We start from the raw sequence: 57,671 nt of genomic DNA, 5'->3' as shown, positions 1-57,671 counted from the left end.
CTGCTGCTGCTGCGGGTTCGAGACTGTTGCCCCAGGGGCTGGCGGCTCAGACAGAAGACATCTCCCACATTACGCTGAGAGCGGCCACGTTCCGCGGGGCGGACCAGACGCTTCTTAAAGAAACGAGACTTGATGACTTTCCCTACAAGGTCAGTTTCAGCGAGTTTAATTCAGGAAACATCATTGCTCAGGCCATTAATGCCGATGCCTTGGGTATCGGCGGCTGGAGCGAAATTCCGATGGTCTTTGCGGCCACATCCGGAGCACGGATTTCCATCGTTGCAACGCTGGAGGGGCCGACAACCGATCAGGTCCTGCTTGTTCCGACACAGTCGACTGCGAAATCAATCGAGGACCTTAAAGGCAAGAGAATTGGCTATATCAAGGCCACAACAGCCCATTACTTTCTGATCCGGATGCTGGAACAGCATGGTCTTTCCTGGCACGATATCACGCCTGTCGCGCTCAGCATCAGCGAAGGGCTAACGGCCATGAAATCAGGCAGCCTCGATGGATGGGCAACATATGGATATGCCATTCAGATGCTGGAATCTGACGGAACGGCTCGCATCCTGCAAAGTGCTGCTGACATTCTTTCAGGCCATTATTTCATTGGTGCCAATCCGCTCCGTCTGAAAGATCAGGCCTTCCGCGTCGCTGCTGCAGATTATCTTGGGCGGCTCAACAAGGCTTATTCCATCTTAAGTCACGATAAGCCGCGCTGGGCGCGCGCTGTATCACCCGTAATACAGGTGCCTGAACCTCTGGTGTTGAACTATCTGCAAAACCAGAACCGACCCTATCATCTGCGCTCCTGGCATAAAAACGACATTACCTCGGCGCAGGAGATAGCAAACACCTTTGTCAGAACCGGTTTCCTTCCCCCTGGAACAGATCCCGCGCCAATCTTCTCTCCTGTTCTCTCTGACGCGCTGGATCGCCAGAGTTCCCGTCTGTGAAGTTCTCGTCGTCTCTTCGGCTGGAGGCAGACGTTCTGATTATCGGTGGCGGGCTGGCAGGATGCTGGGCGGCTATTACCGCAGCTCAGACGGGCGCCAGAGTTGTTGTTGCTGAAAAAGGATATTGTGGAACTGCAGGGGTAGCAGCCTCTGCTGGCCCGGGGCACTGGTTCATCCCCCCTGACGGAACTCTTCGCCGCGATGCTATTGCTCGGCGCCTTGAAACCGCACAGGGACTGGGCGACGCGGACTGGATGGAAACCATTATTGACCGGACATTCCGAACCCTGCCCACCATTGCCAGCCATTATCGCTATACGCAGGATGATAACGGGAAGGTCAGATACCATGCCCTGCGTGGCCCGGAATATCTTCGCGCTCTTCGCCAGAAGGCGCTGGAGTGCGGTGTAACTGTACTGGATCATAGCCCTGCCCTGGCCCTGCTTCGCCATGAGGATACCAGTATTGCGGGCGCTACGGGGGTGTCTCTGAAATCAGGACATGATCAATGGATCGTCCGTTCTGGTGCTACCATTCTGGCAACTGGAGGGTGTGCTTTCCGGTCCCACCTTCTGGGGAGTGCAAACAATACCGGAGACGGGCTTCTGATGGCCGCTGACGCTGGGGCCTGTTTCTCCGGAATGGAATTTTCGGCCTTTTTCACGATCGTTCCGGCTAACACGACAATGGCCCGAACCATGATCTATAGTTTTGCGCGATATTATGATGCTGCTGGTCACGAACTTGAACGACCGCCTGGCTCACACGACAATAGCTTTCTCGCCAGAGCTTTGAAAAAGGGGCAGGTCTTCTGTGATCTCTCGGGCGTCCCAGAGGACATTCGCAGACAGCTGCCGCAGATTTCTCCAAATGTGCCGATAACTTTTCAGCGCCTTGGAATAGATCCTTTTTCCCAAAAATTCCCCGTTTCTCTGGTGGGTGAAGGAACAATTCGCGGCGTCGGCGGCATCCGTGTCATGGACAGGCAAAGTGGCTGTGGCGTTCCGGGACTCTATGTCTCTGGCGATGTAGCTTCGCGAGAACCTGTAACTGGCGCCATATCAGGAGGTGGTGCCGTCAATGCGGCCTGGGCCCTGTCTTCCGGTTGCATCGCAGCAGAGGCAGCTGTTGCTTACACACGCAGGCAGCGACGCTCCCCGAAAGAGCCCGTCACACTGCCAGAATACGAAGCCATTGCCGGGGATTCCACGGCCGTCGAACACGCTGTTCAGCGTGAAATGCTGTCTCCAAATAAACAGTATTTCCGAACAGCATCATCCCTGAAACAGTCGTCTCAGGTACTGGAAGACGCGTGGGAGCGTCTGTCGCTTGGCGATGTCCATCAGGCAGGAGCGCGCGCACGGCTTCGACATCAGGAATTGAAGGCCCTTACGGCGGTTGCGCGCTGGTGTACGGCAAGCGCTCTGGCCCGGAAGGAAAGCCGGGGACTTCACTATCGCTGTGATGCTGAAAGTGTTGCCATGCCCGCCCATATTCTGAGCGGCGGCCTTACAAAACCGTGGACCCGCTCTGTCCCAGCGAAAGTACTCTCATGATCGAACTGATTGTTGAGACCCATTGCACGGCCTGCAATATCTGTGTGGAGGTCTGCCCGCGCGATGTTTTAAGCCCTCGCGAAGGACAGCCGCCCATCATTGCCTATCAGGCAGACTGCCAGACCTGTTTCCTTTGCGAGCTTTACTGCAAAACAGACGCCATTTACGTTCATCCAGACGCCACCCAGGCGCATCCACAGGATGCGGAGATTCTGGAAGCATCAGGCCTGCTTGGGGAGTATCGCCGGAATTCCGGCTGGGATGAGTGGTCAGTTCACGAAGAGCTTAGAAATCAGCACTGGCGTATGGAAGACGTCTTTCGACGTGCCAGATCACCCTGAGACCTATTGAGGGGAGACAAAGGTCTCCCCTTTTGTTTTTTATCCGGCAGCGCGTGATGGCTGTGCTTCAAGAGCAGCAATTTTCTCCCGAACAAGCGGAATAAGATCACGACCGTAACGTCGCGCATCTTCCAGCGGCTCAAATCCCCGGATCAGGAAGTTGTCGATACCCAGCTTGTAATATTCCACCAGAGCGTCTGCGACCTGTTCAGGCGTCCCAACCAGCCCGGTCGAATTTCCGGCAGCGCCGGTCAGGCTGGCAACACCCGTCCAGAGACGTTCATCCCGCCGACGGGTAGTCGCCGTTTCCAGCAAGCGGCGTGAACCATCATTCGGCGGTTGATGATCCGTGACGGGCAATCCAGACTGTTCTCGGGTCGCACGCACAAGATTTTCGACCTCCTCTGCCCGCTTCCAGGCAGCATCTTCCGTATCCGCGATAATTGGACGCAGAGACAGGGAAAAACCAATTGTTCGACCATGGCGGGCAGCAGAAGACCTTACACGACTGACAATTTCGCGGGTTGCGTCCAACGTTTCCCCCCACGTTGCATAAACGTCAGCATGTTTTCCCGCGACATCCAGGGCTTCAGCAGAAGTGCCACCGAAGAAAACCGGAAGATTCTGCGGGTGGATGGAACTCTGTGCCTGCCGAATATGGTAGAAACGCCCGTCATGATCGAACGGTGTGGAAGCACTCCATTCCTGCTTCAGAATATCGAGATATTCGTCGCTGCGGACATAACGTTCCGCCTTGGTTGTACCGACGTCCCCGTCGCGGGCCATTTCAGTATCTGCGCCCCCGGTGATGATATGAACGGCCACACGGCCCTGCGAAAGCTGATCAAGCGTTGCGAGCTGCCGAGCGGCAAGTGTAGGCTGCGTAAAGCCAGGGCGATGTGCGACCAGAAACCCCAGCCGGCTGGTTAAAGCCGCTCCATAAGCTGCCACAAGCTGGCTCTCGGGAGAATTGGAGCCAAACGGAATCAGGACGCGGTCAAAGCCGCCCTCTTCCTGAACCTGCAAGGCTTCGCGAACGTAGGAAAGATCCAGCGCGCGATCGCGAACGCCTGCATGAATTTCAGATCTATTATTGAAACCAATATAACCGATGAAGTGAACCATAACGATTCTCCATTTGTATTATCTCTTCATCGTAAAATAAAAATATTCGAAATAATCGTGATTTTGGAAAAGGATATTCATTAGAAAAACTGGACGAAAGCGCCCTCCCTAAAGAAGGAAAGGCGCGGCCTTTGTCTTACTGATCGTCAGGGCTGAAACGGCCTTCAAAAGCGACTTTCTCAAGCGGCAGGCGATCGGAAGGCTGTTCACGCTGACGCAGCCCTTCCGGCAGGGCGGCGGCATCGGCCTGACGGCCAATCACAAGAGCTGCATGCACCTGATAATCCTCCGGAAGTTCCAGTCCTGCCTGAGTCAGATCGTGGTCGAAGCCACTGATCGGATGAACGGCCCATCCCGCCTGTGAGGCCTGAAGCTGTATGAGAACAGAAGCGGCACCGGCATCAAAAGCATGCGTCGGCACCGGAGAAGGTTCACCTGTTCTACCAGAAATGGTGATTGTTCTGGACACGATGTAAATGATCGCTGAGGCATTTTCGGCCCAGCTTCGGTTGAACGGGATCAGCCATGACAGGAACCGGTCCCAATCCGGCGTATTCCGGCGTGCGTGAATGAAGCGCCAGGGCTGGATATTGTAAGCTGAAGGTGCCCAACGTCCCGCATCCAGGAAAACTTGCAGGTCTTTCGGATCAATTTCCTCAGGCTGAAAGGCCCGTGGAGACCAGCGATTGAGAATAACCGGCAGGATAGAAGACTCCGGAGCACGGTCAGGGGCAGTCGTCATGAAATTTGGCCTTATGAGAAATACGGACTTATGCAGCATGCACGCCCAGCGCATTGAGTAACAGGCTACGCAGTTCCTCGAACGCTGGATCAGAGTGTCGTCTAGGACGCGGTATGGTAATGGGAACATCTACGCGAATGCGCCCCCGCTCAAGCACCACAGCCCGGTCGGCAAGCAGAAGAGCTTCGTCCACGTCGTGGGTTACGAGCAAAACCGCACACCTGTGTTTTTTCCAGAGATCTGCGACAAGGTGCTGCATCTTTAGCCGCGTTAGAGCATCCAGAGCTGCGAATGGCTCATCCAGCATTAGAAATGCGGGCTCTCTCACAAGCGCACGGGCAAGCGCTGCACGTTGGGCTTCGCCGCCGGAGAGCGTGAGCGGCCAAGCATTGCTTCGATGAGCCAGGCCTACTTCTTCCAAAACGGTCTCCGCACGCTCCCGGATGCCATTGTCTTCCTGCCCCAGCACAACATTCTTCCACACGCGTTTCCATGGAAGAAGCCGATGCTCTTGGAACACGACTGAAACTTCACGTGGTCTGGTCACAGCTCCGTCTGTTACCGGGTCAAGTCCGGCCAGCGTTCTCAACAACGTGGACTTCCCAGAACCGCTATGCCCCAGCAGAGCAACAAACTCACCAGGAGCAATCGCCAGATCCAGTCCATCCAGAACAGGAGGGCCATTGTTGAACCGTCGCGTCAGTTGCTCCACAATCACTGCTGTGCCGCGATCAGCCTTCGAGTACGCTTGTGCGTGTGTCATGCTGTACGCCCTTTTCGTCCGTCGGGCCGCCAGGCCAGCAGGGTGCTTTCCAGAAAGCGCACGATCTGGTCCGATATCAGGCCGAGCACACCGTAAACCAGTAGCCCCACAAGAATGATGTCCGTGCGCAGAAAGTCCTGAGCGTCCATCATCATGTGTCCAATGCCACTTTCCGCATTCACTTGCTCGGCCACCACAAGCATCAGCCAGGAGACCCCCACGGCATACCGCAGTCCGGTCAGGAAATCAGGCAATGCCCCGGGAAGGAAGACATCCCTGATCGTCTGCCACCGTGACAGGCCAAGCGTGGATGACATTTCCACGAGTTTCGGATCAATGGACCGGATGCCCTTATGCAGGTTCAGATAGATCGGGAATGTCGCCCCAAGGGCAACAAGCAGGATCTTGGGTGTTTCGCCAATGCCGAACCACAGGATGAACAATGGAACGAGCGCCAGAGCGGGCAACGTTCGCAAAATCTGAAGGGGGGCATCAACAACGTCTTCCCCGACACGGGACAGCCCAGAAACAAGCGCTAAAGCCACGCCAACGCTGATGGCAATGCCCAGACCGCTTCCTGCCCGCAAAAGCGAAACGCCAAGATTGAAAGGAAGCGTCCCGTCACGCACCAGCGTCCAGCCTGTTACCGCAATCTGGATCGGAGATGCGACCAGTCGTGTTGAAAGAAACCCAAGGGAGCATGCGACCTGCCAGAGGCAGACCAGCACAAGCGGAGATGCAAAGCGCCTTATGGAAACAAGCCTACGCAAACTCAGAGCCTTTCTCTTGGTTTCGGCAGTCTTGTACGTTCCAGTCAGTGTGATGGTATCTGACATCGGGCGTCCTCTCACAGGCAGCAATGGATGGACACTTTTCCCTATTCTACATGTATGTGTCAGGTTAATATTCTAAATACCAATGTTTGACGTGATTTAATTGTGCCTGGAGAAACATGCCGTCAGGTTACAGGCTCTCCTGTTATACGCAGGGTCCATTTCCCAGATCTGAACGAGTTGTTTTTCATGGCTTCTGCGAGAAAATTCCTGCCTTTTATGGCTGCGGTTCTGTTGGGAACCTCGTTTGCGCATGCTGAAGAGACCCTGATCGTTGCCGACCAGAAAGGGCAGCAGAAAGCCCTTCTCGAAGCCGCCGGACAAGACAAAAACTTGCCCTACACTCTTCGATGGACCGAATTTGAGGCTGCCGCTCCACTTTTGCAGGCACTCGCCGCAAATGCTGTTGACACAGGAATTGCAGGAGATGGCCCGTTCCTTTTTGCTTGGGGCGCTCATCTCCCTATCAAAGCCGCCTTTCTGGTGCCTCCCAGAGGTGGGGGAGAGTCAACTGCGGTGGTAACCGGGCCATCTTCCCCCATTCACACTGCGGCAGATCTGGCTGGGAAAAGGATTGGGACAGGCAAAGGCTCAATCGGCCATCTCCTTCTTCTACGGCTGATTGCCTCCGGTTCTATCCCTGCCCCCGCGCCTCACATCGTGTTTCTTGCCCCTGCTCAGGCCAAGGCCGCGCTTGATACAGGGCAGATTGATGCGTGGTCCACCTGGGAGCCGTACGTCTCACTTGCTGTCATTCAGGGTCATGCACGGAACATCGTGGACGGTCGAAATGTCATGCCTAACAACAGCTTTTTTGTCGCCACTAACGAAGCCCTGGTGACAAAACACGCTCAATTGGCAGATTTCTATAAGCGCGTGACGGCCGCCTATGCATGGGGGGCAAAACATCAGGTTGAGTATGCGGCTATTCTCGCGCGACAGACGGGTTTACCTCTTCCTGTTGCTGCGGCTGTAGCCAAACGTCTTATCGCTTCTCCTGCGCCCTTAACTCCAGAAATCATTCAACAGGAGAAGACAACCTTAGACGCTTATCGTTCGGGCGGTTTCCTGACTGATGCAGGGAAGCTCGAAGATGCTTTCGACCTGACGGTTTCCACACCCCAATAAATACGCTCTAGTATCTGCCAGATGAGGAAAGACGGAGAAACGTCATGGGTGACAGTCCATTTTCCCCCGCAACCAATCCTGCCGCTACGGACAAGACGCTCGACGAACTGGTTCAGGTCTTTGTGGAACGTGCACCACGTTATGATCGCACCGGCAACATTGCGACTGAGAACCTGCACGATCTCCATGAAGCCGGCTTTCTTGCCCTGGCACTGCCGAAGACTGCTGGAGGCCAGGACATTTCTTTACGGACAGTGACGCAGATTATCGGCCGCCTTGCGCAGGGTGACCCCTCAACTGCTCTCATTCTGGCCATGCAATATCTGCAATCCGGCGCGTTCTCTCATTCGTCTCAGTGGTCAGAGGATGTTAAACAGGAGCTCTTCGAAAGCATTCATCAGGAAGGCGCGCTGATCAATGCGCTGCGTGTTGAGCCGGAACTGGGAACCCCTGCCCGTGGTGGAGTGCCTGACACCACAGTTAGCCGTCATGGCTCGGCATGGCGCATCAATGGGCGCAAGATTTTTTCAACAGGGTCTACAGCGCTCCAGTGGGGTGTAGTGTGGGCGAAAACTGATGACGCCGAGCCAAAAGTCGGGCCGGTTCTCGTTCCTCTGGACCTGAGAGGTGTAAGGATCGAGAAAAGTTGGCATCAGCTCGGAATGCGCGCTACGGGAAGCCACACGATCATCTTCGATGATGTGGAGATCCCGGAACGGTATCTGGGTCTGCTGGCGCCTTCTCCTGCAGAAAAGAGTGGTCCCGTCGCGATTGCGAGTTGGCATGCCGTTGTCATTGCGGGGCTTTATAATGGCATCGCCATTTCAGCGCGGGATTGGCTGGTTGAATTTCTTCATAACCGCGTACCTTCCAATCTCGGGGCATCCCTTGCAACGTTGCCTCGTTTTCAGATTTTGCTGGGGGAGATCGATGCTCTCCTTCTGGCGAACGAAGCTTTGATTGGCCATGCGATCGCTCTCTCGGAACAAGGCACAGAAAGTGATGCCCGCGCCGGACTCGTCAAACAGGTTGTCACGGAAAATGCCATTACAGCTGTAGGCAAAGCGGTTGCCGCCATCGGGAATCCCGGTCTGAGCCAGGATAATCCGCTTGAGCGGCATTATCGAAATGTTCTGTGCGGGCGCATCCATACACCACAGGGAGATAGTGCCCTGTTGGCAGCAGGCCGTGAGGCATTGAAAATTCAGGGATAAAAAAGCCCGGCGACTTCCTTGTCGCCGGGAAACAGAAGGATCTGAGCGAAGTTCAGATGTCTTCCAGAACCCTGAAACCGTGGGTTCCATCTTTCTCAAGCTGAGAGACCAGTCCGAACTCCCAGTCCAGATAAGCCTGCATGGCTTCTGATGCGTTGTCCGTTCCCTCGTAAGGACGTTTGTAAACATCATCGGAAGCTGAGAGAGCCTGTGCGTCATCAAACCCTGTTTCAAGCCCATAACCATGAGCCTGCCAGGCTTCCGTCCCCCCTTTTAGAACCCGGACCTGACGATTTTCTCCGGTAATGTCCGGCGCTGCCAGATGAGCAGCAATACCATTCGGTGAGACCAGAACAATTTCCTTGGCCTGCCGAATGACAGGATGAGATACCAGATCCGGGCGGATGACGAACCTCGCGCCCGGAATATGTCCTTTGCGAAAAACTGGACTGGTGGCGAGATCCAGAACCAGAACGTCGTCAGCCTCAAGGCGCTTATGCAGTTCTGCAGGGGAAAGCGTTTTCACCTCCGGCAATGGCCGTGAGAGTAAGGGGGCTTCCGGACCAGTTTCGAGGGGTTGTTCGTTCCATTCTTCCAGAACGTAAACTTCGTTCCATCCCAGTTGTCGGAGCCAATGAGCCGTCATTCTGGCCCGGACCCCATCATCGTCCGTTAGAACAATGGTTCCATGCCGAACTCCGACCCATTCGTCCGTAGCCTGCACAAGCTGGCCGCCTGGTGCGGAACGGAAATCCTTGAGATGACCTTCCGCGTATTCTTCAGGAGAACGAACATCCAGTCGATAGACAGTGCGTTTGGGATCGGCCAGCAGTTCTTCCAGTCCCTTCGCAGTCAGGGAGCGGACGCCCGTCCTGTCTGCCAGCAGTTCAGCACGCGCTCGGGCCGCCTGATGGTTCTGCTCTGAGACTTCTGTTCCTTTACGGGAGGCTCCATGTTCGAGCGAAAGCCCTTCCAGCGTCCAGCCAATCGTACCGTTTCGAAGCGCAAAAACCGGATTGGGAATTCCAGCATTGACGAGGGACTGCGTGCCAATGATGGATCTTGTCCGTCCCGCACAGTTCACAATCACGGTTGTTTCCGGCGAAGGCGCAATATCCCGAACCCGCAACGCCAGTTCGCCGCCCGGAACTGAACGACCGCCAGGGATGGCCATGACATTGTATTCGATGAACCGGCGTGCATCGAGAATGACAAGATCATCGCCGCGCTTGATTCTGTCATGGACCTCACGCGCTGGGAGAGATGGTGTGTGACGGACATGCTCGACGAGTTCGCCAAACGCCTTGGACGGGACGTTCACATCAATGAAGATCTCACCCCCGGAGCGTTTCCAGCCCTCCAGACCACCCTCCAGCGCCGAGACGTCCGAATATCCAAGGGACTGGAGCAGTCGAACAGCTTTTGCCGTACGGCCTTCCCCGTTATCATAAACAACGATGGGTGCATCCTTGCGGGGTACCAGCCCGGCAATGCGCTCCTCAATGCGCCCAACAGGCAGATTGACCGCAAAGAGCGGATGCGCCGAGGCAAATGGCCCCTCTTCCCGAACATCCAGCAGCGCGATTTCAGCACCGTTTTTCAGGCTCTGCCGGACGTCTTCCGAAGAGGTCACTGGCAGAAGGTTTGTAATGCTGTTCATGCAGCTTTGCTCCTAGAACGATCCCAGAGATTGGGAACATCCTCGCTCGAATATCCGGATATGAAGGTCTTCTCGGTGCCACTGGTCTCATCGTAGACGGCGCGCGAAACCCCACCGATATTGGCGCCATACACATGGATGGAAATTGATGTCTTATCTGGCAGGGCATTGGCCACGAGATGATAGTCATTCACCCCCGGCGCAAGAAACGCGACTTCACCCGGTTCGAGGAAGTCGGTTTCGCCTTTTTCAAAGCTTCCGTCATCCTTTCGTGTGAACTGCGTTTCACTTTCCTTGCCCCGCAGCATCCCAATCAGGCCCCATACACGATGATCGTGCAAAGGTGTTTTCTGTCCTGGCCCCCAGACGAAACTGACGACAGAAAACCGCTCCAGTGGATCACAGTGCAGGAGATACTGGCTGTAGCGTTCCGGATGTGGCCGGGTATAAGTTTCGGGCAACCAGTCATCTCGCAAGACGAGGGTTTTCAGAAGCTCTGCACCCGCTTTCTGGATGGACGCCGCGTCCGAATGTGTTTCGAAAAGCCGCGTAAATCCGGAAACGAACTCTCGTAATGGCTCAATACTCGTCATTGATTTAGCAGTCCTTAGTCGAGCAGATCTGGCTCAAGTGCGACGATCCAGTCCCAAAGGGGCTGGAATGAATAATAGGCGCCCTGTGCAGTTCCGACCTGGCTGGCGGTCAGCCGTGCAATATCCGGCGCAATAGGCTTCAGCGGTCCGGCGGCCTGTGCCAGAAGTTGGGTATGGGCAGCGTTGTCCATAGCCAGGAACCACCATGCCACGGCCTCAACGGTCGGCCCGGCAGTCAGAAGACCGTGGTTCTGAAGGATCAGAGCTTTCCGATTTCCCAGCGTCGCGGCCAGACGGTCGCCTTCACTGTCATCCAGAACTACCCCACTGAAAGGATCGAAGACCGCATGGTCCTCATAAAAAGCGCAGGAATCCTGCGTGATGGGTAGCAGTTCAGTTCCTAATGCAGAAAACGCCTTGCCATATGTGGAATGGGTGTGCGCCGCAGCCACGACGTCTGGGCGTGCACGGTGCAAAGCTGAATGAATGGTAAAGCCAGCCGTATTGATCGGGCGATCCCCGATCAGGATATTTCCTTCATGATCCACAAGCTGAAGATCGGAAACTTTGATCTGCGAGAAATGCACAGCCAGCGGATTGATCCAGTACCGGTCCGGGAACTCCGGATCACGGGCAGTCACATGGCCTGCAAGCCCCTGATCGAAGCCATAGCGTCCGAATAGCCGAAAAGTCGCGGCAAGACGCTGCTTACGGTGTAGCCGCTCCTCTTCAAACGTCGCTGCAGGCTTGCGGGGCTGAAGACGGTGTGTCCGTGCACGGACTTCCTGCAGGGACGAGATGTTATGCTGTGTCGCACTCATGAGAGTCTTCCTTGAGAAATCAGTATCCACGGCTCAGATCCAACCGGGCTTCCAGTGGCTGCCCCTGAAGGAAATTTTCGAAATTTCGGGTAATACGCTGCCCCAGACTGGCCAACACGTCTGGCCCGGACCAGGAAATGTGTGGCGTCAGCCGAATTTTGGGGTGAGTATAAAAAGGATGCCCCGCAGGAGGAGGCTCCGGCGCCGTAACATCAAGCGTAGCCGCCGCGACACGTCCATGATCCAGACTGCTGAGAAGCGCTGCTTCATCTATCAGCTTTCCACGCGCCACATTGACGAGATGCAGCCCGGGCTTTGCTCGCGCCAAAACAGCCGCTCCCACGATCCTGTCCGTTTCTGAAGTCAGCGGCAGAGCCAGCACCAGATGATCGGAGCGTTCAAACAGCGTCCCGAGATCAGCTACAGGCTGCACATCTTCCCGGACGGCTTCTCCATCTGTCCACGTGCTTCTGCGCCAGACGAGAACGGACATCCCGAAACTCCGCGCCAGACGGGCAATTTCCTGCCCAATGGCCCCATACCCCGCAAGACCAAGTGTTTGCCCTGCCAGCGATCCCAATGGCGTCTCATGCTTGACGACGGAAGCCTGCTGGACCCAATCCTCGGGAGATAAGGGTTTGAACGTTTCGAACCGCTTGGCCTGGGCCAGAAGCGCAAGAAGGACGTACTCAGCAATTGGGCCAGCCGCATTGCCGCGACCTGTCGTAATCTCTCGCCCCTGAAGCAGCCATTCTGGAAAACCGTCAATTCCAGCCGAAGCAATCTGCACCCAGCGCAGGGAAGAATTCCAGCTCGGTGGTGGGCTCGCAGGAGCATTTCGCCATGCTACTGACGGGCCAGTCAGCAGGATATCAGCCGTACCCGTATTCCATGGATCGGGCACATCCCTGTTTTGAGTGATGACCCGGACATGGTGGTCCAGTCCGGTGAGGAGTTTCCCGATTTCAGGTCCGATCTGGTTGATGACCGTCAAGGGTACGGAGGCGTCTCTCATGCGTCAGGCAGCCTTCAGACCGGTGCGTTGATCTTCTTCCGCAACCAGCTTTCGAACGCGCGGCAACAGATCGCGCCCATAGTCGTAGGCATCCACCAGCGGATCGAACCCACGGATCAGGAACGTCGAAATTCCCAAGCGGTAATAATCAAGGAGTGCTTCAGCCACCTGATCCGGCGTTCCCACAAGAGATGTCGAATTCCCCTTGGCGCCTGTTAGTGCGGCAATGCCCGTCCAGAGACGCTTGTCCAGCCTTGAGCCCTGTTCGGCCGCAGCCAGAAGGCGACGTGATCCTTCATTCGGAATGATAGTGGAGCGGGTGTAGCCCGTCTTTTCCTGAAGAGCCCGGGCCTTCTCAAGAATGGCATCGGCTTTGGCCCAGGCGGCTTCCTCTGTCTCAGCCAATATTGGCCGAAGAGAGAGCGAAAACCGCAGATTGCTACGGCCGGCCTTTTCCGCCGCAGCGCGAACACGGGCTATAGTTTCACGAACCTGCTCATAGGTTTCACCCCATAGAGCATAAACATCAGCCTGCTCACCTGCTACTGCGATGGCTTCCTCCGAGGAGCCACCGAAATAAACCGGAATGGCATCACCCTGATACGGCAGCACCCGGGACTGGGCACCTCGAACGCGATAGAATTTACCCTGATAATCGAATGGCTTCTGGCTGCTCCATTCGCGGCGCACGATTTCAAGGTACTCGCGGGTCCGTTCATATCGCTCCGTCTTGACGGTATGATCACCATCAGCCTGAAGCTCCGTATCACTTCCCCCTGTGATGATATGCACCGCAGCTCTGCCCCGACTGATCTGGTCAAGCGTTGCAAACTGGCGAGCGGCCAGAGTCGGTGCCGTAAACCCGGGGCGATGTGCGACCATAAGGCCAAGCGTCCGCGTCGTGGCAGCAACATGCTGGGCAAGCAGGATGCTCTCGGGAGAATTAGAGTGGAAAGCAATCAGCACCCGATCAAAACCGCCATTCTCATGAATTTTGGCGGCAGTTTCGATATGGGAGAGATCAATGACCGGCTCCGCCGGCGGAATGATCTCAGAATGGTTCTGACTGCTCACGAACCCGATGAATTCCACAGGCATGGCTAAGCCCCTAAAAGACTATAATAAATTGTTGTATTGACAATATACTCATTTTATTACGTCATAATTCAAGCAAGAAACACAAATGCCACACTTTTGCATGGTTAAATATACTACCATGCCTCCAGCACGGAGCGCTGCTATGTCCCACACGTCCCTTCCCCAGCGCATGGCACGCAATGTTCCGACTGAACTTCTGCGGTCTTTCGTCGCGATCGTGGAGGCCGGCTCCATGGCGCAGGCAACAGAGACGATCTTTCTGACCCAGTCCGCCCTGAGTCTGCAGATGAAGCGACTGGAAGACGTGCTCCAGCAGAAGCTTTTTCGACGGGATGGGCGAAAGCTGGTGCTTACACCTGCGGGTGAAGAACTCGTGGCCTATGCGCGGCAGCTTCTCGCCCTCAATGACCGGATCATGCACAAACTTGGCGATGTTTCAGAACCGGAACCGATCACGATCGGCATGGTGCAGGACTTTGCTGATACTATCCTGCCTGATGTTCTTGCCCGTTTTCGTCTCGAACATCCCCGTTGCAGGCTGACCGTCCGCGTTGGTGGATCAGCGGAACTACTGGAAATGTTCGACCGCTCCCGCTTGGATATCGTGCTGTGCCTCGGCCAGCATGGGGATCGTCCCAATTCGTCCTGGCGTATCGTCGGGCATGACAGAATGGTCTGGATTGGTGACCCCGGCGTTTTGGATCAGTCTGAAATCCCGCTGGTTCTGCTGGAGCCGCCCTGCCGTTTCAGGGAAGCCGCCCTCAGAACCCTTGCAAAGGCCCGCAGAGATTACCGCATTGTGCTGGAAACTCCTCACCTTCCCGCCATGCGTGCTGGTGTCCGGAGCGGCTTGGGGGCCAGTTGCCGGACACGGCGTTTTGCGACAGCGGAAGGGCTTTCCATCCTGCCGACGGGTATTTTGCCGGAAGTCCCAGAGATCGAGACCATTCTCGTTCAGAGAAATGGCCTGCCGGATGCCGCACAGGATCTGGCCGAACTGCTGGCTCAGGCGACAGCAGATCAATGATCGCGCGCAAATTGCCACATAAGAAAAACTCTTTGGAAACCGTGTTCAATTATCCCGCATGGTGCACCGATCAGGTCACCCTCGGGGTATATTAAGCATGAGCACTTCCACGTCTTCCCTTCAAAGCCGCTATGAAGCTCTTGAGGCCGAACGTCGCAGAGCGTGGTCTCCTGAAGCTTTGGCTGGAAATATTGCTCAGCGGGACGCTCTTGTCCGGTCTCATTCTCAAACAGCGCACGCAAAAGCCGGGGACGTTCTGTCTCCGCATACTCTCTCGGATGCAGATGGTTCCACGATTTCACTGGATGATCTGGTCTTGTCAGGGTCAGCAGTCCTGATTTTTTTCAGGTTCGCAGGCTGTCCAGCCTGTAACGTGGCTTTGCCCTACTACTCAGAAACCCTAGCGCCCCTTCTGAAGGCCGCAGGCATTCCGCTGGTTGCGGTGTCCTCCCAGCCTTTTCCTGAACTCGCTAGCATCAGAACGCGAAATGCCCTGTCTTTCCCGGTTCTGAATGATGCAGGCCTGACGTTGGCCCGGGCTCTGGGCATTACCTATGTCTTTGATGACGCTGCGCGGGAATCTGCCATTTCCAAGGGCGGTCGCAGTGAAGCTCTGAATGGTACATCCAGTTGGGAGCTTCCCAAACCAACGGTTCTGGTTCTTAGCCCCGGACGGGTGGTGAGCTTTATCGATATCTCCCCAGACTGGATGCGCCGAACTGAAACTCCAACCATCCTGAAAGCCCTCGGGCTTGAAAACAGAGGCGTCTCTCATGCCGCATAATACCGTCACCCTATTTCCACAGAACACTCTCGATACGCCTGCCGTCAGCCAGGAACTGTTTCGTGAAGCCATGAGTTTGCTCGGTGCTCCTGTTGTGCTGGTGACGACGGATGGACCGGGAGGACGTCAGGGATTGACCGTTTCCGCTATCAGCAGCGTCAGCGACACACCCCCGACGGTCCTGGTCTGCCTTAATCGTAGTAACCGCTCTCATCAGTCCTTCCTGAAGAATGGGGTGGTTGGAATTAGTGTTCTTTCACCAGTCCATCATGAATTGGCGCGGGTTTTTGCGAGCCGATCCGTGGAACCTGACGAGAAGTTTGCTCACGGCAACTGGGTTCTTGGTGAAACCGGATCCGCACTGCTGTCAGACGCACTCGTCACGCTCGACTGTGAGATTGACGCCATTCAAAGCGCAGGCACCCACGATGTTCTGTTCTGTGCCGTCAAATCCATTTCCACCAGCACAGACGCCAACCACGGTCTCGCCTGGTTTTCCAGGGGTTTTCACCATCTGCCCGTCAAGCGGGCCTGAATGATTTTTCAGGATAAAGAATAATGCTCAATGCGCTCCATCCCTCGCGCCGCACTGTCCTGACTGGCTCTCTGGCCGGTGTAACTGCTCTGGGAATTCACGGACACCGTGCCTTCGCACAATCCATGGACCACATGGACATGGGAGGAGCGCAAAATCAGTGTCAGGCCGCGGGCCCCGCCACTGTCGAACCCATTCCCGACCCGCCTCGCAACCTGACAATTGCATGGAACGAAGCTTCGATCTGCACAGCCGCCGTTCCCGTGGCCAAGGAAAAAGGGTTTTTCAAAAAATACAATCTGAACATCGATTACGTGAATTTTGCAGGAGCGACCGATCAGCTGCTGGAGGCGCTTTCAACAGGCAAGGCCGATGGCGCACCTGGTATGGCTCTCCGTTGGCTCAAGCCGCTTCAGCAAGGCTTTGACGTCAAACTTGTGGCGGGGCTGCACGCAGGATGCATGTACCTCATGACCACTCCTTCCACCGGGATCAAAACGCTTGCCGACCTGAAAGGTAAAACCGTCGGCGTGACGGATATTGGTGGCCCGGATCGGAATTTTTTCAGCATTCGCCTGAAAGAAGCCGGGTTGGATCCGGAAACAGACGTTCAGTGGAGACAGTTCCCGGCGGATCTGCTGCCTTTGGCTTTGCAACGTGGAGAGGTCCAGGCCATCTCGGATGCTGACCCGTTCTCCTATCCGCAACGTCGTCAATTCGGCCTGTTGGATATTGATAATAACATGAAAGGCGAATGGGCTCACCTGACCTGCTGCGTTATAGGCCTGCGAGGGAGCCTTATTCGGAATGAGCCCAAGGTCGCTGCGGCAGTAACGCGCGCGATTATGGAAGCTGGCGCGTGGCTGGCCTGCAACCCTGAAGAAGCCGCCACCATTTTCCAGCCTTATGCTCCGAAGGTCAGTGTCAAGGATCTGGCCGCAATGCTCCAGATGCAGGGCCATCACCATCAGACCCTGACAGGAAATTTCAGGCAGGAAATCGTACGTTATGCGGAAGCGCTTAAACAGATTGGGGTTTTTCGCCCTTCTTTGAATACGGATCGCTACGCACAGCGCGTCACTCAGGACCTGTTCAGCTGATGAGCGAGACGTCCTTTGCAGCGCCGCAATCGCAATCGTTAAACCCGTCGGATGCAACACAAACAAGAGTGTTGTCACGCTCTCTTTTCTGGCGATGGGGCGCAGGTCCAGCATGGCTGCTCGCTGCGCTGGTAACGTGGAAGTGGCCTGACGCGGATGATTTCCCCGCGACAAACCAGTTCGCAGCGCTCCTGGCGGCAGTAGGCTTTTTTCTGATTGTTCTTGCCGCGATTGGCCGCTTACAGAACCGCGCTCCATGGGCACTCGTTCTCGGGCTCGGACTGGGGGTATGGGAAACGGTACAGGCCAAGCTTCTGCTGCTGCCGAGACCGTTTTTCGGAACACCCCAAGATCTGCTTGATGTGTTCCTGACGGACTGGAAACGCCTCGGAGACAGCCTTTTTCATTCCTTACTGCTTCTCGCAGGCGGATATGTTTCTGGTTCCATCCTGGGGATTATTGTTGGCGTCGCATTAGGCCGTTCCCATCACATCCGCTACTGGGTTCGACCGATTATGAGGGTTATTGGGCCGTTGCCACCCGTAGCTCTTCTTCCCCTGGCATTTGTCGTTATTCCCTCAACACGACTGGCGGGTGAGGCTCTCATGGCGCTCGCAGCGGGTTTTCCAGTGGCTGTTCTGACATGGTCAGGCGTGTCGGCTGTTGATCCGGCCTATTACGATGTTGCCAGAACCATGGGAGCCCGAAATCGCTTTCTGGTTCTGCGTGTCGCGCTCCCGGCCGCAACCCCACAGATCTTTGTCGGTCTCTTTATGGGGCTGGGTGCATCTTTCGCCATGCTGGTTGTGGCTGAGATGCTTGGAGTGAAATCAGGATTAGGCTTCTACATGCAATGGGCTCAGGGCTGGGCGGCCTATCCGAACATGTATGCGGCTTTGTGTGTCATGTCCCTGATGTGCACAACGCTCATGACATTGCTGTTCAAGGTAAGGGATCATCTTCTCAAGTGGCAGAAAGACGGGCTCAAATGGTAAATTTCTCCGTTTCAGAGGCGCCTCTTGGGCTGACATTGTCCCATGTTCATCACAGCTACGATCTGCCGTCAGGCTCGCGACTTGTGCTGGAGGATGTGAGCCTCGATGTGGCACCGGGTGAATTCGTGGCCCTGATCGGACCATCGGGATGCGGAAAATCAACCCTTCTGCGTTTGGTGGCGGGGCTGGAAGCGCCAGATGCCGGAACACTTCTGGCCGATGGAGTTCCCATTGCCGGCCCTGATCCCAGCCGCATCATCATGTTCCAGGACCCTACGCTTTATCCATGGCGGACAGTGCGTGGCAACATTGCCCTTGGACTGAATATTCGGAAGGAAAAAGATGCGGAGGCGATTGACGCTGCCATTCGCCTTGTCGGTTTGGAAGAATTTGCCGCAGCATGGCCGCATCAGCTCTCTGGTGGCATGGCCCAGCGCGTTGCTCTGGCACGTGCCCTGATCAATCATCCACGGTTACTCATTCTGGATGAGCCCCTCGGCAAACTTGACAGCCTGACCCGTCTGGCCATGCAGACTGAACTGTATCGTCTTTGGAGCTCCCAGGGCTTTACAGCTCTGATGGTCACACATGACGTTGAAGAGGCCCTTCTTCTGGCAACGCGCGTGATTATATTCAGTCCGCGACCTGCTCAAATCATAGCGGATATACGCATTGACGGGGCTCAACCTCGCCATCGGGATGACCCTTCCCTTCAGAAGCTACGAGCCGATATCCTGCTTCAGCTTGAAGCTGCCATGGTCTGAAGATTTTCTCTACTTTGCATAGTAGTCCGTGCAATGTGCCATCAAGGGCGGCCTGACTTCAGACGCAGCGGATGATGAGTTTTTTACAGGTCAGGCGAGTTCATGGCTTCTAAGGGCGTCGTGTAACTCGCCCGCCGCCAGCGTTTCACAGATAGGCTCATATCAGCTTGCTCACAGAGTGGTTTTGTCGCCGTCACCAACAGGCCCCGCAACGTCCTATTTTCTGGTATTCATAGCCAGACATGAAGACGGGAGCCTGTCATGAGACATAAATGGATTATCTTGGTCACGTGCATCGTGCTGGTGGCGTTGATGCTTCTTGCTATGTCTCTTTCTCGGCATGTTGCACCCTCCTTGGGCGAACGGCGCACGGAGCATGCGAACCCTACCCCAGGAGCGAAAGGGTGGCGCGCATAGGAAGTGTCTAACAACTGATATTACAGAGTCATTGAAGACTGCTTTTTTCAGCCAGGGCTGCGAGAGAAATTTTTTTGGGGTTATCCAGATACGATAACCGATGGACCGCCAGCCTTGGTATACGAGAAAAGGATTGCTCTGCGGTTCGAATGAATCAACAGGATGGAGTGATAAACTTCAGAAGTGCCCGTCAAATCCGGCACTACGAAGTTCAAATTACGGTACCGGCCACGAAGATCGTATTTTCTGGGCGCTCGGTTGTTTCAAGAATAAATCATATCTTTTTAAATTGAACTGAACTCTTGGTGCCTTCAGCCATTGATTCGTTTCCTCAACGGAGGCGAACATGTCTTTTCTTAATAGCGCCGCCCTCGGAACTCCGACAACAGCGAAGACTACGGATGATCTCCCCAAAGAAGAGACGTCTGAAAGATCGTATTTGGCCAAGAGAAAAATTTACACTCCGGCTCCTGTTGAGCCTTTGGGACGTCCTTACGGGCCAGAAAACCCGGTCCTCAATTCAAGCCTTACATCGGCAAGCAGACACTCGATATTCTGGAAAAAACAGCGAATTGTCGCGATCCCAGTGTGCAATGAGGAAGACTATATTGTTCCCTGTCTTCTGGCGTTGGCAACGCAGAAGTATAAGGCAGACAAGGTTATTCTTTGGATCAACAATACCACAGATGATACATGTCTGCGGGCGCGTTCCCTGATTGATCAGCTGCCGTTCGAACTGGAAACGGTCACGGTCTTCTATGATGCGGCGTTGGCAAGTGCAGGTCTGGCACGACGGGATGCGATGGCTCATGCTGCCGGAGCCGCCTCGTCCGATGCCATTCTTTTCACTACAGATGCCGATAGTGAAGTTGCCTCTGACTGGATCGAAAGCATTCTTGCTGCTTTTGTCCGATATCCGGTCGATGCTGTTTTTGGCCGGGTTCTTCTCCTGCCAGATGAATATAAGAAAATTCCTGCACATCTTCACGAGGACGAGCAGGCAGAACAGGCTTATGGGGCACTTCTCGAACAGATCGCGCTGCTGCTCAATCCTGAACCTTACGACCCTTGGCCCCGGCATCTTGAACATTCAGGAGCCAGCATCGCCGTCACGCACCAGGCCTGGAGCAAGGTCGGTGGGATTCCGCACATCCCATCTGGAGAAGATCGTGGATTTTATCAGGCATTGCGGCAGAACGGGATTCCGGTTCGCCATGCCCTGGACGTTAAAGTGTATGTATCCGCGCGTCTTCAGGGGCGCGCTCAAGGAGGTATGGCGGAAACTCTGGCCCGGAGACTGATCGCACAGGACGAATGTATCGACGATATTTTCGAACCGGTTTCGAGACGTCTTCTTCGTATCCGCAAAGAACTCAAATACTTGCGCGAAAGCCGGTTATCCATGTCCAACCAGCCATATCCGGAACTACCCGTTATCCGTATTCGTCGTAATGAACTGCAAAGACACTATGAACGTGCTGAACGTGTTCTCAACTTTCTTTATACAGTGAAGCATCGTGTCCCTGAAAATCTGCAATCCGCGATAGCCGATCAATACGATATCCCTCGCCTCGCTCTGACAGGTCAGGGTGCCAGTGTCTTTCACGACAGGCCTGAATGAACTTGTCGGCAGCCTCATCGCCGGTACACGGGGTATCGGTCTGCCCCGTCCAGTTTACGATCAGGATATGTCCCTCTGATGTCAGGCTCTCCGTAGCCGTGGCCGCAAGGCGCTGAATGTCGCTGGCCGTCAGGAAGTAAAGAACTTCGGAAATAAGGAGAAGATCGCAGCCGGACGCTTCAGCGATCGGATAGCCTGTCGGCAAAAAAGCTTTGAGAAAGCACACGTCTTCCTGTTTTCCCAAGCGCTGCTTTGCGATAGCAAGCGCATTTTCCGATGCGTCGACGGCCAGAATGCGTTTGCAGTGCTTCGAAAGCGCAAGTGTACTGACGCCGATCGCACATCCAAGTTCTACGGCAAAGGAAATCGGCGAAGCTGGCAGGCAGTCCAGAACCCGTGCCAGCTTCTTGTGTTCATATGGACTGTTTTCAAAATCCCATGGGTCAGGATTGCTTTGAAACAGCTTGTCGAAGACTTCCGGCTTCCAGGTCTCGTTGCTCATGATGCGATGAAGAGTTCATAAGGCTGGAGCATTTTTTCGAGAAGTTGATCTGGCAGGACAAAACCATCCGGATCATCCTCTACAACCAGTCCCCTTTGGCTTCGATGTGCTCGGATAGCCTCCCGTTTTTTGTTCAGAAAGGTCCTTACATCGAGCCGCCATCCTGTCGGTGGTTCTTCTTTGATCTCCTGCTCAGGTGGAAGTGTCAGCCCCCAGACCGGGTAAGCGAGTATTCGTAGTTGCGGTCGCAAAGCTTTCAGTTTCTGCCCCATGATCCAGACGGCTTCATGATCGCAGTGAGGGTCATGACGCCAAGGAACCAGAACTGTCTGGCAATTATGGCGGCCGACGATTTCAAGAAGGTGATGGATCGCAGCATCAAAGTCCTGTCCGTCCATTGGAACTGCGGTATCTGCCAATCCTAAAAACATTAGTCGGTCAGGAGTTAAGCCAAGCGCCTTTAAGGCCTGTCTACTTTCTTCCTGACGAAGGCTTGCAAGGCGCAAGGGTGGCCACGTCACGGAACCGGGGTGAGACGCAGAGCCATCAGAAACGATGACGACAACTGGTGGCCTGCCTTCTTTTACCGCAGTGGCGATGAAGCCCCCGCATCCCAAACTTTCATCATCCGGATGGGGAGAGAGGACAAGCGTGGTGCCCGGCGCCATCCTGTCGAGAGAGGTCACTGGAAAGGTGGCAAAGTGCCGAAGCATGTCCTTGATTTTCACAAACGTGTCTCCGGCCAGTCGTGCCTGACAAACCAGGCGGCGGCTTCGGTCAGCGCTTCGTCTGGGGCTGGCTGCCTCAGATAGGTTGCCAGATCCCGCATGACTTGCTCAACCGCGCGGCCTTTCACGAAAGCGGAGAGTCCAAGACCGCGTTGTACAAGCATGATCAGTTCCAGAGCTGCTCGTTCGACAGCAAGTCTCGCAAGATTGACCGTAGCGACGATCTCTTCCGGCCTCATCGCTACGCTCCCGCACGCGGCAAGAGCCGCCTGCTCGACCCAGAGGGCAGCAGTTTTTTGCAGAATGAGGGCTTCTCCGATCCGGCACAGCTGGTGGGGATTATCTGCCCGCTCCCGCGCCACAAGCTCCTGCCTCAGCAGATCGACCAGCCGGTCCATGCCTCCAAGGGCAACTGCTGATCCTCGCCATGCCCCGGCAGAAAATTCAGGCTGGTGAAGATAGTCTCCCGGAGCGCCTAGAACATTCTCGTCAGCCACAGGTAGATCCGTGAAATCATAAGCGCCTGTCCCACTTGCCTGCATACCGGTAAGCTTGCCAGGCCCGGAGAGCCTGCGTTTAGGGTCAGTGGTGGGCACAAGAACCATGACGGACGTGCCCTGCTCTGTGGTGGCCGTGATCAGCGCTAAGCCGACTTCACTGACGCCGCTGGCAAATCCTTTGATCCCGGAAAGCCTATAACCCCCATCGTCTTTGCTGATCAGCACGGGAGGGTTGCCGTCTGTGACCCATATGCCTGCCAGAACTCCTTTTTTTAGAGTTTGGCTCAGTGTGTGACACTGCTGCTTGGTGCCATACAGCGTGGCAAGACGAATAACATTCACATGCCCTTCCAGACATCGCCCCAAAGACAGGCTCAGATAGCCCGTCCGTCGAAGAAGAGTTAGAACACCATCACATCCTTCCGGTGAGCAGGCCAGTCCGAAGCCGCCCTCATCAGCAGGAAGAAGGGCATCCAGTGCCCCGATTTCCTGAAGGGACTTCAAAAGGTCTTTGGGGAAAAGATTTTCTGTTGAACTGAAGGGCCTGTCTTTCCAGTCTTTAAAGAGGTCTTGCAGCGTGGCCCGAAAAGCAACAAGGCCTTCGTCAGAGAAACACTGACCTGAATTCGACATGCCCGAGTATCCTTCCGCACAACCCATTTTAGGCAACGCTCGGCGGCTGGGCTGAGATCCCCATTCGAAAGCCCTCTCCCGGTCACTCTTTTGAGGGCTGGGGTGCGGTATCTATGAGCGGCACAGACCACATCATGCGGGATATGAACCTGTGCGATGGGTTTCCGGCATGCCCCATGCAAACAGACAGGCTACAGCCGCGCCCGTAAGACCGAGGAGCAGGAAAGTTGTGTTGAATCCGTATCCTGACGTCAGAGCGCCCCCTGCAAGATTGGACAGAAGCGCGCCGATGGTCCCCAGAGCCAAACCCAGTCCGATCAGCAGATTTCGTCGTCCACTTTCCGAAGCAATATCCGAAAGAATGGCGTAGAACAGTACCAGAATAATGCCCGAAGACAGTCCATCCAGAATTTGAACAAGAGCAAGAGTTGGCCACCCTGCACTCAGAACCACCAAGCCATCCCGTACGGGCTGAATGGCTAGTGCCAGAATAAAAAGAGGCTTTCGCGGCCATTGCGGAGCCTTCTTGCCAACGAGAAAAGCAATGGGTGCCATGGTGATCTGAGCGACGACGATACAGATCGCTGTAACGATGGCAGGGTCACCAAGATGCAAAAAGGCGTAACGCTCGATCATAAGCGGGACCACGGCGCCATTTGCCACATTGAAAAGAAGATAAGTCGTCAGGAAGATCGCCAGCCGCGGCTCTGAGAGCAGCGTGCGGATAGCATGCAGGGTCTCTTTAAAGGATGCCGCTTCCCGGGATTGACCTGACGGTTCGTCCGCCTGAGCTGAAAAGCCAGCGACAAGAAGAAGACTGACCGCCGCAAGGCCACCAACGCCCCATAAGGGCGCTACCGGCCCTAACATCCTTCCGAGAAGACTCATCAAAAATCCGGAAGACGCGTTGCCCAGATGATTAAAAGATTCATTGCGGCCCATACGTCCGATATAGCCGCTGGCTCCTGCGGTATGATGGCTGATTGCTGCCAGAATTGGCGTAAAAAGTGCTCCTGCTCCACCGGCGATGAAATGTGCCAGAACAATAGGGTAAAAGACCGGAGCCCAGGCCATGATAGCGACAGAGACAAAAGTCACGCCACAGCAGATGGCAAGCATCACGCGCCGGCAGGCGACGATATCCAAAGCCCAGCCTCCTACAGAACGGGCCAGAACCGCCCCCAGCCCACCCGCAGCGATGGCGGCCCCGATCCGGTTCGAAGGCCAGTTATGGATCGTCAGAAAAGCCGTTAGGAAATTACCCAGATTGTCCTGCACGTCCGCGAGGAGAAAACTCAGTCCGTCTAGCGAAAGGTCATCCTTTCGTTGTTGGGTCTGTGCTCTGTTTTCCGTCACCATGTTTCCAGTCAAAGTGTTTTAAAAAAGCGGCGGAAACTGGATGTCCATCGCTTCCATCATGAACGAGCAAGTCACGGATACGTTACGGAAAAACAGAAAAAGAAATCTCTAATCGACACGAAAGGCCGGTTTACCCTCAAATATCAGCTTATATTTTGGGCCGATAAAGATTTCATGCTCCGGGTGCGCGAAATTCATATGAAACTCACCGGAGCACATACTCTTACACTCTGAACAGCCGAAAAACTGACGCTGAACGGAGCGATTTTCAATGACTGATCTGTCTGTCGCCAGCCCATGTCGCCTCAAAATAAATGGTAAGAGCCACACTGCTGATCTTCCACCCTGCGTGACGTTGCTGGATTTGCTCCGGGAGCGTCTTGATCTGACAGGCACAAAGAAGGGATGCGATCACGGGCAATGCGGCGCCTGTACTGTGCTAGTTAATGGAAAGCGCGTGAAAAGCTGCCTCATCCTTGCCGTTTCAATACCGGACGCTGAGATCACCACGATCGAAGGCCTTGGTTCAGACGGTCATTTGCATCCCATGCAGCAAGCTTTTATCGACCGTGACGCCTTTCAGTGCGGATACTGTACGCCAGGGCAAATCATGTCTGCTGTGGCGCTCCTGGAAGAAGGGCATGTCAGAACTCGTGAAGAAATCAGTGAGTTCATGAGCGGCAATCTCTGTCGTTGCGGAGCCTATAACGGCATCATCGATGCCATCGAACAGGTTGTTTCGCGGCAGCTTCAGAACCGAGCCGGAGAAGCAGCATGAGGCATTTCTCCTATTCTCGTCCCGAGACGTTCGAGAACGCCAGTCATATCCCTGACCATGCGCGATATCTCGCAGGCGGCACAAATCTGATTGACCTCATGAAATCCGACGTTGAGCGGCCCGAGCATGTCGTGGACCTCAACGCTTTGCCCATGAGCCAGATTGAGGAAAGACCTGACAGGAGTCTGCGTCTCGGCGCTCTTGTCACCAATGCCGACACTGCGGCACATCCGCTTGTTACAGAACGCTATCCTCTTTTAGCGTCTGCCATCCTTGCTGGGGCCAGTCCGCAAATTCGAAACCGGGCGACGAACGGCGGAAACCTGAACCAGAGAACGCGTTGCCATTATTTTTATGATCCCGATATGGCCTGCAATAAACGTTCTCCCGGAACAGGATGCTCTGCGAAGGGCGGACGCAACAGGATCATGGCCATTCTGGGAACCAGTGACGCCTGTATTGCCACCTTCCCTTCGGACATGTGCGTCGCCTTGGCTGCGCTGAATGCGACAGTCAATCTTATCGGCCCGGAAGGTGAGCGCGCTGTTGCCTTACGCGACTATCATCGCCTTCCGGAAGATACACCGTGGCAGGACAACGTTCTGCGTAAAGGCGAAATTGTCACGTCCATAGATCTGCCGCCCATCTCTTTCGGCAAAAATCACACCTATCTCAAAGTCCGTGATCGCCTGTCTTTTGCCTTTGCCATCGTATCGGTCGCTGTGGGTCTGCAAGTTGAAAACAATACGATCCGGAAGGCCAGTATTGCCATGGGAGGCGTTGGCACAAAACCCTGGTGTGTTCCCGAAGCGGAGATACTTCTTGAAGGGAAAGCGCCATCTCTCTCCCTGTTCCGGGATGTAGCGGAATGTCTTCTGCAAGGTGCAGTCACAGATCGCGACAACGCGGCAAAGCTCAAACTGGCCCCCCGTGTGATCATCCGGGCTCTGTTGCAGGCCGCCGCGGGCACTCCCCAGTCCCAGACGTACAAAAGCATTTCCTGAAAGAGGTCGGACATGACTCTTGTGTCAGCAAAAATTGGACAATCCGTCTCTCGGGTCGATGGCCTTGCCAAGGTGACAGGCCAAGCCAGATATGCTGCCGAACCGCATCCTGCAGGTATGCTGTATGGCTTCATCGTGAACAGCCCTGTTGTCCGAGGGAAGATTGAGGCCATTCGTGATGAAGCCGCTCGTGCGGTGCCGGGTGTGGTGGAGATCATGACACACCTTAATAGACCGCACACGGCTCTTTTCGAGAAATCCTATGTTGATGGTCTTGGCGTTCCTGGCTCGCCTTACCGGCCCCTCCACGATGGGGAAATTCGTTTTAATGGCCAGCCGGTGGCTGTGGTCTTTGCAGAAACATTCGAAGCCGCGCGCGAGGCCGCGATGCTTGTGGAAGTCGATTATGAGCGCTGGCCCCATAATGCGGACTTCGAAGCCGCCCTGCATCAGAAATACATGCCCGAGAAACCTCGTAGCAATTACGTGCCTCCCAAATCACGCGGGAATGCAGCGGAGGCATACGCTTTAAGCCCTGTGAAGGTTGAAGGTCATTATCATCTGGCGCCTGAGCATCACAATCCCATGGAAATGCACGCTACCACCGTTATTGCCGAGGACGATGGGACGTTTACAGTCTGGGACAAAACGCAGGGCCCGCAGGCCGCACAAGCTTACCTGACAAGCGCGCTTTCTCTCTCGAAAGATCAAGTACGCGTCCGTAACCCCTATGTGGGTGGCGCTTTTGGATCAGGCCTGCGCGCGCAGCACAATGTATTTCTGGCAGCACTAGGTGCGAAAATGCTGAAGCGTTCGGTACGCGTTTCCCTGACACGTCAGCAAATGTTTACGCATGTCTTCCGCCCGGAGGCTATTATGGACATCGCGCTCGGCGCCACGCCGGACGGAACCCTACAATCCATGATCGTCCAAGGCGTTACAGACACCTCCCGCTTTGAGCATAATATGGAAAATCTCGTTGTCTGGGGCTTGATCAATTACAAATGTCCCAATGCAACAGCCGATTACAAAGTCGCGCCACGTGATACCTATACATCCAGCGATATGCGGGCACCGGGTGCAGCCACGGGGGTTAATCTCTTTGAAATGGCCATCGATGAAATGGCCTATGCCTGCAACATGGATCCCTTGAAATTCCGCCTGCACAACTATTCCGATGTCGATGCCATGCATGACATGCCATTGACCAGCAAAGCCTTGAAAGAGGCCATGTTTCAGGGCGCGGAACGTTTTGGCTGGCATGATCGTCCTATGGCGCCCAAAAGCATGCGAGATGGCAAGGAATTGGTCGGCTGGGGTATGGCGACAGGCATCTGGGATGCGATGTTCTCCCCCACTTCTGCTCGCGCCACCCTGACCGCTGATGGGCGTCTGCGTATTGCAACAGCCGCATCTGACATCGGGACAGGAACCTATACGATCCTGGCACAGACAGCCTCCGAGGCGTTTGGCATCCCGATCGAAAAAATTGATATCGAACTGGGGGATTCAACTCTCCCTGAGTGCCCGACAGAAGGCGGCTCCTGGACAGCCGCCTCGGCTGGCGCTGCGGTCTGGCTTGCCTGTCAGAGTTTGCGCGAGAAGCTGTTCAGAACGCTCAGCAAAAATGGGAGTGCTTTCGCGTGGCTGACCGAAGGGCTGTCGAACAACACGATAGTGTTGAAAGATGGGTTCCTTCAAAGCGCAGAGACAAGTGAAACACTTAAACTTTCTCTACCAGAAGCCATTTCTTTGACTGGTCAAGAAATGCTCGAAGTTGAAGAAACCGCGAAACCGGGACTGCGCGGGACTCTCAGCCAGATGAGAAAGGCCCGTTTCACCCATAGCGCAGTCTTTTGCGAGGTTCGTGTGGATGAGGACCTCGGCATCATACGTGTAACCCGGCTGGTCAATGCCGTTGCGGCTGGCCGTATTATGAATCCCAAGACGGCAGCCAGTCAGGTTCGTGGTGCCATGGTGATGGCAACCGGGATGGCCCTTCACGAGGAATCTCTGATGGACGAGCGCGTTGGTCGCTTCATGAATCACAACTTTTCCGAATACCATATCCCGGCACATGCAGACATTCCGGACATGGATGTACTCTTTGTTGAGGAAAACGATCCGGAAGTGAGCCCTCTTGGCGTCAAGGGTGTGGGAGAGATTGGTATGTGTGGGACTGCTGCGGCGATTGCAAATGCCATCTTTCATGCAACAGGCCACCGCTATCGCAATCTTCCTATCATCCCTGGAAGCTGAGGCTCGTATCCTGTTGGGCTTATATGAGTTCAACAGGGAGAAACCTCAGTCAAAAATCAAATAACACGGTTCAGTAACACGTTTTATAGAGCTGCTGTCTCTCACTGATCATAACCTGTCTGTCTCCAGGTCTTTCATTCCCGCGTTACTTAGGCCCAGCAGGAATTAATATTTTTGATCTGAAACAGCGTTCCTCGTCAGATCGAAGGCGCGTGAGCTGAGCCTGTTTCTGTTTTCTCAGGAAATATTTTCAGACCGCTAACTAACATCCTGATCGCGCGTTATGTTTTTAGTGTGTCGTTTTAGGTAATCATAAATTCCGTAAAATTGTCAATTTCGTAATACATAACGACCAGAAATATAACGAAAAATATACATTCTAGAAGTACCTCTGCAACACAGTCTTAACAATGGCTGGATGCTTCCCGCCTAAAGGAACCGCAGAAATGGCTATTTTTTCCAGGAAAACTGCCGCAAATTCGTTTCGGTTTCATGATGGAAGGATTATTCGATCCGATCTTTTTAGTGGTGATCGACTGTTGCAGCATGCTCAAAGCTTGGCAGAAAATCATGAAAATATTGTTGTTGCCACGCACGAAAATATATTGCCTGGCCGATTAGACGAAAATGCCAAGGTTCTTCTGGAATCAAACATCGTTTTATCTCAGGCATCCGAGAGAGGGGAGCAGATTACCCCCGCCGGGGGATGGTTGATCGATAATTATTACCTGATGGACGCGCAGATACAGGCCATTAAATTTGATCTTCCCTCCAGATATTATAAAGACCTCCCTGAACTTTCCCTTGGGCCATTCTCCGGTTTACCGAGGGTGTTCGAAATAGCCTGGGCGCTTGTGGCTCATACGGACAGCCATATTGAGCCTAAAACGATATGTCAGTTTTTGGGTGCCTATCAGAAAAACAGACCTCTCTTAATCAGAGAGCTTTGGGCCATCCCCACGCAGATCAGAATAGTCCTGATTGAGAACCAGCGGCGCGTAGCAGACAAAATCTGTCAGAACCTGAAAGAACGGAAGCAGGCTGATAACCTTGCCAATACGTTGTTTCTTGATGTTCAGGCCAGCAATGCAAAAATCCTTAAAAGCCTTTCCAAAATCAATACGGAAATATTAAGCCCGGCGTTTCTTGTACAATTTGCGCATCGTTTGAAAGGGCGAGATCCACAGAAAGATCCGGCATTTTTGTGGCTGGAGGGAATATTGCAGGAAAAAGGAACAGATCTGGATCAGATCGTTCATGAAGAATTACAAGAACAAAGCTCTTTAAACGCCAGTATCAGAAATATTATTACGAGTATGCGGCTAACGACCATGCTGGATTGGAACAGCATTGTCGAAAAAATTAGCGCAGTAAGCCAAATACTTTATCGACATGCCGGCTTTGCCGAGATGGATGCTGCAACCCGGAATTTATACAGCAAAGCTGTTGAGGCGCTTGCCAAGGGATCCAACTATACGGAATGTGAAATCGCGCAGAAGGTGACGTCTCTCGCGGCGATGGCGAAAGAGGAGAAGAATTTTGATCCTCGTCGGTCAGACCCCGGCTATTACCTTCTGGCAGAAGGGCGTCCGTGGCTCGAAGCGCAGCTGAAGTTCCACGCACCTCTCCGTGTGCAAGTCGGACAGGCATGCCGCAAGCTGGGCATAACAGGATACAGTCTGGGCGTTACGTTACTGACGCTTTTGCTCTTGTCGGCCTTCCTGTCCTTCATGAGCGGAAACCTCTCAGGTCATGCAGCTCTCATCCTGATTATTCTAGGATTTATTCCGGCGACGGATGCTGTTGTTGCCGGCGTGAACCGCTTCCTGATGTGGGCCATCAGAGTGTCAGAGCTTCCCGCGCTGGAGCTTAAAGAAGGCGTCTCAGCGCATCTGCGAACCATGGTTGTCGTCCCTACCCTGCTGACAAAACGGTCCTCCATCGTGGAAATGGTGAACCGCCTTGAGAAGCATTATCTCTCCAGCCGCGATGGTGAGATCTATTTTGCACTACTGACAGACTGGACAGACTCTCCCACAGAAAGCCGGAAAGGAGATCAGGATCTTCTTGATGTTGTTACGCGAGAGATTGCGCGCCTGAATCAGACTTATGGAGCGGGGCCTGCCGGGACAAGGTTTCTCCTTCTCCATCGTAGGCGGGTGTGGAGCGCAAGTGAAGAGAAATGGATCGGATGGGAGCGTAAACGTGGCAAACTCCATGAGTTGAACCGTCTTCTCCGCGGCGCAACGGGTACCAGTTTTCTAACCCTGTCCGGTCAGAGCATCCCCCAGGGCGTACGGTATATCGTGACTGTGGATTCCGATACACGTCTGCCACATGAGGTTGTCAGGCGGCTCGTCGGCAAGATCGCGCATCCGCTCAATAATGCCCGTTTCGATCCAGAAGAAGGACGCGTCACGGAGGGATATGCGGTTCTCCAGCCGCGGGTTACGCCGTCCTTGCCAGAAGCGCGACAGAGCACACTTTTCCAGAGGGTTTTCTCAAGCCCGAATGGAATAGAACCTTATACGGCCGCCGTATCCGACCTGTACCAGGATATGTTTGCAGAGGGTTCTTTTGCAGGCAAAGGTATTTACGAAATTGACACTTTCGAAGCTGCGTTAGCTGGCCGGGTTCCTGATGGAACGCTTCTCAGCCATGATCTCTTCGAAGGCGTTTTTGCCCGCGCAGGTCTCGTGACCGATATTGAGGTTATTGAGGAATATCCAACGGACTATCTGGTCTCTGTGGCCCGACTCAATCGTTGGGTACGTGGAGATTGGCAGCTTCTTCCATGGATATTCTCATGGATGGGCTATTTCCCAACCATTCGGATAAAAACCCGCCCTCTCACGGGCATTGCGCGCTGGAAGATGCTGGATAATCTGCGTCGCAGCCTTTCAGCCCCCATGGCTGTCAGCGCCCTGTTTGCAGGCTGGTTCCTCGGGCTACATAATGCAGTCGTCTGGAGCCTCTGCATTGTCTCGACGCTCGCCATTCCGGCATCTTTACCTCTTCTGGTTGATATTATCAGGCGGAGACGAGGAGAAACTTTTCGGAGCTATTTTTCTCTTCTGACAGTCGATCTCAAACGTACCGCTCTGACAACTGCTCTATGCTTTGCGTTTTTGGCTGACCAGGCGTGCCTGATGGGCGATGCCATTACCCGAACATTAGGACGTGTTTTCGTCACCAGAAAGCATCTTCTCCAATGGGTGACGGCAGCGCAGGCGGCAGAGGCTCCACGTGAAGAGATGCAGGGATATTTCCGTCAGATGAGCGGGGCTGTTCTGACTGCTTTCCTCGCGGTGGGCGTCATGTTTGTGGCAGCACCGTGGGTTTGGGTCGTCATTCTTCCATTTGCCCTTGCCTGGAGCCTGTCACCAGCGATTGCATGGAAGGTCAGCCAGTATCGCCCTTCGGCTCGCAGGCTTGAGGCTACTGAAGCCGAAACCATTTTCATGCGAATGCAGGCACGGCGAACATGGCGGTATTTCGAAACATTTGTTTCTGACGCTGATCATATGCTTCCGCCAGATAACTTCCAGGAAATCCCTGCCCCTCTGGTCGCGCATCGTACGTCCCCCACTAATATGGGGCTTTATCTTCTCGCAATCGTCGCAGCATGCGATTTTGGATGGATCGGTGTTGCTGATGCAACCGCGCGTCTAAGGGCTACCCTTGACACCATGCTGAAGCTTCCTCGTTTCAGGGGACATTTCTATAACTGGTACAGTACTACTGACCTCTCTCCGCTTCCTCCCATTTACGTCTCGACGGTCGATAGCGGAAACCTTGCTGGTCATCTGATCACGCTGGCAGGTGCCTGCGAAGAGTGGATTCAAAAAGGAAGGAGGTCCGATACCTGGCGGGAGGGTGTGCAGGATACTCTCAACCTGGCACTCGAAGAAGCTACGTCAGGCAGTGGGACCTTCCGCTCTTCCGAAATCGCTCAACTCATTGAGACCCTCCTGCAGAATATGAAGGAAGGTCATGCCAGCCAGATCACGGTTGCGTACCGAGTGCAGATGCTTGTCAGTCAGGCGGAGGAACTGGCGCATCTGCTGCAAAGGCGTGCCATGGCAGGGAGTGCCGGAAAAGGCTCGTCTGTCACAGGAGCCGAGAACCTTCTGTTCTGGCTGCACGCTGCGCAAAACTGCATTCAGAGTGAACGCAAGGATCTGGAGAACAATCCTTTACTTCATGACGAACTCCGTAAAACTGCACAGATCGCCAGAACCATGGCACTGGAAATGGAGTTTGGTTTTCTTAGAAATTCCGACCGGAAACTCCTTTCAATCGGGTTTGTCGTCAATGAAGGCACTCTCGACAATAACTGCTACGATCTGCTGGCTTCGGAAGCCAGGCTCGCTGTCTTTTTTGCCATTGCAAAAGGCGATATCCCTGCGTGGGAATGGTTCCGTCTGGGAAGGCCCCTCGCCGCAGTCGCCCATGGGGAGGCTCTGGTGTCCTGGTCGGGGTCCATGTTCGAGTATCTCATGCCCTCCCTGATTATGGCAGCCCCCTTTGACAGTCTTCTGGAAGAAACCAGCCGCCAGATTGTCCGTCGTCAGATTGAGTATGGCCAGTTCTGCGGTGTGCCCTGGGGTATTTCGGAATCTGCCTACAATGCGCGGGATCTGGACTATAATTATCAATATTCCGATTTTGGCGTCCCCGGATTAGGAATGAAAAGAGGACTGGCGCAAAATCTGGTCATCGCTCCTTACGCCACTGCCTTGGCCACTATGGTTGATGCACGGCTGGCTACAGAAAATTTTCGGGTTTTGCAGGCGGCTGGAGCTCAGGGAACCTATGGGTTTTATGAGGCACTGGACTATACAAAGGCCCGCCTGCAACCCAATCAGACCGTCGCGATTATTCACTCCTACATGGCCCATCATCAGGGCATGTCGATCCTTGCGATAGCTGACACGGTTCTGAAGGGCCTCATGCGATCCCGCTTCCACGCGGAGCCTATTATCGGGGCGGCGGAGCTCCTGCTTCAGGAGCGCGCACCAACAGGCGGTGCGATTACAACACCATTGAAAGAAGAAGAGTTCGCGCCTGCTGCACTGACTGTACAGGTGCAGTCTGGAGGTCGTCATCTGCGGACAGCAGACACAAGCGCTCCTGTGACTCATCTTCTTTCGAATGGACGCTACAGCGTGATGCTGACGGCCGCAGGGTCCGGATACAGCAAGTGGGGTGATCAGGCGGTTACGAGATGGAGACAGGACCCTACACTCGATAACCTGGGGAACTATATCTACTTCCAGAGCCCCGGAAACAATCACTTCTGGACCGCGGGATTACAGCCTTCCGGAGCAGAAGCCGAAAGCTACGATATCGAATTCCGGGAAGATCGTGCCACCTATATGCGGCAAGATAACAAACTGACGACGACGATGGAGGTGTTGGTTTCAGCGGAAGACGACGCAGAACTTCGGCGTGTTTCGGTGCGGAACTCTGGTACATCAACAGTTGAGGTCAACGTAACCTCTTACGTTGAACTTGCCTTGTGCCCACCTGGTATGGACATCAGCCATCCTGCGTTTGCCAAGATGTTTGTACAGACGGAATATCTTCCTTCCTCCAGGGCAATCATTGCAACTCGGCGAAAAAGAAATCCTTCTGATGCGGAGATCTGGGCCGCGCATCTGATTGTTGGGGGTAACACTCTTTCCATCGAGACTGATCGCTCTCGTTTTATTGGCCGTGGACGGGATTTACGGGCGCCGATTGCCTTAATTCAGGAAGGCCCGCTCTCTGGATCAACCGGAACGGTGTTGGACCCCATTTTCTCTGCTCGGTGTAGGCTGACAATTCCTGCACGCTCTACTCGGCATGTGTCATTCTGGACAATCGTTGCGTCCACACGTGAGGCGCTCATGCAGAGTATTGAGCGTCACCAGAGTGAGGCTGATCTTGATCGTGCCCTGACACTGGCCTGGACGCATGCTCAGGTTCACTTGAGGCATCTCGATATCCAGCCCGTACAGGCAGACCTGTTTCAGCAGCTTGGGGGTTATCTTCTGTTTCCGGGGCCCACCCTGCGCTCGTCTGCTGTCCGTATCAAACGGGGCGCAGGTAAACAGGCAGACCTATGGGGACAGGGCGTTTCGGGTGATTTGCCGATCCTGCTGTTGGTCATCACTGAAAACGAGGATTTCGATCTCGCCCGTACCCTTCTCACGGCGCATGACTATCTGAATTTCAAGGGACTAGCGTTTGATCTCGTCATTCTGAATGACCATCCGACGTCTTATGCCCAGGATTTACAACATGCTCTCGAAGCGCTTGTTCGATCATCCGGGCAGACTGGAACGGTTCGTCTTCTGCGCGGAAGTCTCATGTCAGAGACAGTCAGGGAGCTTCTGTTCTCGGTGGCCTACGTCGTTTTGACGGGGAAAGGCGGAAACCTGCAACATCAGATAACCCATATCGAGATGATGCAGCGCACAAAAGTTGTGCAGACTGCTGTACGTCCCTGCAAAGCCTACCATGGACCACAGGAAGCGCCTGAAGCACCCCAGCTTGAACTGGCAAACGGATATGGAGGGTTCACGTCAGACGGCAAGGAATATGCTGTTATCATCCGCGGAAAAACCCGGCCCCCTGCCCCTTGGATCAATGTTGTTTCCAGTCCTCATTTTGGCTTTCAGGTCTCGGCGGAAGGTAGCGGTTACACCTGGGCTGAAAACAGCAAAGAAAATCAGCTAACACCCTGGTCTAATGATCCGGTCATTAACCCGACTGGCGAGGCCTTTTATCTGTGCGACGAAGAAAGTCGTCAGTTCTGGTCCCCTTTGGCCGCCGTCTGCTCTGATGACAATGCTGTCTATGTTTGCCGACACGGGCGCGGATATAGCCGGTTTGATCGTCATGCCAACGAGATTGCCGCGAGCCTGCTGCAATATGTTCCGCTTGAAGATCCTGTAAAAATTTCCAGACTGAAACTGACCAATACGTCCTCACGGTCCCGCACTTTGAGGGTGACCACCTATACCGAGTGGGTTTTAGGGCAGTCTCGCAGCACGACGGTACCTTTTGTGTTTACCGAGCAGGATCCTGACACGGGCGCGCTGTTTGTCAGGAACAAGTGGGGCGAGACGTTTGGGGAAAAGATCGCATTTGCGGATCTGGCCAGTCAGCAGACTTCAAGCACGGATGACAGGCGTACATTCATCGGTCGCAATGGCACTCTTTCTGCCCCGAGAGCCATTGTCCGTGGAGGCCCGCTTGAGGGTATTATTGGAGCAGGTATTGACCCCTGTGCTGCATTGCAGACTCTCATTACGCTTGAGCCGGGGGAAAGCACGGAAATTGTCTTCCTGCTGGGTCAGGGACGAAATGCTGAGCATGCCCGTCAACTGGTTCGGCAGTATAGAACAGAAAATCTGGATATGGTTCTGGATGCAGTTCATCGCAGATGGGACAAGATCACGGGGGCCGTACAGGTCCACACACCTGATCGCGCCATGGATATCATGCTGAATGGCTGGTTGCTATATCAGTCCCTGTCCAGCCGCATCTGGTCACGGGCGGGCTTTTATCAGGCCAGCGGCGCCTATGGGTTCCGGGACCAACTTCAGGATGGGATGTCTCTTGTTCCATCGGCTCCTCAACTGGTGCGTGAGCATCTTCTTCGGGCTGCATCCAGACAGTTTCCTGAAGGAGACGTCCAACACTGGTGGCTTCCCCAAAAGGGAAATGGTGTTCGTACGAGGATTTCTGATGACTGTGCCTGGCTGGCCTACACAGTTGCGCATTACGTTCGCGTGAGTGGTGACACGACTGTTCTGGATGAGGAAATTCCATTTCTGGAGGCTCCAGTTCTGGCCGATGGAGAGCATGAGCGTTTTCTCCAGCCGGAAGTCACGGACGAAACAGCGTCTCTCTATGCTCACTGCGTTCTTGCGCTCGATCACAGCCTGCAAAGAGGCGCGCATGGCCTCCCGCTTATGGGAACCGGCGACTGGAACGATGGCATGAACCGTGTTGGCGAAGCCGGGCGCGGAGAAAGCGTCTGGCTGGGATGGTTCACGCATGCTGCGCTGTCAGCATTTCTTCCACTCGCCCGGGCTCGACAGGATACTGAGCACGTCACGAAGTGGACACGGATCATGGCAGAACTTGAGAGTGCGCTGGAGGCAGCGTGGGACGGCTCCTGGTATCGGCGCGCCTATTTCGACGACGGCAGCCCTCTAGGTAGTCATGCAAACAGCGAGGGGCGAATTGATGCCATTGCTCAGTCCTGGGCAGTAATTTCAGCGGCCGGATCTCCCGCGCGAGCCCGACAGGCCATGCAGGCCGTTCAGGAGCAGCTTGTTGATCTGGACAAGGAGATCATCATGGTCCTGACACCTCCCTTCAATACGTCAGAGCCTGATCCGGGTTATATTCGGGGCTATCCGCCAGGTATCCGGGAGAATGGCGGTCAGTACACGCATGCTGCTCTCTGGACGGTTATGGCGACTGCCCTTCTGGGGGACGGCGATGCGGCGCACGAGATGTTTGCTACGCTCAATCCCGTTCACCATTCCAGGGATCAAGCGGCAGCGGATCGCTACAAGGTCGAACCATATGCCGTGGTGGCAGACGTGTATTCCTCTGACCCGCATGTCGGTCGTGGGGGATGGTCTTGGTACACCGGGTCAGCAGGATGGATGCAACGGGTTGGGGTGGAGACGTTGCTGGGAGTGCAGATCGAAGGAGATCGGTTGTCACTTAAGCCGCACATCCCCTCGTCCTGGCCGTCATACACAGTCCAACTGCGCTGGAAGACGTCGGACTATCATATCCAGATAGAAAACCCTGACCATGTCTGCCAGGGAGATCTCTTTATGCTGGTCAATGGGGAGCCAATCGCATTCACACAGCCATTTTACATGCAAGATGATGGGCTTATGCACAATTTAAGTTTCGTGCTCAGAATATCGGCAGCTCTTATTCCAGAGGGTTGAGAGCGTGGCGTGACTCAATCGTTTTCTTCCCTGAGCCTCATAAGGCTCAGGGCGACCAATTGGACGGAAAAGGGATCAACTTCTGCATCCCAGGACGCAAATCCTCCCCACCTTAACCGTCTTAGGGTCATGTTCGAATGTCGCAGAGGCTGGCAGCGTATCACCACACGCTATGACAGATGCCTGCCCGTCTTTTTAACGTGATCTGAACTCTTATCGTGCTGAGCCATTGAATGATCTTACCACTGGAGGCGATCATGTCTTTCCACAGCAGCACTCTACCTAAAAATCCGACAAAAGCTCCTGGTTCTCCTGATGAGCGGGAACCGTTTGATCCGTATCCCGACAAAAGCCCGATTACGGATGAGCCCCCGGAAGAAGAAAAGCCCGGCAAAAGGTATCCGCCCGAGAAAGGCTCCCCCGATCCGAAGCCCGACCAGCCGCCAGTTCTTCCTGATGCGCCTGAAAATCCAACCAATTAAGGTCTAGGCTCTCCCGGTAGCAGAAGATGAGCGAGCCGTGCTCGCATTCCTAAAGCTATAGCAGGGCTTTTGGGGGGGGGCATCTTCCGCACTGGGGCAGATCATCATTGTCTGGACGTCTCGGGGTTCAGCCCAAACCGTGGGTTACTCTTCATCCTTCAGAACGAAAGTCCAGACTTGCGAGGTTTCGCTCAACCGCGCGAAAGCTATCTTGCAACAAACATACCATTCGACGTCAATGTTCGTTTGTTCTGACATCAAAGACGGGAAGTATGCCTGCGTACTGATATCTGGGCAGGATCACGTTGAAATAGGCTAGGCCAATTTTTACGCGGCCATTTCGAGAGATGCATCTGCACAGGCGCTGGCTTCGTCAAGAGTGAGCAAAAGTCTGACACGCTCTTTGACAGGACGATCTGAGAGAGGGGGTGAGCGATGGAGAATTTTCTCTGCTTTGTCCCACCCAGGAAAGTGCTTTCCTTTGAGAAAAACAAGGGCACCTGTGGGCGCCTGATGCACGGTTGATCCGTTGTCAGTTGTCCATTGAACACCGGGGCCAGCATAGGTTCGAAGCAAACGCAGATCGACGCAGTCAACGTGGAATTTCCGACAACTATCTGTTGTGATCTTTTCCAGTCGTACACGTAGCGCCTGGTGTCCGGAAATATCCCTATAAAGTGCGGCTATTTCCAAAATATCCGTCAGGAGTGGCTGTGTGCGTTCTGAAAATGCGCTCTGCAGCTGTTTTTCCAGATCGGGTAGGTAACCTCGTCTTGTCAGAGATTGAGCTCCCTCCGTCAGATAATCTTTTGTCGCCTGGGTTAGTGATGAAGACATATCGCACGGATGAAGACCAATGCTGCTGTGAGGAAGCAGGATGTTTCTGAACGACGATTGATGCTCCAGACGGCAGCGGGTGGGACATGACGGCATGGAAAAGCTTATCCTTGCTATTGATATGTTATAACATAACTATTATTGGCAAATGTAGCAACTTTTCCTCCTCTTCAAGGGCTTACTTTATGTCGGATTTCCGATTGCCTGTGACCGTTCTCTCCGGCTTTCTGGGGGCTGGCAAGACAACGCTTCTCAACCATGTTCTCAACAATCGCGAGGGCCTGAAAGTGGCGGTCATCGTCAATGATATGAGTGACGTGAACATTGATGCCGAACTGATCCGTAATGGCGGGAGCAATCTGTCCCGGACCAACGAGAAGCTCGTGGAAATGACGAATGGATGCATCTGCTGCACATTGCGGGACGATCTTTTGACCGAAGTGACGCGACTGGCAGAAGAAAAAAGGTTTGATTACCTTCTGATTGAGTCAACGGGCATCGCAGAACCCCTGCCCGTCGCGGCCACTTTCGAATTCCGTGATGAAGAAGGCCGGAGTTTGAGCGACGTCGCTCGGCTCGATACGATGGTGACTGTTGTGGATGCCGTGAACCTGCTGAAGGATTATGGATCAAGCGATTTTCTTCGTGATCGGGGCGAGGTTGCGGGAGAGGAAGACGAACGTGCGCTCGTAGATCTTTTTGTTGATCAAATCGAATTCGCGGATGTCATTGTTCTCAATAAAATCAATACAGCAACTGCTGAACAGGCAGACGCTGCACGGTTGATCATCCGAGCCCTCAATGCGGATGCGAACGTGATTGAAACCAGCCAGAGCAAGGTTTCTTTAAACCAGGTTCTGAATACGGGGCGCTTTGATTTCGAGCGTGCACACCAGAACCCCTTGTGGTTCAAAGAGTTGTACGGGCATGCTGAACATCGTCCCGAAACGGAAGAATACGGAATTTCCAGTTTTGTCTACCGTGCCCATCGGCCTTTCAAACCTGAAGCGTTTGCAGACTTTATCGAGCAGTCATGGCATGGGGTAGTGCGGGTAAAAGGTTATTTCTGGCTTGCAACCCGCCCGGATTGGGTCGGAGATCTGAGTATTGCGGGTGCATTGGCGCGGCATCAGGCGGCTGGGCGTTGGTGGGCGAGTGTTCCGCATGACAACTGGCCTGATGATGAAGGCTGGCGAGCGACACTGGCCAAATACTGGGACGATATTTATGGCGATCGCCGGCAGGAACTGGTCTTTATTGGTGCTGGCATGGACGAGGTTGCAATTCGTACCGCACTAGACGATTGCCTTGTCCCACCGTCACAGGACGAAATTTTCATGCCATGGCACTATGACCATCTTCCTGATCCATTCCCTCTGTGGTCCTGATTGCCAGCTGTTTTGTCTCATGTGCCAGATGGAATGGTAAAATAACCGTTCCATCTGGTTACAAAGCTCAGCACCTCTTCTTCAGAGCCGGATGATCTCAGAAATCTGATGAGATCGTCCCTGTCATCGAAAACCTTGGAAGAACATAGAAAGACGCGCCGTTGCTGCCTGCCAGGGTACTTCCATCGAGCAGGGTCACGTTATGGTAGTTATTGGTAATGCCGGTTGTCCCGACCCGAATGATTGATCCTGTCAGGTTAGAGAAATTCAGACGGAACGTAGGGGTTCTCAGGAAATAGAGCGGTTTAAAATGATACCCAAGCGCAAGGGTATTGGTAACAAACCCTGGCATTCGCTGATCGCCCACAAGTGTTACTGACTGAGGGCCGGTATAGTGAAGGCTGAAGTTTCCAAAAAATCCTGCATTGCTGTAGGTCAGTCCAAAATTTGCAAGAACGCGTGGTGTGAGAATGGACTGTTTTCCCTTAGTGGGAAGATATGTGTCTCCATAGGGAATATTTGAGTCAAAAGTACCATGCAGGTACTCCACTGACGCGTACGGGCTGAAATGATGGAAATCCCTTCCCGCAATCATGGCATCAAATCCGCGGATCGTCTGGTTTCCTGCATTGGAAACTGCATAAGCGGTATTGGGCAGATAGGTGGTAAGAAGACGGTTGGTGATATTGGAATTAAATGCCGAAATATCGAACGTCAGGTACCGGTTGTTATAGCGATATCCAATCTGTTCCGTGATGGAATACTGGTTCTTGGGGAGTGACGTTGAACCTGAGAGCTGTGAGGGGGATGGCTGGCGGAAATCACCTTCGGCATTCATGTAAACCTGACTGTGAGCGTCAATTTTATACGAGACAGAAAGATGCGGAAGGGGCGCGGTTGAGTTCGCTCCGATCGTAAACTGGCTGAGCCCGGAAGCTCGATCCCAGTAGTTGGACATGATGTATTTGAAGCCGCCATTTATGGTCAGGCGATCATTAAAATATTTGGCGGTATCTTCGATAAAGAAAGAATTCAGTTCGTAGCCGGCATCGTACCTGTAAATTGCTTCCTGACCATCTGCTGTATAGAGCTTATAGGCATTGTCATTGGTTTTGGCATTTCGTCCGCCAGGTTGTGTTGCCATGGTTGGAAAGAAATAGTCGACGGCATTGTTCTCATACCAGTATCCGAAAGACAGATGGTTATGACGATCAATGTCGTAACCCAGTTTGGCGACAAGCCCGACTTGCGGGGACCAGTGCTGCGCCCAGTATGTGCTCAACGGTGTAGAAGGGTCAGCTTTCTGCCCGTTTCCATAGAAATATGTGGCGCCCGTCGAGGCTGGCGTGCCGGCAGTTGAGCCGTCCCAGCCGAAGCCTGTCGCAAAATAGGGAGAAAGGTCGAAGGTCAGACGTTTGTTGATAATGATATGGGCTTGTGTTGTGACGAAAAACTGGTTCCAGGAGTCAATATTACCCTGCCAGTAATTTCCGGCGGACGTGGAGTTTCTATCCCAGATATTAGTGCGATTATATCCCTGCCCTGTATGCTTGTAATTATAAAATGTTTGAGCATCTGGATAGGCGTCAATCGTGAACATGGAATTGTTCCATGAGCCGAAGAATTTCACAGTGGATCCATTGGTAAATTCTTTAAAAACTCCAACATCCACATGTGTTCGGCGGTTTGTTCCTGCACCCATCCATTGCCTTGAATGGGTATTCGAGACGGAAATGTAAGATCTGATACCGGAATTCCCGATCTCCCCGGACTCCAGGCGTACGAATTCCCGCGACATATTGTTGGTGCCGTAGGAAAAATCCATGCTTCCCCCCGCTTTTTTGCCGGGTGTCCTCGTGCGCTCGTCCAGCGTGCCCGCAGTTGCATTGGATGCGGGTGCATCAATGGGAGAGCTCCCCGGGGTCATGGTGACGGTTTCGATGTTCTCTGCATCAACGTTCTGTTGAAGGTAAGCGGCAAGAGATGCAGGAGCCCCATCCAAAAGCAAAGCCGTATCGGCATCAGTAAAACCGCGCATATACAGTGCACCACCTTTGATGCCAGAGGTATCTGGCATAGCAATGCTGACGCTCGGAAGATTTTGGACAACATCAAGGCCGGTTGATGTCGGGCTTCTCATCTCGATATATTGGCGCCCAACAGACTGGACTGCATACGGTGCAGTTTCGACCCGCATCATCCCTCCCCCAGAGTTGCGCGCGCTTCTCGAGCCACGAACCCCGACGCTCTCTTCGCTGGATGCCATCATGGAGGTTCTGCGGGAACGTGGCTTTGTCGGGGTGCCCGGGGCCGCACGATGAGATGGCGTCACATGACGGAGATGATGGGATGGGGCCGCGCTGGAACGCCCAGTTTCTGCGGAGAGGATTACGGAACTCAGAATAGTACCGAGGAACAGACGAGAAGCCAGTGTCTTCACTTTTTTTCTCCGAAAGCTCAGTTAGTGAAACTGAATAACAGCCACTAAAACACATTTCGGAATAATAATGAAATACTAAATAAAATTTATTCGAAAATAAGGTATTTACACAATGTAGAGATATTTTAATCGGCTTCAGCCGAATGATGTACACATCATTCGGCTTTCCTGTAGTGTATTTACTTGAGATTCAGGGGATTGAATGAATATTTAAAAATCTTTTTCGCAACTCAAAAGCACGTTTCGGACCTGCGCTATCATTCCTCTGATTTGGTCTGGAGTCGAAATAAATGGAGGACCGAAAGAAATCGTGTCTCCCGTGACGCGAAGGAGCACGCCCTCTTCCAGGCCGCGCTCAAAAAGCTGGACACTTCGCAGGGCAGATTTGTCAGAAAGGGGATTGAGTTCGATCGCAGCGGTAAGGCCGATGTTTCGCAGATCTTTTACGGATTTCAGGTCCTGCAATGCATGCACCTCTTCTTCCAGAATAGGCTCCAACGCTCTGACAGCCGCATTGGTCCCCTCTTCTTCCATGATGTCGAGCACCGTATGAGCCACTGCTGCGGCCATTGGATGCCCTGAATAGGTATAGCCATGAGCGAACTCTATGGCTGCGTCCGGGCCATTCATGAATGTTTTGTAGATTTCTGAAGTGACGATAACGCCGCCCATGGGAATGATCCCATTGGTGACCGCCTTGGCGAAGGTAATCATATCCGGTGTGACGCCAAATCTTTGGGAGGCAAAATTTTCTCCCATGCGTCCAAAACCTGTGATGACTTCATCGAAAATGAGAAGGATGCCGTGTTTCGTACAGATTTCTCTCAGCTTCTGAAGATATCCGACGGGAGGGACAAGAACGCCGGTTGATCCCTGCACTGGCTCGACAATGACAGCCGCGATTGTGGAGGCATCATGGAGTGCCACCAGTCTCTCGAGATCGTCCGCCAGATGGGCGCCCCACTCCGGTTGCCCTTTTGAAAATGCGATATGGGCGTGATCGTAAGGGTGTCGGATGTGGTCCACGCCAGGGACCATCACCGTGGCGAACATCTTGCGGTTCGGAACAATGCCGCCGACAGACATGCCACCAAACCCTACACCGTGATAACCTCGTTCGCGTCCAATGAGACGAAAACGGCCGCCTTCACCGTTAAGCTTGTGAAAGCCGATTGCAATTTTTAGTGCAGTATCAACAGCTTCTGAGCCAGAATTTGCGAAGAAAACATGCTCAAGGCCTTCAGGGGCCATCTTTGCAATGCGCGCTGCCAGCGTGACAGCAGGTGCATGGGTCATCTGGAATCCGGGTGCGAAATCCAGGGTTTCTGCCTGCTGACGAAGCGCGTCCGCTATGCGTGGATTTCCGTGGCCTAAAGGCGTACACCATAGCCCAGACAGCGTGTCGAAGACCGTTTTGCCATCGGCCATCGTATAGTAAGGCCCCTTGGCTGAGGCCACGACACGATGATCGCCCCGACCGTTAACCAGTCTGTTTGCCGTAAAGGGCATCCAGTTGCGTCCCTCACTCATGGCAAGGGCGCACAGGCTTTCGTTCGTCAATGTAGTCACGATACTGCCTCCATCAGGCTGTCAGATGTTTTTTTCTTAAAAGGTGCTCTCTCGACATACCGGCCCTGCCCGCGCTCGGCACGAAGTGTACCGTCATCCCAAAGGACGCGGCTCTGACTGATTGTCTTTTTTGCCACGCCTGTAACGGTCATGCCTTCATAAATATTGTAATCGACATTCTGATGATGTGTGGCGGCAGACATGGTTCGCGACGCCGATGGATCCCACAGCACAATATCCGCGTCTGCACCCTCAACAATCATGCCTTTCCGGCTATGGATATTGAAGATACGGGCCGTATTGGTGGACGTGAGGGCAACAAACTGCTCCGGAGTTATCTTGCCGCCGACAACGCCGTGATGCCACAGAATGCTCATGCGATCCTCAATGCCGGGAACACCGTTGGGGATGCGCGTAAAATTGGTGAGGCCCATTTCTTTCTGGGAACGGCAGAAGCAGCAGTGATCCGTTGCGGTGGTGTGGAGCTGGCCGGAAGAAAGGCCGCCCCAGAGCGCTTGCTGATGCGATTTTTCGCGGAAAGGTGGGCTCATGACGTAGCGCGATGCCTTCAGCCAGTCCGAAGACTGGTAAACGCTCTCATCGAAAACCAGATGCTGCGGAAGAACTTCCCCATAAACTTGCAAACCGCGAAGGCGGGCCGTTGCAATGGCTTCGGTCGCCTCGCGCGTGGAAACGTGAACGATGTAAAGGGGGGTATTGCTGACAGCTGCCAGCGTAATGGCGCGCTGAGCGGCTTCTCCTTCTACGCTGGATGGGCGGGAGAGCGGATGCGCCGCGGGGCCAGTGTTTCCCGCTTTCAGGAGAGATTCCTGAAGAAAGGACACGGCATCTCCATTCTCGGCATGCACGGTGCATAAAGCGCCCAGTTCGCCCGCTCGGCGCATGGAGTTGAGAAACGTCTCATCATCCACCATCAGGGCGTTCTTGTAGGCCATGAAATGTTTGAAGGAATTAACGCCGCAGTCCCGCACCAGTGTTTCCATATCCTGGTGAACCTGGTCATCCCAGTGCGTCACTGCGACATGGAAACCATAGTCGGCAGACGCTTTTTCGGCTTTGCCCCGCCACGCCTTCCACGCGTCATGAAGCGACTGTCCATGCTCGGGGATGACGAAATCGATAATACTCGTTGTACCTCCGGCGAGCCCGGCGGCCGTGCCTGTATAGAAATCATCACTGGCCGTCGTGCCCATGAAGGGCATTTCCATATGTGTATGAGGATCTATTCCGCCTGGCATAACAAGCAGCCCATCTGCATCAACGATGGTACAGCCTGTCGGCGCTTCCATATCCGCCTGAACAGCCGCGATTTTCCCGTCATCGTCACACAGGACGTCTGCTCTGAAACGCCGCTCAGACGTAACAACTGTTCCACCCTTGATCAGGAGCATGACATCCCTTCCCTTCAGGAAAAGTGGTTGGCATTATGTCGTTGTCTTACCGAAACTGTATGGTTAATCTGACCAGCCGGTCAACATAACGATTGCGCTTCCGGAATTTTTTCGAGAACGAGGATCACCAGAATGACACAGTCACCGGACGCGTACGCCACAGGGCGCCTGACCAATGCGGATCTTGCGCCTGTTCAGGACCGGAACTGGGCATGGAAGGACTTTCTCTTTCTCTGGATGTCTGATGTCCACAGTGTCGCCGGGTACATGACGGTTGGTACGCTGTTCATGATGGGGTTGCCGGTCAGCAGCGTGCTCATCGGACTGCTTGTTGCAATCGTTGTCGTGCAGCTTCTCTGCAACCTGATTGCGGTTCCGAGCCTGAAGTCCGGCGCCCCTTTTCCCGTCATTATCCGAAGCGTCTTTGGCGTCTACGGTGCGGTCGTCCCGGCGCTTGTGCGTGGGATTATTGCCGTGGGCTGGTATGGAATCCAGACATGGCTGGCATCCAACGCCGTAGTTCTGTTTGTTCTTCGTATTATGCCGTCACTTGCAGACTATAGCGATGTTCATCATCACGGATTGCTGGGACTGTCTCTTCTCGGCTGGTTGGCCTTTCTGCTCATCTGGGCTTTGCAGTTGGCGGTATTCTGGCGCGGAATGGAATCCATCCGGCATTTCATAGACTGGGCCGGGCCGGCCATTTACGTCATGATGATCCTGCTTGATGGCGTGCTTCTGTGGAAGACGCATGGACAGATCAGCTTTTCCGTCCTTCCCCAGTCTGCTCTTTCTATCGGGCAGCATTTGACAGGCGTGTTGAATGTGATCTCTCTGACGATCGCATTTTTCTCCCCAATTGTCCTGAATTTTGGCGATTTTGCACGCTACGGTATTAGCCTGAGCGCGGTACGGCGCGGTAATTTCTGGGGCCTGCCGATCAATTTCATGGCGTTCTGCGCACTTGCGCTCACAACCGTAACGCTGACCCAGCCTGTTCTGGGGCAAATCCTCGTGGATCCGGTTGAGACGGTGACGCGTCTGGATAGTCAAACCATCATGATTGTGGGAATTTTGACCTTCGTTCTCGCGACTATCGGGATCAATATTTCCGCTAATTTCGTCTCAGCCGCGTTTGATTTTTCCAATATAGCTCCGGCATCCATTTCATGGCGTGGCGGCGGTGTCATTGCGGCGATTGGTGCCATCGCTCTCACGCCCTGGAACCTCTATGCCCGCCCGGACCTGATCCATTTGACGCTCGACATACTGGGTCTGTTCATCGCTCCTGTGACAGGAATTCTTCTGGCGGACTATTATTTTGTTCAGCGGGAAACTTTGGACGTGCCTGCGCTGTACAGTACAGACCCATCGGCAGCTTACTGGTACCGAAGTGGCGTAAACCCTACTGCAATCTGGGCCTTGGGTCTGGCTGTGCTGGTGGGGCTCGCAAACGTCTTCCTGCCAGCATTAGCCGTATTCCAGAATTTCGCGTGGTTTACAGGCTTCTTTTCAGGGTTTTGTTTTCATCTGATTCTGACACGCCTGAAGCCAATTGGGAGAACAGCGGACGAACAAGCGTCATGATGGTTTCGACGGCAGTTTCATAATCGCCATTAGTAAGAGGTGTACGGTCCAGAACGGCCTCATACTGGACCTGCATATCCGCATATGCCTGCGTACCTGACCACAAGAGAAACAACAGATGTGTCGGGTCGATGGGTGCCATGATGCCCTTCGCCTGCCATTCCAGAAAGATCGCGACATGTCGGGCCACATGGGCTCGCAGTTCTCTCCGTAAGAAGTCCTGAACCATATGGCCGCCTGAGAGCACTTCCTGTGCGAAGAGACGCGATCCTTCAGGACGTGCGCGGGAGAATGCAATCTTGGCTTCTATGTATCCTCTAAGCCCGTCCAGCGGGTCCTTGTCAGAAGAAAGCCAGTGATCAGCATCTGTCAGCCACACGTCCAGCAGGCGTGACAGTGTGGCGTTGTACAGGTCTTCTTTGGAGCCAAAATAGTAGAGAATATTGCCCTTGGGGATATCACAAACCTTGGCAATATCTTCAAGGCGCGTTCCCTTGAGGCCGCGGGTGCCAAAGGTCCATTCCGCAGCATTCAGAATTTGCGGAACGGTAGCACGCCGTGGGGCGCCTGCACGGGGTCTTTTTCTGGGGCTGGGGGATGCCTCCAGACTGTCTTGTGCCATTGTCTTTCTCCCAGCCTGTCTGCGGGAGGCGATTTTTGACAGCAGACAGCCTGGACGACAAGCCCTCGGTTGGCAGATCCTTAAAGCGTGCTGTCTGCCCGCAAGACAGCGCCTAGCAGAACATTGGCTCCTGCTTCCGCTTCGCTCTCCGTGATGCTTTCTTCCTCGTTGTGACTCAGGCCATCCCTGCAGGGTACAAAAATCATCGCCGTTGGTGTCACTCGTGCGAGATACGCAGCGTCATGACCCGGACCTGAGACAATCGGAAGCGGATCGTAGCCCATTTGGCGTGCAGAGTCCGCGACCATCTCCACGCACCGCGCGTCAAAATGAACTGCGGGCGCATCCCAGAGGGGCACAATCTCCAAAGTCACTCCTCCAGCTTCAGCAATGCCGTGGAAGCGATCCATGAACTCCTGCTCCATGGCGACGACGACAGCATCATCCGGGTGGCGGATATCCACGGTAAAGAACGTCTCACCAGGCACGACATTGTTGCTGTTCGGGCGATTTTCAATCAGACCCACTGTTCCCACGGCTCCCGGAGCATGGGCCTGCGCGATCTCTGAGAGGGCCACAACCATTCTGGACGTTGCCAGTAGTGCGTCATGACGCATTGGCATGGGGGTGGAGCCAGCATGAGCATCCTTGCCCTTTACCGTCACTTCATACCAGCGCATTCCCTGTACGCCGGAGACAGCACCGATGACGCGATCTTTGACCTCAAGAATGGGCCCCTGCTCGATATGCAACTCGAAATAGGCCGCGATGGGATGATCGCCACAGATCTCTTCACCGCGATATCCGATAGAAACCAGTTCGTCCCCAAAGCGTGCCCCTGCGCGATCTCGCTTGTCCAGAACCTCCTGTTCCGTAAAAACGCCTGCGAAAACGCCTGAACACATCATCGGGGGCGTGAAGCGTGACCCTTCTTCATTCGTCCAGTTGATCAGTTCGATAGGGTGGCGCGTTGTATGCCCGGCTTCATGAAGCGCCCGTAGAACAGCGAGGCCGCCCAGAACACCTAAAATACCGTCAAATTTTCCCCCGGTTGGCTGGGTATCCAGATGGCTGCCCATCGTGATGGGAGGCAGGCTGTTATCAAGTCCCGGGCGGCGGGCAAACATGTTGCCCATCGTATCAACCGTGATGGTGCAGCCCAGACTTTCACAGGTCGAAGCGAACCACTCGCGAACCTGTTTGTCTTCGGGAGTGAGTGTCAGCCGACGGATGCCGCCTTTTGGCGTTCCACCAAACCGGGCCGTATCCATCAGATCTGCCCAAAGAGCGTTCCCATCAATCCGCATATTGCTATGAAACATGCCAGTCCTCTTTCATCCGTCCTCTTGGCTGACCTTTTGGCCGCCGTGTCATGCCTCTCAGGCGGGAATGCGATTAGGATTGGAAGGATGATGGGGCCACGTCAGCTCCCCATCTACAGGTTGTGGAACCATTGTGATGCAATCATCCACCGGGCAGACATGCGCACAGAGATTGCAGCCCACGCACTCCTCTTCGATCACTTCGTAATGTCGGCGATCAGCCGTGTTTTTCTTGGAAATCGCCTGATGGGACGTATCCTCGCAGGCGATATGACAGAGACCACACCCGACACAGGCGTCCTGATCGATATTGGCGAGGGTCTTGAACTTCATGTTGAGCTGGTTCCACGGTACGAACTGCGAAACCGCCCGTCCTGTCAGATCCTCTAGCCGTTCGTAACCTTTCTGATCCATCCAGTTGGACAGGCCATCGATCATGTCCTCCACGATGCGGAACCCGTAATGCATCGCGGCGGTACAGACCTGAAGTGATCCTGAGCCCATTGCAAGAAATTCGGCAGAATCCCGCCAGTTGCTGATTCCACCAATTCCAGAAATGGGCATTCCGGCCATGATGGGATCTCTGGCAATCTCTCCGATCATACGAAGGGCAATTGGCTTTACGGCAGGCCCACAATAGCCACCATGTGTTCCTTTGCCGCCCACAACCGGCATGGGCGCCATGGCATCCAGATCTACGCCAATGACGGACTGAATGGTGTTGATCAGGGATACAGCATCCGCCCCACCTGCCCGCGCGGCGCGTGCGGGCATCAGGATATTAGTCACGTTTGGCGTCAGCTTGACGATCACCGGCATCCGCGTGTTCTGCTTGCACCAGCGTGTCACCATTTCAACGTATTCCGGGACCTGCCCGACCGCCGCACCCATATTGCGCTCGGACATGCCATGCGGGCATCCGAAGTTCAGTTCGATCCCGTCTGCGCCTGTCTCCTCAACGATCGGCAGAATGGCTTTCCATTTATCTTCCTCGCAGGGCACCATGAGGCTGACGATAAGGGCACGATCCGGAAAATCGCGTTTGACGCGCTTGATTTCCGCGATGTTGGTCGCAAGCGGGCGGTCCGAAATCAGCTCGATGTTGTTGAGGCCAATCAGCCGACGTCCCTCAAAGCCCAAGGCTCCATAGCGGGAACTCAGATTGACGACCGGTGGATCTTCCCCAAGCGTTTTCCAGACAACGCCACCCCATCCGGCCTGAAAGGCCCGACGAACGTTGTATTCCTTGTCCGTCGGCGGAGCAGAAGCTAGCCAGAATGGATTGGGAGATTTGATCCCAGCAAAAACTGTGCGCAGGTCAGCCATTGTGCTCAGCCCTTTCCGTGTTGGATGCCATCAGTTCACCATGAAGCGCTTCAGCCGCGTTCCGTCCGTCCCGAACGGCTGCAACGGTGAGGTCTTCTCCTGCCGTACAGTCGCCGCCCGCATAAACTCCCGGCATGGAGGTGCGTCCTGTTTCATTCACAACGATGCGCCCATTTTCCACGAGGATCTGGTCGTTTCGCACTGGGTCTGGGACAAAAACCTGTCCGATTGCTTTAAGAACCATGTCCGCTGCGAGTGTGAAGGCATTCTGCGGATCGTACCCGCCATCAGGCGTGCCTCGAAGAAATGTAATGCTCCTGATGGCTCCGTCTTCGACATTGAGTTGACTGGGAGACGCCCAAAATCTGACCGTTACGCCGTTTGTTTGGGCCCATTCCCGTTCAACTTCCGTAGCGGACATGTGCGCAGCCCCGCGGCGATAAACCAGCGTCACCTCTTCTGCACCCAAACGTTTCGCCTGAACTGCTGCGTCAACCGCCGTATTGCCGCCGCCAATCACGACAACCCGCCTGCCAACCACGACCTCGGAAAGGTTTCGGGAACGCAGGGTCTCAATAAAATCGACCGCATCCAGAACACCCTCTGCGAATTCGCTTTCCAGGCCTAGAGCGCGGACACCTGCCAGACCCAGCCCCAGAAAAACGCCATCATAGGTCTCGCGGAGGCCTGCAAGCGTGATATTCTCCCCGAGCGTCGCGTTACTCTGGAAGGTAATCCCTCCAATTTCCATGAGGAAATCGATTTCTTTCTGGGCGAAATTGTCAGCAAGCTTATAGGCCGCGACACCATACTGGTTGAGGCCACCCGGTGCATCGTGTCGATCAAAGATCGTGACATCATGCCCATGCATCGCCAGACGATGTGCGCAGGCCAGTCCCGCCGGCCCCGCTCCTACGACGGCTACACGCTTCCCAGTGCTTGCCGCTCGCTGAAACGGGTGGGTTTTCTGCTGCATCTGCCAGTCTGTAGCAAACCGCTGGAGTGCGCCTATTCGCACGGCATGATGAGCTTCAATCGCGGTGTGAACACATTTCTGCTCACACAGAATTTCGGTCGGGCAGACCCGTGCACACGACCCGCCCAGAATGTTGGACTGAAGAATGGTGCGCGAGGCGCCAGCAAGATTGTCAGACGCAATTGCTTTGATGAACCGCGGAATATCAATGTCCGTGGGACAGGCCTCAACGCAAGGGGCGTCGTAGCAGTAAAAACATCGATCCGCTTCCAGCGCTGCCTGTTCAGGCGACAAGCCGGGGTGAGCGTCGGCGAAGTTGAGTTCCAGAGCGGATTCCGGCAACCGGCCACATGCAATATCGAGTCGCATACTCGTCTCCTGCCTGACTTAGTTCGTAATCGGAATGGTATGGGTTCGAAATGCTTTCGTGCAAGGATTTTCTGACCAAACGTTCAGCTTATTCTCTATGAGGGTTGAATGATGCCTGTTCAGATGTCTGGCTTCCTTGTTGGTGTGGTCTCAGGGAAAAAGGAAGACGAAGGATATTCTCGGCCCTGGGGCTCCTCATTCGTGTAAGTCCAAACGTTTCGTCTTTTGATACGGAGTAGCGTTTGGAAAGGAATGTGGTAGGTTCAGGGTCTGTTTCTTGGACGCAGAAAGCACTGATACTTCTTATGCGATTTACCCGCCTGCGTTTTCTCATTCCTGTCTTGTTTTTATTGGCGAGTGAAGGATGTACCCTCCAGGGCGCCCCTTCTTTTCCAGTTGTAGGCGCTTACTTTCCGGACTGGATGGTCTGTGGCCTCATCGGGGTTGCGGTTGCTGTCGGATTGCGGGTGGTATTTCTTCTAACCGGCCTTGATGCCATGCTTAGCTTTCGTCTCTTCACCTATGTCGCGCTGGGCGTTATCGCCGCGCTGACTGTGTGGACGTTGGCGTTCGGGCCTTGATGATGCAGCGCGTTCAAGTTTCTGACAAAAAGCCGATTGGTATTATCGTCGCTGTCGTCTGCGTAGGGGCCGCCATTCTGTTCGGCGTGCACGTCTCGCATGAAGACAGCACTCATCCGTCTTCGGATACTGGAAGTATTGACGCGGAAATGGTGCACGTCGCCTCCACCGTTGGCGGACGGTTGAAGGAACTCAGAGTTGTCGTCAATCAGCATGTTCATAAAGGGGATGTTCTTTACCAGCTTGATCCCGAACCCTACGAACTGACTGTCCGACAGGCTCAGGCCAATCTGGATCTTGCGAATGCGGAGGTCGAGAACCAGACACGGCTGCTCAGCATCAAGACATCCAACGCCGCTACGGCGGATGACCAGGTTGTTCGCGCCAGAACCAATCGTGATTTGGCCGCACGCACGGTAGAGCGCCTGAAGCCGCTTGCTGGCCAGTCCTATATTCCATGGCAGCAGTATGATCAGGCTCGTGTGGCTCTCCACGACGCTGAAGTGTCGCTTTCGCAGTCGAGAAACCAGTCTGTCGCAGCGACAACAGCGATCGGAGATCTGAAAAGCTCTCTTGCCGCACGGGATGCCGGTCAGGCAGCCCTGGATCACGCAAAATACGAGCTACGCCAGACTATGGTTACAGCTCCCGCGGATGGTTATGTCACGAGTTTACGGGTTAAAGCTGGCGAAGTTCTTGCACCGTCTCAGGTCCTGTTCACGCTGATTGCCGATGACGAGTGGTACGCTACCGCCAATATCCGTGAAATCAATCTTTCTTCCGTTCAGATTGGCGACTGCGTGACCGTTCACTCAATGATTGATCGCCACAGTCCTCTACGCGGACACGTCGAAAGTATTGGTTGGGGCGTCCTGTCTGTAGATTCTGCTGGCATTGCCCGCTCACTGCCCATCGTGCCGCGCCAAATGGACTGGGTTCACGTCGCCCAACGCTTTCCGGTCCGTATCAAGCTAGAAAGGGCAAACCCGCTTTTGCTCAGACTTGGCGCTACAGCAACCGTTGAGATCCAGCATGGCGCTGCCTGTCCCTGACACTCTGGCGAATGCCCCGTCGTCTTCCAGCATGAGAGGGCCGGGACTGGGATTGGCACGGATATGGCGGCTGGTCTGTGACCCTGCCCCGGGGCGATTAGGATATGCGCTTCGCATGGCGGCCGCATGCACGACGACTGTGCTGATTGGGGAAATCTGGCAGGTTCCGGAGCTGGCCGTGCCAGCCCTTGTGACCATGGCGCTGTGGCAGAAGGACCGCGTGACAAATGCTCTGGCTGGGGTGGCTGTAAATGTCCTCATCCTCATTCTGCTTCTGATCATTTACGCGCTCATCCGCCTGACGCTCGATCATCCTATGGGACTGGTGATCGTCATTGCCCTGTTGTCGTTCAGTTTTTTCTTTCTGGGCTCCGCCAGCAAGCTTAAGCCTGTGGCTTATATGCTGGGTCTGATTACGGTTTACGGACTGATTGCGATTGATCAGGTCCCGGTTGGAGAGGTCGTGACACGCGCCCTTCTCTACACGGATCTCTTTCTGGCCGTGCCTGGGGCGGTCATGATTGTGCTGGGGCTGTTGATTTGCCCATCCCCTAAAAAGATCCTGACGGATAGCATTGCTGCCCAGCTCTACATGGCTGTTCGCCTTCTCCAAACTCCTGATGCGCTCACGCAGGAACGCGCGACAGATATGCTTCGGGAAGGCACGGCGGGCATGATGAAGGCCGCCAAGATGGCCTCACTTGAAAAGATCTGGTCTCTCCACGATTTGGGCTGCTTGCGACAGGCAGCCAACAGCAGTGTCGCCGTTCTTGCGCTTGCTGATGAGGCGAGCCGGGCAAGACTGCCACCGGGGCAGTTGTCTCGCCTGACCGAAACGCTTGAAGGCATGGCCAGGATTTTTGCGGGCGGTGACTATCCCACAGCCATCGAAAGCCCTGTGATCTCTTCGGAGCATCCGTCTTTACAGGCGATAGCCGCTCTCCTTCCGAATTTCACAACTCCTCCTGCCCCTATCGTTGGAAAATTGCCAGAAAAGAAAAAATCCGGTTTCTTTTCTGAGGACGCCTTTACCAATCCAGACCATGTGCGCTTCGCAGTGAAAGGGACTGCTGCGGTGATGCTGAGTTATCTGACCTTCAAGGTTCTGGATTGGCCAGGCATCCACACTTGCATCATTACCTGCTTCATCGTCGCGTTGCCTACGATGGGCGAAATGATTTCAAAGCTGACCCTGCGCATCACGGGCGCGCTCATAGGCGGGACGCTGGGGATCGCGTCTATTATCGCTGTTATGCCGCATCTGAATGGTATCACCGGATTTCTGGCGCTTGTCTTTGTTGTTTCCCTGATCGGGGCATGGGTTAAGACGGGCGACGACCGTATTGCTTATGCGGGCTTTCAGATCGGTCTGGCATTTTATCTGACAGATCTGAAAGGTTATGGTCCGACAGCAGACATGGCCACCGCACGGGACCGTATTGTCGGTATCATGCTCGGTAACCTCATTACATATGCCATGTTCACCAGCTTCTGGCCGGCAAGTGCCTACGATCATTTGGGGGCCAGTCTTCGCAAGCTGAAAGATTGCCTGAGGCGCCAAGGGACAGCTCAGAGCTCTGAAGATCAGCTTCAGGCGGCCGCTCTTAGTCAATCCGCGTTACTGGAAAGCGAACGAACACTGGAATATGCGATGTCTGAGCCGGCGCACATGCGCGTTGATCAGCCCCGTCTTCAGGCGGCCCGAAATGCCTTGATGGATGCCTCGAGGCTGACTGAAGAATTGCTTGCAACGCCCAAGCGGCCAGACCTTGCCGATCGCACGGCACGACTGGAACAGATTGCTTCATGATTCACTTCAAAAAAACCGTTTTGCTGCCGCTCCTGCTATCGGGCTGTGCGACCCAGGCACTTGAAACGGCGCCAGCCAGCCCTGATCGGCCATGGCAACCGAATGTCGCTGCAAATGGAGAACTGGTGCCCGGTAAGCCCGGACCGCATGCACTGGCCATCCCTGCTGGATACACATTGCCGTCCAATAGTCAGATCCATGTGCGCCCCCCTGCCCCTGAATTGGCACCACAGGCTGGCCATGCCTATTCCCTGCCTGAACTGATTGATATTGCGCAGTCGGCCAATCCTGAAACCAGACGTGCCTGGAACCTTGCGCGCGATGCTGCTCTGGCTGTGGGAATTACGAAAAGTGCTTACTTGCCCCGCCTGACTGCGACAGTTGTAGGCGGATACAATCATAGCCGTAATGACGGTGCGAACCCTTCGGTTAGCAATGCGGGCATTGCTGAAGATGCAATCAACTCGGGCTTGAGTGGGTTAAACAGTGCTTTGGGCGGTGTTCGCAACAGCAGGTCGGGCGCTGGCGAAATCCAGACCCTGGGTATGGAATGGCTGCTGTTCGACTTCGGCAAACGTGAGGCCGTTATTGCCGCCACAAAGCAGGCACAGATTGCAACCAATGTGCTCTTCACTGCGGCACATCAGAAAATAATCTATGGGGTGACAACGGCCTATTACACCCATGCTGCAGCGCAAAGCCGTGTCGTATTGCTGCGTAAGGCGCGGGACAATGCACGCTTCGTGGAAGCGGCCGCAGTCGCAAAGCTACATCAGGGGCAAGGCACCATAGTGGATGTCACGCAGGCTCGGCAGGCTACGGCACAGACTGAACTGCGACTTGTACAGGCAGAGGGCGACGAACAGAATACGGCCCTTGAACTTCTGAATGCCATTGGTATCTCTCCGACTACGAAACTTGAGACACTCGATATTTCTGGCCGCCAGCTTGGGCTGGACGATATTCGTCTGACTGACGCATTCGTCCAACAGGCTGTTTCACGCAGGCCGGACGTTCTTGCAGCATACGCAAATGCGAAGGCGGCAAAAAGCAGGGTTCGCGCAGCGAAAAGCGAATTCCTGCCCAAGATCTTCATGACCGGAAACGTGGCTTACACGACGGGGCGTCTGGCGCTCTCATCCGTGCCGGGAGTGGGAAGTGAGGCTCCCCCAACCCTTAACTTATCGAGTAATGCCTTCAGCAGTTTGATCCTTGGTGGGATTACTGTCCCCATCTTCGACGGGGGAACCAGAGCAGCGTTACTCAAGCAGGCTCAGGATCAGTCGGACAGTGCAAATGCGACATTGCAGCAAACAGTCGACAGTTCGGTGAAGCAGATTGTAGTCGCAGAAAATGCGCTCCGTACAAGCCTGAGTGCCTATACCGCATCAGCAAAACTGGAGACGGCAGCGATGACGAGTTTTGAGGCATCCTCGGCCGCATATCGTAGTGGCGTAGGCTCCATGACGCAGACAAGTATCGCGCAGAATGCTTATCTGGATGCAACACTTGCTCATTCGGATGCTTATTATGCCGCTTTGATCGCTGCTGCTGGACTTGCCTTTGGGACGGGCTCCCTTAACCAGAATGAGGGGCCATCACTCCCGAGTGCCATGTAGTGCTCTGAAATCCAAAAATTCTAAGGTCATGACAATGAATGATTGTCCGAAGCTGATTTGTTTTTATGGAGCCGGTGCCGGAAAGCTGGGTAAGCAGCTTGAGAAAGCGTAAACCATTTTTCATCTATTTCGTCTGAAATAGAAGTTACCTTTTTAAAAGACTTATCAAAAAATAATTTACTTAGATTTTTGACATAAGCCACGGGTCGCGTAGCTGTCCAAACAGGGCTATGCGCAATCTTTCCTCCTCAATGAAACAGATTTTCAGTGAACCTTACTCATGTCTGGTGACCTGGACTGAGAACATGGCGGTGTTCTTGATTGAGTCCTTAATCAGTCAATGTCGCACTAAACCGAATCATAATTTTTCAATGCAATCGCTATTTTTCGGTTTGCCCTTAATCTGAGCAGAAAATAAAATTTATAGCCAAAAGATAATGAATAGCTTCTGTGCGGTAT

Annotated in this window: 43 protein-coding genes and 1 pseudogene (1 of these 44 running past the window's edge); 23 read left to right on the top strand and 21 right to left on the bottom strand. The window is 54.2% G+C overall.

What is annotated here, in order from left to right:
- The 3 genes in view from ABF979_RS07890 to ABF979_RS07880 are tightly spaced (each overlapping or abutting the next) and all read left to right on the top strand, a layout consistent with a single transcriptional unit that may run on beyond the window.
- Positions 1 to 959, top strand: the 3' portion of a protein-coding gene (locus ABF979_RS07890; RefSeq protein WP_415558969.1) for an ABC transporter substrate-binding protein. It extends 55 nt beyond the left edge of the window; the window shows 959 of its 1,014 coding nt (coding positions 56–1,014); the start codon falls outside the window, past its left edge; it ends in the stop codon at positions 957 to 959.
- Positions 956 to 2,515: an FAD-dependent oxidoreductase gene (locus ABF979_RS07885; protein ID WP_415558967.1), complete on the top strand. Its 1,560-nt coding sequence runs from the start codon at positions 956 to 958 to the stop codon at positions 2,513 to 2,515. Before ABF979_RS07890 ends, ABF979_RS07885 begins: the two co-directional genes overlap by 4 nt.
- Entirely contained in the window at positions 2,512 to 2,856 is a 345-nt protein-coding gene (locus ABF979_RS07880; RefSeq protein ID WP_415558966.1) for a 4Fe-4S binding protein, read from the top strand. The genes ABF979_RS07885 and ABF979_RS07880 overlap by 4 nt, the downstream gene beginning before the upstream one ends.
- A gap of 39 nt (positions 2,857 to 2,895) precedes the next feature.
- On the opposite strand, the gene ABF979_RS07875 is transcribed toward ABF979_RS07880, so the two are convergent.
- From ABF979_RS07875 to ABF979_RS07860, 4 genes are all read right to left on the bottom strand, one after another.
- On the bottom strand, positions 2,896 to 3,981 hold the full coding sequence (locus tag ABF979_RS07875; RefSeq protein WP_415558964.1) for an LLM class flavin-dependent oxidoreductase: 1,086 nt from the start codon (positions 3,979 to 3,981) through the stop codon (positions 2,896 to 2,898).
- A gap of 136 nt (positions 3,982 to 4,117) precedes the next feature.
- Positions 4,118 to 4,723 carry a nitroreductase family protein gene (locus ABF979_RS07870; protein WP_415558962.1) on the bottom strand — a complete coding sequence of 202 codons (606 nt, stop codon included), beginning with the start codon at positions 4,721 to 4,723 and terminating at the stop codon, positions 4,118 to 4,120.
- 28 nt (positions 4,724 to 4,751) lie between these two features.
- Complete coding sequence (locus tag ABF979_RS07865) at positions 4,752 to 5,486, bottom strand: ABC transporter ATP-binding protein (RefSeq protein ID WP_215768916.1); 735 nt, start codon at positions 5,484 to 5,486, stop codon at positions 4,752 to 4,754.
- Positions 5,483 to 6,322 (bottom strand): ABC transporter permease, encoded by an 840-nt coding sequence (locus ABF979_RS07860; protein ID WP_202208242.1) that lies wholly within the window; start codon positions 6,320 to 6,322, stop codon positions 5,483 to 5,485. The genes ABF979_RS07865 and ABF979_RS07860 overlap by 4 nt, the downstream gene beginning before the upstream one ends.
- 186 nt (positions 6,323 to 6,508) lie before the next feature.
- Here ABF979_RS07860 and ABF979_RS07855 point away from each other — a divergent pair, with 186 nt between their 5' ends.
- The gene (locus tag ABF979_RS07855; RefSeq protein ID WP_215750414.1) at positions 6,509 to 7,447 is read left to right on the top strand and encodes an ABC transporter substrate-binding protein; all 939 of its coding nucleotides are present in this window, start codon (positions 6,509 to 6,511) and stop codon (positions 7,445 to 7,447) included.
- A 44-nt stretch (positions 7,448 to 7,491) separates the two neighbouring features.
- Positions 7,492 to 8,661, top strand: coding sequence for an acyl-CoA dehydrogenase family protein (locus tag ABF979_RS07850; RefSeq protein WP_415558959.1), 1,170 nt, complete (start codon positions 7,492 to 7,494; stop codon positions 8,659 to 8,661).
- 52 nt (positions 8,662 to 8,713) lie between these two features.
- Here ABF979_RS07850 and ABF979_RS07845 read toward each other — a convergent pair whose 3' ends face one another.
- From ABF979_RS07845 to ABF979_RS07825, 5 genes are read right to left on the bottom strand one after another with little or no spacing between them, the layout of a single operon-like run.
- Positions 8,714 to 10,321 (bottom strand): rhodanese-like domain-containing protein, encoded by a 1,608-nt coding sequence (locus ABF979_RS07845; RefSeq protein ID WP_215750412.1) that lies wholly within the window; start codon positions 10,319 to 10,321, stop codon positions 8,714 to 8,716.
- Positions 10,318 to 10,914, bottom strand: a complete 597-nt coding sequence (locus tag ABF979_RS07840; RefSeq protein WP_415558956.1) for a cysteine dioxygenase — start codon at positions 10,912 to 10,914, stop codon at positions 10,318 to 10,320. Before ABF979_RS07840 ends, ABF979_RS07845 begins: the two co-directional genes overlap by 4 nt.
- A 14-nt stretch (positions 10,915 to 10,928) precedes the next feature.
- The gene (locus tag ABF979_RS07835; protein ID WP_099182354.1) at positions 10,929 to 11,735 is read right to left on the bottom strand and encodes a class II aldolase/adducin family protein; all 807 of its coding nucleotides are present in this window, start codon (positions 11,733 to 11,735) and stop codon (positions 10,929 to 10,931) included.
- Positions 11,736 to 11,754: 19 nt separating this feature from the next.
- Positions 11,755 to 12,750 carry an NAD(P)-dependent oxidoreductase gene (locus tag ABF979_RS07830; protein WP_415558954.1) on the bottom strand — a complete coding sequence of 332 codons (996 nt, stop codon included), beginning with the start codon at positions 12,748 to 12,750 and terminating at the stop codon, positions 11,755 to 11,757.
- Between the two features lie 3 nt (positions 12,751 to 12,753).
- Positions 12,754 to 13,848: an LLM class flavin-dependent oxidoreductase gene (locus ABF979_RS07825; RefSeq protein WP_202208256.1), complete on the bottom strand. Its 1,095-nt coding sequence runs from the start codon at positions 13,846 to 13,848 to the stop codon at positions 12,754 to 12,756.
- Positions 13,849 to 13,990: 142 nt separating this feature from the next.
- On the opposite strand from ABF979_RS07825, the gene ABF979_RS07820 reads away from it, so the two are divergent.
- The 7 genes from ABF979_RS07820 to ABF979_RS07790 all read left to right on the top strand — a co-directional run bounded on the left by ABF979_RS07820 (position 13,991) and on the right by ABF979_RS07790 (position 21,091).
- Positions 13,991 to 14,875, top strand: a complete 885-nt coding sequence (locus ABF979_RS07820; protein ID WP_202208258.1) for a LysR substrate-binding domain-containing protein — start codon at positions 13,991 to 13,993, stop codon at positions 14,873 to 14,875.
- Positions 14,876 to 14,972: 97 nt separating this feature from the next.
- Complete coding sequence (locus tag ABF979_RS07815) at positions 14,973 to 15,659, top strand: peroxiredoxin-like family protein (protein ID WP_415558951.1); 687 nt, start codon at positions 14,973 to 14,975, stop codon at positions 15,657 to 15,659.
- Positions 15,649 to 16,194, top strand: a complete 546-nt coding sequence (locus tag ABF979_RS07810) for a flavin reductase (RefSeq protein ID WP_202208262.1) — start codon at positions 15,649 to 15,651, stop codon at positions 16,192 to 16,194. Before ABF979_RS07815 ends, ABF979_RS07810 begins: the two co-directional genes overlap by 11 nt.
- Positions 16,195 to 16,217: 23 nt before the next feature.
- A complete protein-coding gene (locus ABF979_RS07805) occupies positions 16,218 to 17,294 on the top strand; it encodes an ABC transporter substrate-binding protein (RefSeq protein WP_202208264.1) in 1,077 nt (358 codons plus the stop codon).
- Positions 17,291 to 18,289 carry an ABC transporter permease gene (locus ABF979_RS07800; protein ID WP_415558978.1) on the top strand — a complete coding sequence of 333 codons (999 nt, stop codon included), beginning with the start codon at positions 17,291 to 17,293 and terminating at the stop codon, positions 18,287 to 18,289. Before ABF979_RS07805 ends, ABF979_RS07800 begins: the two co-directional genes overlap by 4 nt.
- Positions 18,283 to 19,053 carry an ABC transporter ATP-binding protein gene (locus ABF979_RS07795; RefSeq protein WP_415558949.1) on the top strand — a complete coding sequence of 257 codons (771 nt, stop codon included), beginning with the start codon at positions 18,283 to 18,285 and terminating at the stop codon, positions 19,051 to 19,053. Before ABF979_RS07800 ends, ABF979_RS07795 begins: the two co-directional genes overlap by 7 nt.
- Before the next feature lie 763 nt (positions 19,054 to 19,816).
- The gene (locus tag ABF979_RS07790; protein WP_415558947.1) at positions 19,817 to 21,091 is read left to right on the top strand and encodes a glycosyltransferase; all 1,275 of its coding nucleotides are present in this window, start codon (positions 19,817 to 19,819) and stop codon (positions 21,089 to 21,091) included.
- Positions 21,092 to 21,125: 34 nt separating this feature from the next.
- On the opposite strand, the pseudogene ABF979_RS07785 reads toward ABF979_RS07790, so the two are convergent.
- From ABF979_RS07785 to ABF979_RS07770, 4 genes and pseudogenes are all read right to left on the bottom strand, one after another.
- Positions 21,126 to 21,593 (bottom strand): annotated as a pseudogene (locus tag ABF979_RS07785) (class I SAM-dependent DNA methyltransferase); the annotation flags it as partial.
- Positions 21,590 to 22,321 carry a PIG-L deacetylase family protein gene (locus ABF979_RS07780; RefSeq protein WP_415558945.1) on the bottom strand — a complete coding sequence of 244 codons (732 nt, stop codon included), beginning with the start codon at positions 22,319 to 22,321 and terminating at the stop codon, positions 21,590 to 21,592. The gene ABF979_RS07780 and the pseudogene ABF979_RS07785, both read right to left, overlap by 4 nt.
- Positions 22,318 to 23,454 (bottom strand): acyl-CoA dehydrogenase, encoded by a 1,137-nt coding sequence (locus ABF979_RS07775; RefSeq protein ID WP_415558943.1) that lies wholly within the window; start codon positions 23,452 to 23,454, stop codon positions 22,318 to 22,320. The genes ABF979_RS07780 and ABF979_RS07775 overlap by 4 nt, the downstream gene beginning before the upstream one ends.
- A gap of 132 nt (positions 23,455 to 23,586) precedes the next feature.
- Positions 23,587 to 24,813: an MFS transporter gene (locus ABF979_RS07770; RefSeq protein ID WP_415558942.1), complete on the bottom strand. Its 1,227-nt coding sequence runs from the start codon at positions 24,811 to 24,813 to the stop codon at positions 23,587 to 23,589.
- A 271-nt stretch (positions 24,814 to 25,084) separates the two neighbouring features.
- Here ABF979_RS07770 and ABF979_RS07765 point away from each other — a divergent pair, with 271 nt between their 5' ends.
- From ABF979_RS07765 to ABF979_RS07745, 5 genes are all read left to right on the top strand, one after another.
- Positions 25,085 to 25,591, top strand: coding sequence for a (2Fe-2S)-binding protein (locus ABF979_RS07765; protein ID WP_415558940.1), 507 nt, complete (start codon positions 25,085 to 25,087; stop codon positions 25,589 to 25,591).
- Positions 25,588 to 26,595, top strand: a complete 1,008-nt coding sequence (locus tag ABF979_RS07760) for an FAD binding domain-containing protein (RefSeq protein ID WP_415558939.1) — start codon at positions 25,588 to 25,590, stop codon at positions 26,593 to 26,595. Before ABF979_RS07765 ends, ABF979_RS07760 begins: the two co-directional genes overlap by 4 nt.
- Before the next feature lie 12 nt (positions 26,596 to 26,607).
- A complete protein-coding gene (locus tag ABF979_RS07755) occupies positions 26,608 to 28,854 on the top strand; it encodes a xanthine dehydrogenase family protein molybdopterin-binding subunit (protein WP_415558937.1) in 2,247 nt (748 codons plus the stop codon).
- Between the two features lie 605 nt (positions 28,855 to 29,459).
- A complete protein-coding gene (locus ABF979_RS07750; protein ID WP_415558935.1) occupies positions 29,460 to 37,820 on the top strand; it encodes a GH36-type glycosyl hydrolase domain-containing protein in 8,361 nt (2,786 codons plus the stop codon).
- Positions 37,821 to 38,077: 257 nt separating this feature from the next.
- Positions 38,078 to 38,302 (top strand): hypothetical protein, encoded by a 225-nt coding sequence (locus ABF979_RS07745; protein WP_237390060.1) that lies wholly within the window; start codon positions 38,078 to 38,080, stop codon positions 38,300 to 38,302.
- A gap of 327 nt (positions 38,303 to 38,629) precedes the next feature.
- Here the strand turns inward: ABF979_RS07745 and ABF979_RS07740 are convergent, their stop codons facing one another.
- Complete coding sequence (locus ABF979_RS07740) at positions 38,630 to 39,139, bottom strand: DUF1826 domain-containing protein (protein WP_415558976.1); 510 nt, start codon at positions 39,137 to 39,139, stop codon at positions 38,630 to 38,632.
- Positions 39,140 to 39,324: 185 nt separating this feature from the next.
- Here ABF979_RS07740 and zigA point away from each other — a divergent pair, with 185 nt between their 5' ends.
- A complete protein-coding gene (gene zigA / locus ABF979_RS07735) occupies positions 39,325 to 40,527 on the top strand; it encodes a zinc metallochaperone GTPase ZigA (protein ID WP_415558933.1) in 1,203 nt (400 codons plus the stop codon).
- Between the two features lie 97 nt (positions 40,528 to 40,624).
- On the opposite strand, the gene ABF979_RS07730 is transcribed toward zigA, so the two are convergent.
- The 3 genes from ABF979_RS07730 to hydA form a co-directional block, all read right to left on the bottom strand.
- Entirely contained in the window at positions 40,625 to 42,967 is a 2,343-nt protein-coding gene (locus ABF979_RS07730) for a TonB-dependent receptor (protein ID WP_415558931.1), read from the bottom strand.
- 210 nt (positions 42,968 to 43,177) lie between these two features.
- Positions 43,178 to 44,497, bottom strand: coding sequence for an aspartate aminotransferase family protein (locus ABF979_RS07725; protein ID WP_415558974.1), 1,320 nt, complete (start codon positions 44,495 to 44,497; stop codon positions 43,178 to 43,180).
- A 35-nt stretch (positions 44,498 to 44,532) separates the two neighbouring features.
- Complete coding sequence (hydA, locus tag ABF979_RS07720; RefSeq protein WP_415558929.1) at positions 44,533 to 45,948, bottom strand: dihydropyrimidinase; 1,416 nt, start codon at positions 45,946 to 45,948, stop codon at positions 44,533 to 44,535.
- A gap of 132 nt (positions 45,949 to 46,080) precedes the next feature.
- Here hydA and ABF979_RS07715 point away from each other — a divergent pair, with 132 nt between their 5' ends.
- Positions 46,081 to 47,535 carry an NCS1 family nucleobase:cation symporter-1 gene (locus ABF979_RS07715; RefSeq protein ID WP_415558927.1) on the top strand — a complete coding sequence of 485 codons (1,455 nt, stop codon included), beginning with the start codon at positions 46,081 to 46,083 and terminating at the stop codon, positions 47,533 to 47,535.
- Here ABF979_RS07715 and ABF979_RS07710 read toward each other — a convergent pair.
- The 4 genes from ABF979_RS07710 to ABF979_RS07695 form a co-directional block, all read right to left on the bottom strand.
- Positions 47,447 to 48,157, bottom strand: a complete 711-nt coding sequence (locus ABF979_RS07710) for a TetR family transcriptional regulator C-terminal domain-containing protein (RefSeq protein ID WP_415558925.1) — start codon at positions 48,155 to 48,157, stop codon at positions 47,447 to 47,449. The two genes, ABF979_RS07715 and ABF979_RS07710, sit on opposite strands and share 89 nt — an antisense overlap.
- 80 nt (positions 48,158 to 48,237) lie before the next feature.
- Positions 48,238 to 49,479 carry a Zn-dependent hydrolase gene (locus ABF979_RS07705; RefSeq protein ID WP_415558924.1) on the bottom strand — a complete coding sequence of 414 codons (1,242 nt, stop codon included), beginning with the start codon at positions 49,477 to 49,479 and terminating at the stop codon, positions 48,238 to 48,240.
- 57 nt (positions 49,480 to 49,536) lie between these two features.
- Entirely contained in the window at positions 49,537 to 50,805 is a 1,269-nt protein-coding gene (gene preA, locus ABF979_RS07700) for an NAD-dependent dihydropyrimidine dehydrogenase subunit PreA (RefSeq protein WP_415558922.1), read from the bottom strand.
- Positions 50,798 to 52,150, bottom strand: a complete 1,353-nt coding sequence (locus ABF979_RS07695; RefSeq protein ID WP_215750388.1) for an NAD(P)-dependent oxidoreductase — start codon at positions 52,148 to 52,150, stop codon at positions 50,798 to 50,800. Before ABF979_RS07695 ends, preA begins: the two co-directional genes overlap by 8 nt.
- 305 nt (positions 52,151 to 52,455) lie before the next feature.
- On the opposite strand from ABF979_RS07695, the gene ABF979_RS07690 reads away from it, so the two are divergent.
- From ABF979_RS07690 to ABF979_RS07675, 4 genes are read left to right on the top strand one after another with little or no spacing between them, the layout of a single operon-like run.
- A complete protein-coding gene (locus tag ABF979_RS07690) occupies positions 52,456 to 52,731 on the top strand; it encodes a YtcA family lipoprotein (RefSeq protein WP_415558920.1) in 276 nt (91 codons plus the stop codon).
- 2 nt (positions 52,732 to 52,733) lie between these two features.
- Positions 52,734 to 53,783 carry a multidrug transporter subunit MdtN gene (mdtN, locus tag ABF979_RS07685; RefSeq protein ID WP_415558972.1) on the top strand — a complete coding sequence of 350 codons (1,050 nt, stop codon included), beginning with the start codon at positions 52,734 to 52,736 and terminating at the stop codon, positions 53,781 to 53,783.
- Positions 53,764 to 55,593, top strand: coding sequence for an FUSC family protein (locus ABF979_RS07680; RefSeq protein ID WP_415558918.1), 1,830 nt, complete (start codon positions 53,764 to 53,766; stop codon positions 55,591 to 55,593). Before mdtN ends, ABF979_RS07680 begins: the two co-directional genes overlap by 20 nt.
- Positions 55,590 to 57,212 carry a TolC family protein gene (locus tag ABF979_RS07675; protein ID WP_415558916.1) on the top strand — a complete coding sequence of 541 codons (1,623 nt, stop codon included), beginning with the start codon at positions 55,590 to 55,592 and terminating at the stop codon, positions 57,210 to 57,212. Before ABF979_RS07680 ends, ABF979_RS07675 begins: the two co-directional genes overlap by 4 nt.
- The last annotated feature ends 459 nt before the right edge of the window (positions 57,213 to 57,671 follow it).

This window comes from Gluconobacter sp., assembly GCF_047723935.1.
Lineage (GTDB): Bacteria > Pseudomonadota > Alphaproteobacteria > Acetobacterales > Acetobacteraceae > Gluconobacter.
The sequence above is the reverse complement of the archived record's forward strand: the minus strand, read 5'-3'. Positions and strand labels throughout refer to the sequence as shown.

Coding starts and splice junctions, on each gene's coding strand:
- ABF979_RS07705 (WP_415558924.1), bottom strand. CDS start 49,479: ATGTTTCATAGCAATATGCGGATTGATGGGAACGCTCTTTGGGCAGAT.
- ABF979_RS07755 (WP_415558937.1), top strand. CDS start 26,608: ATGACTCTTGTGTCAGCAAAAATTGGACAATCCGTCTCTCGGGTCGAT.
- ABF979_RS07875 (WP_415558964.1), bottom strand. CDS start 3,981: ATGGTTCACTTCATCGGTTATATTGGTTTCAATAATAGATCTGAAATT.
- ABF979_RS07675 (WP_415558916.1), top strand. CDS start 55,590: ATGATTCACTTCAAAAAAACCGTTTTGCTGCCGCTCCTGCTATCGGGC.
- preA (WP_415558922.1), bottom strand. CDS start 50,805: ATGGCTGACCTGCGCACAGTTTTTGCTGGGATCAAATCTCCCAATCCA.
- ABF979_RS07860 (WP_202208242.1), bottom strand. CDS start 6,322: ATGTCAGATACCATCACACTGACTGGAACGTACAAGACTGCCGAAACC.
- ABF979_RS07790 (WP_415558947.1), top strand. CDS start 19,817: ATGTCTTTTCTTAATAGCGCCGCCCTCGGAACTCCGACAACAGCGAAG.
- ABF979_RS07710 (WP_415558925.1), bottom strand. CDS start 48,157: ATGGCACAAGACAGTCTGGAGGCATCCCCCAGCCCCAGAAAAAGACCC.
- ABF979_RS07695 (WP_215750388.1), bottom strand. CDS start 52,150: ATGCGACTCGATATTGCATGTGGCCGGTTGCCGGAATCCGCTCTGGAA.
- ABF979_RS07825 (WP_202208256.1), bottom strand. CDS start 13,848: ATGCCTGTGGAATTCATCGGGTTCGTGAGCAGTCAGAACCATTCTGAG.
- zigA (WP_415558933.1), top strand. CDS start 39,325: ATGTCGGATTTCCGATTGCCTGTGACCGTTCTCTCCGGCTTTCTGGGG.
- ABF979_RS07690 (WP_415558920.1), top strand. CDS start 52,456: ATGCGATTTACCCGCCTGCGTTTTCTCATTCCTGTCTTGTTTTTATTG.
- ABF979_RS07715 (WP_415558927.1), top strand. CDS start 46,081: ATGACACAGTCACCGGACGCGTACGCCACAGGGCGCCTGACCAATGCG.
- ABF979_RS07765 (WP_415558940.1), top strand. CDS start 25,085: ATGACTGATCTGTCTGTCGCCAGCCCATGTCGCCTCAAAATAAATGGT.
- ABF979_RS07840 (WP_415558956.1), bottom strand. CDS start 10,914: ATGACGAGTATTGAGCCATTACGAGAGTTCGTTTCCGGATTTACGCGG.
- ABF979_RS07805 (WP_202208264.1), top strand. CDS start 16,218: ATGCTCAATGCGCTCCATCCCTCGCGCCGCACTGTCCTGACTGGCTCT.
- ABF979_RS07830 (WP_415558954.1), bottom strand. CDS start 12,750: ATGAGAGACGCCTCCGTACCCTTGACGGTCATCAACCAGATCGGACCT.
- ABF979_RS07770 (WP_415558942.1), bottom strand. CDS start 24,813: ATGGTGACGGAAAACAGAGCACAGACCCAACAACGAAAGGATGACCTT.
- ABF979_RS07870 (WP_415558962.1), bottom strand. CDS start 4,723: ATGACGACTGCCCCTGACCGTGCTCCGGAGTCTTCTATCCTGCCGGTT.
- ABF979_RS07845 (WP_215750412.1), bottom strand. CDS start 10,321: ATGAACAGCATTACAAACCTTCTGCCAGTGACCTCTTCGGAAGACGTC.
- ABF979_RS07835 (WP_099182354.1), bottom strand. CDS start 11,735: ATGAGTGCGACACAGCATAACATCTCGTCCCTGCAGGAAGTCCGTGCA.
- ABF979_RS07810 (WP_202208262.1), top strand. CDS start 15,649: ATGCCGCATAATACCGTCACCCTATTTCCACAGAACACTCTCGATACG.
- hydA (WP_415558929.1), bottom strand. CDS start 45,948: ATGCTCCTGATCAAGGGTGGAACAGTTGTTACGTCTGAGCGGCGTTTC.
- ABF979_RS07795 (WP_415558949.1), top strand. CDS start 18,283: ATGGTAAATTTCTCCGTTTCAGAGGCGCCTCTTGGGCTGACATTGTCC.
- ABF979_RS07880 (WP_415558966.1), top strand. CDS start 2,512: ATGATCGAACTGATTGTTGAGACCCATTGCACGGCCTGCAATATCTGT.
- ABF979_RS07865 (WP_215768916.1), bottom strand. CDS start 5,486: ATGACACACGCACAAGCGTACTCGAAGGCTGATCGCGGCACAGCAGTG.
- ABF979_RS07850 (WP_415558959.1), top strand. CDS start 7,492: ATGGGTGACAGTCCATTTTCCCCCGCAACCAATCCTGCCGCTACGGAC.
- ABF979_RS07820 (WP_202208258.1), top strand. CDS start 13,991: ATGTCCCACACGTCCCTTCCCCAGCGCATGGCACGCAATGTTCCGACT.
- ABF979_RS07680 (WP_415558918.1), top strand. CDS start 53,764: ATGGCGCTGCCTGTCCCTGACACTCTGGCGAATGCCCCGTCGTCTTCC.
- ABF979_RS07815 (WP_415558951.1), top strand. CDS start 14,973: ATGAGCACTTCCACGTCTTCCCTTCAAAGCCGCTATGAAGCTCTTGAG.
- ABF979_RS07725 (WP_415558974.1), bottom strand. CDS start 44,497: ATGAGTGAGGGACGCAACTGGATGCCCTTTACGGCAAACAGACTGGTT.
- ABF979_RS07740 (WP_415558976.1), bottom strand. CDS start 39,139: ATGTCTTCATCACTAACCCAGGCGACAAAAGATTATCTGACGGAGGGA.
- ABF979_RS07745 (WP_237390060.1), top strand. CDS start 38,078: ATGTCTTTCCACAGCAGCACTCTACCTAAAAATCCGACAAAAGCTCCT.
- ABF979_RS07855 (WP_215750414.1), top strand. CDS start 6,509: ATGGCTTCTGCGAGAAAATTCCTGCCTTTTATGGCTGCGGTTCTGTTG.
- ABF979_RS07775 (WP_415558943.1), bottom strand. CDS start 23,454: ATGTCGAATTCAGGTCAGTGTTTCTCTGACGAAGGCCTTGTTGCTTTT.
- mdtN (WP_415558972.1), top strand. CDS start 52,734: ATGCAGCGCGTTCAAGTTTCTGACAAAAAGCCGATTGGTATTATCGTC.
- ABF979_RS07760 (WP_415558939.1), top strand. CDS start 25,588: ATGAGGCATTTCTCCTATTCTCGTCCCGAGACGTTCGAGAACGCCAGT.